This window comes from Halobacillus sp. AWH4_228, assembly GCF_056158365.1.
The window spans coordinates 3,705,001-3,761,261 of the sequence record NZ_JBSWTE010000001.1 but is presented as its reverse complement, the minus strand read 5'-3'; the positions used below and the strand labels follow the sequence as shown (position 1 = coordinate 3,761,261).

Here is a 56,261-nt window from a genome sequence, read left to right as displayed (position 1 = left end):
GGACTTATGCAGTTGATGCCCGCGACAGCAAGGGGTCTGGGAGTGGAGAACCCTTTGGATCCGGAACAGAACATTATGGGAGGGACCAAGTATCTGAAACAAATGCTTGACCGCTACAATGATGATCCGTCCCTGGCTCTTGCCGCGTATAATGCCGGGCCGGGTAATGTTGATAAGTACGGAGGTATTCCTCCTTTCCGCGAAACAGAAAATTATGTGAGCAAGGTTCTCGGACGCGTATGAAAAAAATCCCTGACAGGTTACTGTCAGGGATTTTTTCATTGATGCCTATATTCCATGGGCTGATCAGGGCGCCTCCGCATTTCTTTTTTTTGTAATCCGGTTCCGAGGAGCAGTCCTTCGCGATATAAGCCGTTCATTTTCGTGAAGAAAGTTCCCTTCACTGCAATGCTCGGCTTATACGTGTCAGGCCTCCCCGCTCCTCTCCACACCCTGATCATGTCCAGCTCCAGCGCCCAGCCCCTCGAGGTCTTAAGCAGATCTTTTTACCGGCACAACCCGCCGAAAAAAGATCTGCTTAAGCTTGTCGGGTCTGAACAGGGCGCCTCCGCATTTCTTTTTTTGTAATCCGGTTCCGAGGAGCAGTCCTTCGCGATATAAGCCGTTCATTTTCGTGAAGAAAGTTCCCTTCACTGCAATGCCCGGCTTATACGTGTCAGGCCTCCCCGCTCCTCTCCACACCCTCTTTTACTTATCGGGTTCTAAATGGCGGCTCATTTGCAGGTATTGGTTAAAGACGATGGTCATTTCTTTGAGGCGGCTGCGGACGTCTTCGTCGATGAGCTCGCCGTCGGTGGAGAAATGATTGGTATGGGTATAGACGTAGTTCGGTGTGACCATGCAGCGGAAGTAGTTCAGAATGGGTTTCAGTTGATTTTCGATAACCAGGTGGTGCTGAAGTGTTCCGCCGTTGGCGATGATGGTGACGGGTTTATAGCGCATAGCCAGTGGTGATACGGCATCAAATACGTTTTTCAATGTTCCTGGAATGGAGCCCTGGAAAATAGGGGTCGCGATCACATAGGCATCGGCTTCCTCAATTTCCTGGATCAGGCGCTGCATATCCTGGTTGTATTCCTCGGCCGGACGTCCGTCGACGAATTGAAGTTCGTAATTTTCCAGGTCGATGATTTTCGTTTCGTGATCATCTGGCAGCAGTTGAATGTATTTATCTATTTCATTTAGCAGGGTCCGTGTTTTTTTTCCGACAATTGTTCCGTTGAGCAGCAAGATCTTCATGACATCCTTCTCCCCTTTTGGTCTTTGTTTATAGTATATGCCAATGGTGTTGTCTGGGCTATTCTCTCTCTGTGATTCCGGGTTGTTCTCCTTTTTATGGTAAAGTATACGCACAGCGAAAGCAATGGAAAGCAGTGGCTGTACCAGCGCTCAAACAGGGAATGAATAAAAGGGGAGGGATGAGGAATGATACGTTTCTGGAGAAGAATCAAGTTTCTTTTTAATGTGCGGAAGTCTGTCCCGTTTATCATCCGCTTTTTTCAGTCCAGGCAGGTAAGTATGAAAAAGAAATGGATTTCCGTTCTTCTTCTGGCCGCTTATCTTGTTTTTCCATGGGACCTGATTCCGGACGTGCTCGTTTTCTTTGGCATTGTCGATGATCTGGCTGTTTTTACGTACATTCTTCAGTGGATGGTGAAGATGGCACCAGAATCGCTGCAGGACGAATTTCGGGTGTACAAGGAATAGAAAGGTTTACCATCAGGGAAGATGAGGTATGTAATGGATGGAGTCTCTATACTAGTCAAGGAGTGATAATGATGAGTAAAGTTATGTTTACAGCGCACGCAACAGCCCAAGGTGGACGTAATGGACACGTAAAATCTGATGACGGTCTTATTGATCTGAACCTGACCATGCCGGGTGAAGGTTCAGAAAAAGGTTCAAACCCTGAACAGCTGTTTGCTGCAGGATATTCTGCCTGCTATGATGGTGCCCTGAACCTCGTGGCAAGCAATCAGAAAAAGGATATCGATTCTGAAATCACTGCTGACGTAAGTCTCATGAAAGATGAAGCAGACAATGGCTTTAAAGTCGGTGTTGTCCTTAATGTAAAAATTAAAGGTGTATCTCAGGAAGAAGCGGAAGAGCTTGCAGAAGAAGCTCATAAAGTATGCCCTTATTCCAAAGCTACACGCGGCAACATTGATGTAGAGATCAATGCTCAGGCGGTATAATCGATAAGAAGGAAAAAATCCCGGGGTTTGCCCCCGGGATTTTTTTATGGGCGTTTAGGCGGATGATTTCTATTTCCATCAGGCGTGTGGTATTTTATAATGGAAGGGGTGAAGAGCTGTGCAAATCACCGATGAAGCGCGCGACTTACTGCAGCAGATATTAGAAGAGGAAGAGGCACCGGGCCTCCGGTTGTTTTTTGCCGGATATGGCTGCGGTGAGCCTGATATCGGTATGACACTCGGCGAACCTGAAGCCGACGACGAACTGCATTATATCAATTCGATTCCGGTCGCCGTTGACCAGAGAATTGCTCATTTAATTGAACCGTTGACTATAGAAGGAAAACAGACGATGGAAGGGCCGAAGTTTCAAATGACCGGTCTTCCTGAGAAAGACTGTTAACCGAAAGCCCACTTTAGTGTGGGTTTATTTTTTTAGTTTGAAAAAGAAGAAAGGGGAGCGGCATACTCCATGATGGCACCAGGACACCAGGTTGTCGGCTTCACCTTCGGGGTAGGCGCGTTGACGTTGATTCCTGCTTTTGAAGTTGTTTCCGAGCGGCCGTTTCAAATGGTTTTATTTTTAGTTTTTGTTTTAATTGGTTCGCTGCTTCCAGACATTGATACGCCGACCTCTACGTTCGGACAGAAATTCTGGCGCGGCTTACTGACGATTTTTACGCTCGCATTTTTGTGTTACTTGTTTTTCCCATCCTATTTGAATACATATCGAGACGAATTGAAGATTTTTGTCATGATGCTCCTTCCGGTTCTTATTATGATCCGTGGGCACAGAAAAATGACACACTCCCTGTTGTTTGTAGGTCTGTTGATTGTCTACAGTGCAATTCTTGAACAGGCCTTCCAAGTTCCACGTGTTCTTGCTGCCGGGCTGGTGGTCGGCGTCATTTCTCACTTGTTCGGTGACTACTTGACGAAAAAAGGCATTCCGCTTTTTTATCCGTTTTCTAAGAAGCATCAGCAGTTCCTCCTTACATTCCGTACGGGATCGCCCAGTGAGAAAATGATTGTCTACAGTCTTGTTCTATGGAACGTCTGGTTCCTTACCTCAACCATTTTTTAATCTGCATCATCGATGGTTAAAGATTGAACAGTGCTTCAACTTTATATAGACAAATGGCAGAATTTTCAATAAAATGGTAATAGATATAGGAGAGGAGTCCTTGGACTGATGAAGGATCACCAATTAATAGAGCCGAGACCGTTGGCCAGCCTGCATATGCGGCATACATCCTCGTTGTACATGATTTACCTGGAAAATCTTAAAATCCACTCTCAAAAAGAAGCGCTGCTTCGTACAAGAGATGTTATTCTTGGTGATTTTCCGACTCACATCGATGATCAGCTGGCCTGCCTTGAATTCTTTTATATGAATGATTTCTTCGAGGACTTAGCTGTCGTGCTCCATTCTCCTTACATACATCAGGAAGTCCTTCCGCTTTACAACCTTCTGCTCCAACGCGTGGAAACCCCCGTGTCAAGGGAGCAGTTGACCCTGCTGCAGCAGTATCAATGCAGTCATCCTTCCCTGCACTGCCTTCATCTCTTTCTCATGATTTATGCTTATTATGATCTGAAAGTTTTTACAGCCCTGGACAAATACATCGACGATTGTGACCGTGCTTTGGCCAGCGTGGATGAGCCATTGATGTACTACTATCTCAATCAGCGGTATCAGGAGCTTTTATTTCACCATTATTGGAAAACAGACAACCCGATTCTAGCCAGCCGGCATGCCTACAAAATGATCAATACGGAGCTTTCGCCGCGCCGGAAAAGCCGTATGTATTTCATTCTTGCTCTTTGTCAGCTGTTCAACGGCTACGATTCGGCTATGGATCCACTGACGAAAGCACTGGCGATTGCTGATCAGTACGAATTATCTTCTTTTGCGGATATGATCCGTGTTCACACCATCCCGTTCATTTCCGCCTTTCATCATCGTACAGCCGGCGTATCAACGACGGATGTCGTGGAACAGGCTCACCTGGATCTGGCGGAAGGCCGCTTGGAAAAGGCCCGTCAGGCATTGGAATCCCTTCCATCCCCTACGCCTTTTCAGGAAAGCTACCTCGGTTATGTGAACGAGGATATGGACATGCTTTATCGTTCCTATACGCGCTTTATTAAGGAAAGGGGCGATCACTTTTTCGCCCGTGTCCCGTTGGAGTATATGAAACGTTTAAAAACCTGTTAGGAGGCTTTGAAAATGAAAAAAGCATTTCAAACGTCAATGGTTGGTTTCGTTCTCATGTTTTCTCTTTTTTCATCCTCGTCCGCCCTTATGAATGAAATTCAGGACAGCAGAGCTGGAAACGCAGAAGTGATGTATGATCCTGGTGATCCAGGAATCGGTTGAATAAGAAAAACAGCTGTCCTTTGCAGGGCAGCTGTTTTTTTGATCTATGCATTCTTTTTATGACTGTTGTCTTCGTTGGAATCATACTTCCGCTGCGGGAGCGGTTCCTTTCGTATGATCTTCAGGAAGGCGTAGATAAAGAGAATAATAATCACCGTGAACGGCAGGGCCGATACGAGAGAGGCTGTCTGCAGCGCATCGAGACCTCCAGCTACCAATAGAACACCAGCGATGGCCGCCATCAGTACTCCCCAGACAATCTTAATGAAAAGGGCAGGAGTGAGACTGCCGTTCGTCGTCATGCTGGCAAGGATGTAGGTTGCTGAGTCTGCCGATGTTATTAGAAACGTAGCAATCAGGAAGATGGACAGCAGCGACAGGATTCCGGTCAGCGGAAGAAACTCATAGGTTTCAAAAAGAGCCACGGTGACGTCATTGCTGACGGCCTGTGCAATTTGTGTTCCATTATTCAGATCGCTGTTTAAAGCGGTTCCTCCGAAGGTTGCAATCCACAAACAGGCAATGAGTGGGGGGACAACGAGAACACCGAAGATGAATTCCCGGATCGTTCTCCCACGCGAAACACGGGCTACAAAGGCACCGACGAAGGGGGACCAGGCAATGACCCAAGCCCAGTAGAAGATCGTCCACTCTCTCAGCCATGTCCCTCCCTCATAAGGGGTGAGACGCAGGCTGTAGGTCACAAAGTTCGTAATATAATCTCCGAGACCAAGGGTGAAGCTGTTTAAAATGAAAACCGTAGGACCGGCAATGAAAACGAACAAAAGCAGCAGCAGACAGAGGCCGAGATTCAAATTACTGAGCCACTTGATTCCTTTATCAAGCCCTGTACTGGAGGAGGTTAAGTATAAGATTAAAAGCACGCCTGTGATGACAAGCTGTATCGTGGTGTTATTAGGTACGCCGAAGACGGCATTCAATCCTCCATTCATCTGCAGGATGCCGAGTCCGAGGGAAGTCGCTATGCCCATGACTGTAGCAATCACGGCAAGGGAGTCGATGGTGTATTTGACAGGCTTTGACTTTCCGAGAACAGGTTCAAGGGCTGTAGATACCAAACCGTCTTTTTCTTTACGGAACTGCAGGAAAGCAATCAGCAGCCCGACGATAGTGAATACGGACCATTGGTTGACTCCCCAGTGGAAGAAGGAGTAGCCCATTGCGACACGCGCCGCTTCCTCTGTCTGAGCTTCCATTTCAGAAAACGGTGTTTCAAAGAAATGGCTCATCGGTTCAGCAACGCCCCAGAAAACGAGGCCTACACCAAAACCGGCGGAAAAAAGCATGCCGATCCAAGTAAAGAATGGGAATTCCGGCTTGGAATCGGGCGGACCGATTTTAATTTTTCCGTATTTGCTTAAGCCAAGTCCAACAAGGAAAATGACGAAGCCGAATACAGAAATTAAGTAAAACCAGCCAAAATTGATGGTTGTGAATTCGAATAAGGTTCCGGCTACAGCACCAAAACCTTCCGGGTTGACCGCTCCAATTACGACAAGAACGAGAATGACAGAAGCGGAAATGAGGAATACAGGGTTTTTCAGGTGATCTTTCATCGTCGTCTCCTTTCATAAGAATGACGTGAGAAAAAAAGGGGCAGGGTCTGAGGTGTTGTGTATATAATTCCCTACATTTTCCTTGGGAAACCTTTGTCTCTCTTTATGCTTCAAATTCATTTCTAAGCATACCGAGAAGGACCGTATCATAATAAGAGCCCTGGACGAATTCATTCTTCCTCAAACGTCCTTCTTCGACGAAGCCCGCTTTCTCATAAAGCCGCAGGGCCTGGGTGTTGCCGCTCCACGTATCCATCTGCACACGCTCGAGGTTCAACGTATAGAACAGGTGCTTTAAAAGGGTGGATAAGACATCCTGTCCATAGCCCTGTCCCCAGTAGGCACGCTCGCCGATGCTGATTCCCACCTCCGCTGCACGTGTGACCGGGTTTAGTTCTCTGTAATCGCATTTTCCAATCGGAACGTTCGTGCCGATGGTGTACACAATAAAGACACGGCCTTTTTCCCATAACGCCTGATGGGTCAGGTTTTTTTCGTAAAACGCTTCGATATCTTCCTTCGGGTTGTTGTTTTGATAGGCGGAAGAGCTGCCGTGACCCAGGTCGGCCAGCTGTTCGTCATTCGCCCATCTGTATAAATGGTCCAAGTCATGTCTTCCGACTGGACGCAGTTCGACTAACTGTCCTTTTAACATCATCCACCTCCTTATTTTTGTTCATTGTAGCAGATGATTTATGGAAAAATAAGGGTAGTCATAAGGGCTCACATGTGCATAGTTCTTCAAGAACCCAACTTTGGAGGTTGACTTGGACCGTATGGATTTGTCGGCTTTTGACGTTTTTTTGAGTTTACGGGAAAATCTGGTACACTTTGATCCGAGGAGTCCTTATTCATCTTAAGGGCTGTTTTTTTATGCAGGAAATGACGACAATTGTTTAATTTTTCTAGGTTTGGGTATTCGATAATTATGCAGGACCCAACTTTTTCCCCGCATTTCATATCCTCTATGACCATTATTTAGGAAGAAAGGAGCAAATTATGCAAAAAGTTACCTCGGTATTCTGGGTTACACTGGCCATCGCATTATTTTCCGTCATCTGGGGGGCATGGGCCCCGGGAAGTCTGGAATCCATTACAGGTGAAATCCAGTCTTACATCTCTGTTCACTTTGGATGGTATTACTTATTAATCGTTACAGGATTCGTCGTTTTTTGTCTTTATATGATATTCAGCCCGTACGGTAAAATGAAGCTCGGAAAGGAAAGCGACACCCCGGATTATAATTATGCTACTTGGTTTGCCATGCTTTTCAGTGCAGGCATGGGGATCGGTCTTGTCTTCTGGGGGGCTGCGGAACCGATATTTTTCTACGCTAACAATGCACCCACAGCGGAAACCGGTACAGCAGCGGCGTTGAATGAATCCATGCGTTTTGTCTATTTCCACTGGGGCGTGCATGCGTGGGGCATTTACGCGATCGTCGCCTTGGTCCTTGCGTATTTTAAATTCAGACGCGGAGCTCCCGCTTTGATCAGCTCCACACTCGAGCCGATATTTGGAGATAAAATGAAGGGGCCGCTCGGCAAGCTGGTCGACATCATTGCCGTCTTCGCCACTATTGTAGGTGTAGCGACAACCCTTGGTTTCGGTGCCGCTCAGATTAATGGCGGCCTGACCTACCTGACTCCCATTGAGGATTCCTTTGGAGTGCAGCTGATCATTATCGGGATTGTTACCGTTCTGTTCATGATGTCAGCCTATACAGGGTTGAGCAAAGGGATTAAATACTTAAGTAATACGAACATGTTCCTTGCGCTGGCTCTTCTTGTCATTATGCTGATTGTCGGGCCGACGCTCTTCATTATGAACATGTTTACGGATACGATCGGGGCGTACTTGCAGAATCTGCCGACGATGAGTTTCCGTCTGGCTCCGAATAATGAGGAAAACCGTGCATGGATCAACGACTGGACCGTCTTCTACTGGGCCTGGTGGATCGCCTGGTCTCCGTTTGTCGGAATTTTTATTGCCCGTGTGTCCAAAGGACGTACCATCCGGGAATTCTTGTCCGGTGTCCTTCTGGTCCCGTCGGTTGTCGGATTCCTTTGGTTTTCCACCTTCGGTTCCTCGGCGATTAAAGTGCAGCAGTCAGGAGATGCCGACCTGGCCGGACTGGCTACCGAACAGGTGATGTTTGGAATGTTTGATAACTATCCATTAGGTTTGATTCTTTCTATTATTGCTATGACACTGATTGGAACGTTCTTTATTACATCTGCAGACTCTGCAACCTTTGTGCTGGGCATGCAGACGACGAACGGGTCGCTCACTCCCCCGACAATGGTGAAGTTCGCATGGGGGATCGTCCAGTCTTCCATGGCGGCTGTGCTGTTGTATTCCGGAGGATTGCAGGCGCTCCAGAATGCTCTGATTTCTGCCGCCTTCCCGTTTTCCTTCATCATGATTCTCATGGTTGTTTCCCTTTACAAGGCACTGCGTGCTGATAAGGCCGCTCTTGAAAAAGGGAAGAGAGAGAAGGAAAAAACATCTGCCTGATGCATGAAAAAAGGTCCGGGAAACCGGGCCTTTTGCTTTTTGTATTTTTCTTCAAGACAAGGTATGATGGAAGCTTAAAGAATGACTATAAAATATCTGCCTGTGAAAAAGGAGTAAAGAAACATGTGGGAATGGAGAAATATTTACCGTGGTCTTCTCATGGGAGCCAGCGATGTTGTTCCCGGCGTCAGTGGAGGCACGATTGCTGTAGTTCTGGGGATTTATGATCGTTTGATTGAGGCCATCAACGGATTTTTCAGTAAGGAATGGAAAAAACATTTGAAGTTTCTGCTGCCGCTCGGTATTGGGATCGTCACTTCCATCGCGCTGCTGGCCAGCGTCATTGAATGGCTGTTTGAACATTACCCGGGTCCGACGCAGTTTTTCTTTCTTGGATTGATTATCGGGGTGCTTCCCTATTTGACCCATAAAGCAGACATGAAAAATAAATTTCAAGCGAAGCACTATATTCTGCTGTTGATGGGTGCCGCTGTGGTGGCTTCCATGGCCATCTTCCAGACATCGGAAACGACGGCAATGGAGGAAATCACACTGTCCGGATACCTGCTGCTGTTCTTTTCCGGATGGATTGCCAGCAGTGCGATGATTCTTCCCGGCATCAGCGGATCGTTCATCCTTCTGATTATCGGTGTGTACACAACCGTGACTTCAGGCATTTCGGATTTCCGCATCGATATCATCGCCGTGGTCGGATTAGGTATTCTGATTGGCTTGGTTTCTATGAGTAAAATCGTGAAGTTTTTCCTGGAAAATTACACGTCCGGAACCTTTGCTGTCATTATCGGGCTTGTGATCGGTTCCGTGTTTGTCATCTTTCCCGGGGTTCCTGAATCGACAGGACTTCTCATCGTCAGTATCGTCACTTTCCTTGCAGGACTGCTTGCTGCCTGGCTGCTCGGTCGTGTGGAATACAAGGACTAGCAGCCGTGAGCGGAAAGTAAGACAATTGAGCGTGATTTGATTATCATGAGGGTAGAGCTTGCTTAAAGGAGATTGATAGGAATGGAATCTATTCAAAGCGTGGATCAATTTAACGAAACGATTGCCAGTGAACAGCCGGTCATCGTGAAATTCCAGGCGGACTGGTGTCCGGACTGCCGCCGCATGGACATGTTTATCGGTGGGATTATCGAGGAATATAATGGTTACCACTGGTACGATGTGAACCGTGACCAGCTTCCTGAACTGGCTGAAAAGTACGAAGTTATGGGCATTCCTAGTCTGATGGTTTTCCAAAATGGTCAAAAGACCGCTCATCTGCACAGTGCGGATGCTAAAACGCCGGAAGAAGTGCAGGAATTCCTACAGGCAAGCCTATAATGGGTGAGCGTCCACATGGCTGGTTCCATGTGGGCGTTTTTTATAAGGAGGTGGAAGGATGTCCAAACGATTGCTGCTTGTCGGCGCCGGTCATGCGCATTTGGAAGTGCTCAAGCAGATGGCTGAACACGGCCTGCCTGATGTGGATGTGTGCCTCATCACACCATCCCCCTATCAATATTATTCCGGTATGTTTTCCGGCTTTACCGAAGGGATCTATACAGAAGAAGACACGAGAGTCGACCTTCGTCCACTCACGAAAAGAGCTCGAGTGCAGCTGATTCAGAAGACAGCTGTGATGATCAGACCGGAACAAAAGAAGATCATCTGCCATGATGGGAGCGTGTACCCTTTTGATGCCGCCAGTTTTGATATCGGCTCACGCAGCCTGCCGGAGTCCGTCGAGCATACGGCCGCCCAGTCCATTAAACCGAACTACCTTTTCACTGAACGCATGAAGGATTTACGGGAAACCCCTCAGCCTTTGATTGTCGGAGGGGGAGCGGCCGGAACGGAACTGGCCCTTTCCATCCAGTCTTATAAAAATATGCATCAGCGGCCGGGGCAGGTACGTCTCGTTACTTCAGGACCTCTTCTGCCGGATACTCCTAAATGGGTCCGGGCGCGGATGAAGCATATCCTGAAGAAAAAAGGTGTCCGGGTGTGGGAAAATGAAGAGGTGGAAGCCGTCACGGATTCCAGCATTGAGACGAGCAGAGGGAACAAGATCCGTCACACCGGTGTCCTCTGGCTGGGCGGAGCTGTCGGGGATGCCATATTTACGCGGGCAGGGCTGGATGTGGATGATCGTGGTTTTGCTTTTGTGTCACGAACACTGCAGTTCAAGAACTATGACTATTTGTTCGGGGCGGGAGATTGTGTCACGCTGGAAACCGATCCTGACCTCCCGAAAAGCGGCGTTTATGCCGTGCGCCAGGGACCGGTTTTATGGGAAAACGTAAAGAATTTCTTCCATCACGAGCCGTTGGAAGCCTTCGTGCCTCAAAAGAAAGCTTTGTATATTCTTTCCACTGGAGATCGGAAAGGTTTTTTGATTTATGGACTTGTGCATGCACATAATCACAAAGCATGGCAGTTGAAGCAGAAGATCGATCGTGAATTTATGGCGAAATACAAATAAAAAAGCCTTTGAACCGTATGCCGAGGAGGGATGGTTCAAAGGCTTTTCTTATGGTTAAATCTTCAACCAGGAACGTACTTTATTCCGGAAAAGGTATGTCGTTACTAGAATAAGGGCAAAAACGCTCAGCGCGGCGAAAATCAATGTCCTGTCCCCGCTGGCAAGACTGGTACCGACAAGACTGTAGGCGAATGTGCCGGGCAGCATGCCGAGGACTGTGGCCAGGATAAAGGATGGCAGTTTCACCCGCGTCATCCCTGATAAATAACTGAGGATATCAAATCCGACAAGCGGGATGAGCCTGAGGACAAATACATATAAAAATCCTTGTCCTTTCATACGCTCATAGATGGAAGAAGCCCACTTGGACTGATGGAACTTCAACACGGAATCCCCGAAGAAGCGCCCCATCACCCATCCGGTGATTCCTGCCCCGGTCGCTCCGATGACAATGTACAGCATACCCGGCCACAGGCCGTAGGCAAAGGCTGCTGCCAAGGAAAGCACGGAGGTTGGAAAGACGACAATGGGGCCGATGGCATACAATCCCATAAAAATGAGCGGGCCGATACTGCCGAACGACAGGATGTAGGCACGGATGTTTTGTGGATCGACGTTAAACCGGCTTCGGGCAAACCAGGCCGCCGCAATGAAAATCGTCAGGAACAAAAGCGAACGGAGCAGAGTTTTTTTATTCATGATGGTTCACCTCAAATCGTTGAATGCGGGAATTCGGGATGTGCAGAGTGACTTCTTCTGTATCCGCTGTAACCTGTTGAACGGGTAACGCCACTCTGGAGCCCAGGGCGGGAACGTTGATATGAGCCACTGGACGTCCGTGCTGGTAGGTCAGGTGCTCCATCCGCCCTTGGAAGGTGCGTGTCTCTCCGTCTTCATAGCCCGGGGAAAGCTGTATGTCCCCCAGTGGGACAAATTCGTTTTCATTCAGGATCAGGTGGCCGCCCATGAAGGAAGCGACTTTTTGATTGGCAGGATGATGATGAAGGACAGATGCTTCTCCAATCTGTTGAAACTCTCCATCCTGAAAGACGGCAATCTGGTCTCCCATGATCATAGCTTCTTCCATATCATGAGTGACGAACAAGGCTGTCGTTTTCTGTTCCACGAGGAAATCTCTGACCCAGTAGCGCAGGTCCTGCCTAAGCGATGGATCCAGGCTGCTGAACGGTTCATCAAAAAGTATCACTTCCGGTTCAGTCGCCATGGCGCGGGCAAGCGCTGTCCGCTGCTGCTGACCGCCGGAGATTTCCGAAGGGAAATAATTTCTATACCGGCTCATTCCAATCGCTTCAAGCAGTCTCTCTACTTTCTGTTTGTCATATTTCTTAGATACTTTCGCTCCATAGACAATATTTTCTTCTACTGTCATATGGGGAAACAGAAGCGGCTGCTGGAATACGAGACTGATATCCCGCCGGTTGGCTTTTGTAGCTGTAATGTCCTTACCGTTCATCCAGAGGGACCCGTGTGTAGGGGTTTCGAGGCCGGCAAGGACACGGAGAAGCGTTGTTTTTCCGCTTCCAGAAGGACCGACAACGCTGAGGATTTCCCCTTTCTTTAATTGAAAGGAAAGACCGTTCAAAATCAGGTCTTCTTGAAAGCTTTTTTTCAATTGCTTCACTTCTAATGTAGTCGGGCTCATCTTTTATTCCTCCAAGGCAGGCGAGAGTAGGGAAGCAGAAGGATGACAGCTTCCACCAGGAAATACATCCCAACGGGTATGACAGCAAACCAGAGGGAAAACGCAGACATGACGGAAGCATCCGCATTTTCCAGGAATGGAAAGAATACGAGAGGCAGCGTCAGCACACGTCCTCCGCCAATAACGGCTGTGATTGCGTACTGGCTCAGACTGATGACAATGGTTAAAAAAGTGACACTTCGAAGCGCCGGTTTCAAGAGAGGCAGCTCAACCGTGAACAGCTGCCTGAAAAATCCGGCACCGAGGATGTGAGGCTGCTCAAGCATCGCCCGTCCAATCTGCTGGTAACTGTTGTGAAATACTTTAATGCTGTAAGGGACGGTCGGTACAAGGTGGATGATGATGACACCAAGTGCTGTATCCGCCAATCCGGCACGGATCATAAAGATGTGGAGCCCCATGGCGATCGCAAGGACCGGGATAAGAATCGGTGACAGCAGTAAAGCCTCCACCCAGGGTTTTCCTTTCAATGGGACGGTGGCGAGCGCTTTGCCGGTGGACACACCGATCAATACATTCAGGAGCAGGACGATGAATCCGATCCATATCGATGTGAATGTAGCTTTCCAGAGCATCGGGTTCTGCAGCAGCTGTTCATAGCTGCGAAGCTCCCAGTCCAGTCCGGCGCCTGTTTGAAACCGCCACGGCGCACTGAAGCTCTGAGCGGCCAGTATGAGGAGCGGTATAAGGAAAAACAGGAGCGTAAGCACTAAAAATAAACGTGAATTCTGCTTCATGAACGACTTCCTCTCATAGCTCTCCATCTGGCTTTGCTTAAGTACCCGTATCCGATAAAGGACAGAACCAGCAGGACGAGGCTGATGCTGACCATAGCGGCAAACGCCAGTGGACGTTTCTGCCAGGAGCTTCCGTAAAACCAGTCATAGCTGAGTACGGAGACCATCTCCGGAAACGTGGTTCCCAACAGAGCAGGTACTTCATAAGCCGATAAGGTGAATGAGAAAATGATCAGGCTTGTCTCCATCAGAACCGGAAGCAGGTGAGGCAGTTCAACCGCTGTGATTCTGTTCCAAACCGACCCCCCAAGTGTATCGATGAGTGCATAGTATTCCGGCCGGATCGAGGCATAGACCGGCAGCAGCATCAAGATGACAAGGGGAACCTCTTTCCATACATAGGTTAAGATGATGCCGATTCCGTTCGGGTCCCTTGTGAGTATCGGAAATTGCTGCGGGTCAGAAATCCATCCGGCAGCCGTGAACAGCTGAGCGGCCACTCCGGTTTCTGAAAGAAGGAGAATGACCATGTAGCCCCAGACAAAGTGCGGGAACAGCATCGGAATCCATACACTCACCCTTGGTGCCATTTTTTCCAGGATGGGATAAAAACTGCGTGTGAAAGCGATCCCGATAAGAATGGACAACAGGGTGGCGATCAAGGCTGTCTGCAGGCTGAAAACAAGAGACGTGACAAAACGGTTGGATTCAAAGATCTGCCGGTAATAGTCCAGTGTCCATCCTCTGTGCCGGCCAAAGCTGTTCAAGACAGCTGTCAGGAGCCCGTAAAGAGGAAGGAGCATAAACAGGACAGCCGGCAGGAAAAGGAGAGAATGTTTAAGGTTGAACGACTTCATCAAACCACTGCTCTTTCATCCATTCGACGTAGGCGGCTTCTGATTCAGGGAGAAAGCTTTCCTCCAGCTTTTCTGTGGAAAGAACGCTGTCTCCTCTATCCACCGCTTCAAATTGCTGTTTCATATCTTCGGGTAGTTGATCTATGCTGATCGTGGTGTTTTCCCCCCAGTAATCCGGCTTGAATTTGGCCAGCTGGGCTTCCGGTGAAAGCAGGAAGTTAATGGCAGCCAGCGCTCCGGGCGGATTGGAACTATTGAAGGGAATGCTCAAAAAGTGTGTATTTCCAATAGAACCTGGTTCCAGGACGAACGAACGGGTGGATTCCGGGAACACCCCATCAGCGACCAAGGATTCCGCACGGGACTCATTGTAGCCCATCGTCATCAAGACTTCTCCTTGACTATATAAACGATCCAGCTCTGTTAAGTCATTCGGGTAGTGATCACCGGAACGCCATAAATCCGGCTGAATATCCTTGAGATAAGCCCATGTGCGATCCGCCGCCGGCTGAATATCAGCTTCATTCAAGGGATTCTCATAAATATCTGATGGCTCTTCCGCCTTGGCATATAAGACGTGGCGTAAGAAAGCATTCCCGGAAAAGTCCTCCGCTCGCGGATAAGTGAACTTTCCTGGATTGTCATGAATCCAGTTCTGCAGTTCCTCAAAAGAGGAAGGAGGCTCACTGATCCGGTCGGCGTCATAGTGAAAGACGAACTGGACTTTGCCCCACGGGGCTTCCATGCCTTCTACAGATGTTCCGAAATCGGTCTGGAAAGCTGGATCATCTGTGTCGTAATATTCATTGAAAGCAGGCAGCTTGTCTGTAAACGATCCTGCCAGCAGTTCGTTTTCTTTGGCATTTTTAAAGTTCTCCCCATTGATCCAGATCACATCGATCGGGCCGTCTTGTTTTCCGGCCTGTTTCTCTGTCTGAAGTTTTTGGAGTATTTCCGCCGCATCCATAGGAACACGCTCCAGAGTTATGTTGTGTGCTTCTTTCAGGCGCGGAGCCGCCCATTCATCAATGTAGCGGTTGATCCCTTCATCGCCGCCCCACATATAGAGACGCACCTCCGTGCCGTCGGCCTCTTCTTCAATGGTTTCCCAGGACATATCCTTCCATGCTTCTTCCTGGGACCCGCCGCCACTGCAGGCAGCCAGTACTAGTGTGATCAGCAGCATAAGAATGCTCCACTTTTTCATGATTTTCCCCCTTAGGATCATTTTATAAAAAAATAAGTACAGGTCTCTGTCATCTATCATACAAACAAACGCCCGGGAAGGAAACTAAACCCTTTTCACCAATAGGCATACCTGTTCTTGAAGACGGGTACAAGAAGCGGGAAAGGAAGGAGAGGGAACCGATGCTGTATCAACATTTCGCAAGGCCGTCCGGCTGGATGGGGAAGCTTGCCGGACGTTTTATGGAAAAAGAAAATGAAAAGCTGAACGCGTGGACACTATCGTTTCTGGATCTGCAGAAAGAAGAGGAAGTTCTTGAAATCGGATGTGGAGCAGGAGAAGCGTTAGAGCAGGCATCCAGAATCCAGGGACTCCACCTTTACGCCTTGGATCCATCCGAGGTGATGGTCGAAACGGTGCTGCATAAATGGCGGAGCTTCAATAATGCTGCGCAGGTGGGTGTCATTCACGGGCAGGCTGAAGACCTGGTCCATTTCCACCGTGCGATGGATAAAGTCTATGCCGTTAACAATGTCACCTTCTGGGAAGATCCGGAAGAGATACTCGCCCATTTGTATACAAACATGAACCAAAACGGAAGAATAGCCTTAACGCTCCGTCCTCACGAAGAGGGGGCGGGAGATGATACCACACATATCCTCGGAGGCCAGATGAAGGCGATGCTGGTGCAGGCAGGGTTCCGGGACGTCTGCATCCATATCCGTCCTGAGAAGCCGAATAAAGCGGTCTGTGTCACCGGGATGGTGTGATAGGATAGAGGGAAAAGGGGGGATGGTTGTGAAGTTGAAGAAAGAACAACAGGAATACATGGCTGAACGTATTAAAGAGTGGTTTGAGCTTGAACGTGGGGAGGTCATTGGCGATTTGGCGGCCGATCAATGGGTTCATCAGATGGCAGAGGAAATGGGGCCTTTCTTTTATAACAAAGGAGTGGAGGATGCCCGACGGATGGTGGAACAGAAGGTCATGAATGTAGATGAAGACCTGCGCTCCCTTGAGCGTCCTGCCGGCCGTCCGAAGCGGCGGTAAAAAAACACCGCTTCAGGAAGCTGAAGCGGTGATGTTTTCCTCATCGGCATGTGGGGGAGTCGTTTCCGGTTCCTTCTGCCATTGAAACTGCTGGATTTGTTCATTCAATTGGCCGATCATCGTTTCCAACTGTTCACTTTCCAATAGCAGCTGCTGGAAGGCGGACTGCTGCTCCACCGTAGAAGCCGAGATTTCCTCGGTTCCTGCTGCGGTCTGCTGGATGACACTGCTTACGTTTTCAAAAGCCGCATGAACATTTGTGCTCTGGTGACGGGACTGATCGAGTCCCTGTACGAGGGCTTCGAGGTGCTGGTCGATCGTATGGACATACGTACTGATCTGGTCAAAGGCGGCTTTTGATGCAGACACAGACGTGTTCTGCTGCTCTGTCACCTGGACAGTTTCTGTCATTTCCCGGCGGATCGTATCCACGCCGCTCCGGATTTGTGACACCATATCGGAGATGTCTGCTGTTGCAGCGGTGGATTGATCGGCCAATTTGCGCACTTCCTCTGCGACAACGGCAAATCCTTTTCCATGCTCTCCTGCACGTGCAGCTTCAATGGCTGCATTCAAGGCAAGCAGGTTGGTCTGGCTGGCGATATCGTTCACAAGGTGTACGGTCGATTCAATTTGATCAGTGTATTGGATGAATTGGTGCACCGATGTTTCGACTTTTGCTAAAGAAGCCGTATTTTGATCCATCAAGGTCCGCTGATTCATCAGACTGTTCTGTCCTTCCTCAACAGAATGAAGGGCTTGTGTACTGATTTCCCTGGATTCTTGTCCGTCATGACGGTTCTTCGCAAAGCGGTCGTCCAGATCCTCCATCAATACAGCGGCATCCTGAACGTCGTTGGAGATCGACTGGCTCCCCTGAGCCAGTTCATCCGTTGAATGAGCCACCTGGCTGGATATTTCCGAAAGGCCGTTCATTTCCTGATTCAACCTGGAACTGAACGTTTTGACGCTCTGTCCGATTTCGTCTACGGACTGAACCGTTTCCTGAAGATTCTCCACCATGACACGGAAGGATTGGGTCAGTTGTCCGATTTCATCGTTTTTCTTCGGATCGTCTTCGATGTTCACTGTCAAGTTCCCTCCGGCCACATCAGCAGCCTGGGCGGCCAGCTGGCGGACGGGGCGGGCGATATGTGCGGTCAGGCGGAAGGTGGAGTACAAGGTGCCGATAATTAAGATAACGGCCGCAATGATGGTGAACAGAATCAACTGACCGATCGTCTGTTGCTGTGCCTCCATTTTGTTTTCATACCATGCCTGTGATTCCCGCTGAAGCATGTACACATCATTGATTAACCCGGCTGTCCGTGATGCCTGCCGCTGAATCTCATTCGTGTCATCGGTATTCAATGCTTCCGTGGCCAGGCTCTCCCAATCGTTGAATTTCGCCTGGGCCTGGTCAAACCACTGCCGCTGTGTATCGGTGACAATGAGCGGCTCCACCGTCTGAAACAGCTGCCTCGTCTGCTGCACCTGGGTGAAGGCTTCCTGCTTGGAAGCTTCGGAAGGGTTGTAGCCATATGTCGTCAAGGCCTGTTCTACACGGACGAGCTGTCCGTGAAGCTCCTTACCATCAAGGAGCACCTGAATATCTTCATTCGTAGAGCGCTGTAATCCGATCATTTGATACACAATCACACCGATTAAAATAATACACAACACCAGAGGCAGCAAAGTCATGACAAATAGTCTGCGGCTGATACTCATTTGTTTTCCTCCTCGTTTTACTGCCCCATAGCTTTTTGGAGCGTTTTCTCTTCCTGATCGTTTAAATCGATCAGGCGGATGGGGGCAAGACCCACACCGTTTTCCTCAAGCCCGAGTGTACGGGCGCTGCCGTCCAGCTTTTCTCCTTCAGACAACTGTTCCATCACACCATATAAGGCGACATTGACGTTTTTAAGCATGGATGTCACGACGGATTCTTCCGCCGTATAAAATTGATCACTATCCACTCCGAAAGCGTAGATGTCCTGTTTTTCAGCTTCCTTCAGAACGCCAATACCTGTAAAGCCGGCAGCTGGAAAAATATAATCGGCGTCCTGATCGATCATCTCCGCCGCAAGAGAAGCGCCTTTGTGGTCATCATCAAAGGTATCTGCATAGCTGACCAATATTTCGGCGTCGGGAGCGGCTTCCAGAACTCCTTTTGTGAATCCCTCTTCAAACCGGTTTACGACAGGAATGTTTTCTCCTCCAATGAATCCTACGACACCACTTTTGGATTTCATGCCGGCAATGAAACCGATCAGGTAGCTTCCTTCATCTTCCTTAAAAGTGATGGATGATACATTGGGCTGATCAGAAACGGCATCAATCAAAACGAAATCCTGGTCAGGGAATTCGGCGGCCAGCTGATCGACAGCCGGCTGTGAGTTATACCCGAGACCGATAATGACATCGTGCCCCTGTTCAATCAGATCGCGGGCATGAGCTTCATAATTCTGGTCAAAAGGTTCACGGTAATCAAACGTTATATTCAACTCATCGCGGGCCTGCTCAAGGCCCTGAAAAGCGGAGTCACTGAAAGAATCATCTCCGAGACCGCTTTCAGTGACAAGCAGACCTGCACTGATTCCAGACTCCTCCGTTCCTTCAGCAGAACCACTGCTGCAGCCGGATATAAGAAAACTAAACAGAAATAGGACGATAAATAAGGTCGAACGCTTCAACTATTTCACTCCTCTGTATAAAATCCGCTGACATCATTTCCTTCGTTATGAAAGAGATGTCTGACAACTATATACATCGGCACATGCAGAGTGGAAATCAATAGGAAGTGGAGAAAAGCATAAAAAAAACCACTACGACCTCAGGTCATAGTGGTGGAAGTGGACAGTTCAAAAGCGCCGGCGAGCAGTTCGTAGGATTTCAGCCGCTCCTCAAATGGAGTGACAATCGTATTGACGATGATTTCATCTACCTGGTAAAGGGAAGCCAGTTCCTCAATTTCTTCCTTCACCCGCTCGATCGATCCGACAATCATCCTTTTACGGTTATCGGCGATGCGCTCCTCTTCAAAGACCGTGTAGGAGTGGGAAAGAGCTTCTTCCGGTGTAGGGAAGTGGGTGCGCCTTCCGCCTTTTTCAATTTGAAGAAGGGCAAGATCCAGGCTTGATGCTAAATACTCGGCGCGCTGATCCGTTTCTGCACATACGACGAAAACAGAAACATTGGCGTCCGGTTCGGTCTGCTGCAGTGAAGGGGTGAAATGGTTGAAATAACGCTCCATCGCTCTTGTGCCGCCCCGGCCATTAATGAAGTGGGCAAAGGAATACGAAGCTCCCAGCTCTCCGGCCACCCGCGCGCTCGTCCCGCTGGAACCGAGCATCCATACCGGTGGTGCAGTTTCGCCTGTTGGTGTCGCCTGTATCCCCATTCCGTGCGGGTCGTGCCCATGCAGATAAGCGATCAGTTCTTCAACCTGTGCAGGATAGCCTTCCACATTGGGGACGTTCCCTTTATTCAAGGCAAGGTTGATGTTCGGCAGGCCTCCGGGTGCCCGGCCGACCCCCAGATCAATCCGGTCCGGATGAAGGGTCTCAAGAACACGGAAGGATTCAGCTACTTTAAACGGGCTGTAATGCGGCAGAAGCACGCCTCCGCTGCCGATTCGTATGGTGTCTGTATGAGCAGCCAGGTGAGCGGCGAGGATTTCCGGTGAAGACCCCGCAAGGCTGCCGGTGCTGTGGTGTTCGGATACCCAGAACCTGTGATACCCGAGCTGGTCGGTCCATTTTGCTAATTCGGTTGTTTGTCTTAATGCTTCCTGTGGGTCTGTCCCAGCTAAAACAGGGGACTGATCCAATACACTTAATTTCATTGTGGGCCCCCTTTAAAGTCAACGGTTTATTTATCTTTTATCGTCCCATGGACACGTAAAAGATGCAATACATATGGCTTGGAATGTGTGGGATATGGACCGGCTGCCAAAGCGTCTTGACCGGTTCCTTGAAGCAGTAAAAAACACGGGGGTTTTCTACAAGCAGAAGACGGCCGCGGGCGGCCGTCTTCTTTGTATGACTACCTCGATAAAAGTCCGAGAAGTCCGTAATTGAGCATCGTTGACTGATCCAGTTCCATCAGGTCTTTGACAGGAAGGTCCTCCGCCTGCATAGAGGTCAGAAAAACAGAGGCGTTACGGAATTCGTCCTTCGGTGCAACGGCCATCCACTCCCCGTCCTCGAGGCCGGATACGACTTGGACAAGTCCGTCCTCCTCCATGCCGGTTGTCACTTCCCGGCGTTCCAGGATGCCCTCTTCATTCATGATCCAGGCGTACAGATTTTCTTCCGTCGTCAAGGCACCGTCCAGGGCAGCGACGGCTTGCGGTGCTTCCGCTGTGATCACCTGCATCTCCGCATGGTAGCCGGGAAGAAGCTGTTCATCCGCATCTTCCAGTGTCACGATGAATGGATACCGGCTCTTCCCGCCGAGGTCTGTCTGTTCCGGGAATTCGTCCACCCGGGTTACCGTTCCGGTCGTTTCCAGTTCAAGCTCGGGTACAAAGATCTCAACGGTTAAGTTTTCTTCCACCTGTGTCCGGTCTTCTTCCTGGATTTCGCCTTCCAATACGAGATTGGCGGACTTCATCGTAAGGATAGGAGCGTTGAGTTCTTCATCGATATCGGTGACGGTTCCTGAAAACTGGCTGGTGACTGTAATCTGTTCTCCCGTTTCCTGGAGCTGGTCCAGCTGGTCTTCCGCCATTTCAAGCAGCCCCTGCTGTTTGGAAAGTTCGGCCTGCTGTCTGGCAAGTTCCTCCTTTTTGAGGTACTCCGCTTCTATAGAAGAATCCGGGGAAGAAGTGCTTTCTTCCTCGGAGGCATTCCTGTCTTCTCCGAAAAAGGAAGAAGTGGAACGGTTTGTTGGAGATGAGGGATCAGGGATATCATAGGCCTCCAGTTGATCGATATAGTCCTCGACGGCTGATATTTCTTCCTGAATGCGCTGCACTTCTCCTTGGAGACGGGATTCCTCTGCAGTGTAGTCTTCAACCTGATAGGTATAAAGGTCATCGCCTTCCTGCACCTTGTCCCCCTCGCTTACGAGGAACTGCTGGAAGGAACCATCTGCTCCGTCAAAGTAAACCGGGACAGATTCCTGCGATGTGAAGACGCCTTTGGTTTCCACTCTTTCAAAGAGGTCATATGTAACTGCCTGTGACCATGTATGGAGATAGGATTTCCGGTCCACTCTGTCATCTTCGTCCAAATAAATCAACAGGGCATTCGTCGTAATGAAAGCGATGATCAACAATCCGGTCATTCTTCCTTTAATGTTAATTTTCTTCATAATATGTCCACCTGCGGCTTTCCTACCTTATTAAGTAAAGAAGATATAAATCGTAATAGGCAAGGGCGGAGGTTCCAGCCCACAGCAATAGATGCCAGAAAATGACGCCGGTCCAGATCCAGCCGATTTTTGTTCTGGACAGCCGGGAAAGGCATTTGACCTGGTACCAGATGATAAACAGCTGGAAAAGGGATATGGAACCGAAAAAATAAATGACCCACTCCAGGGAAGTGAAGTAGGAGGCTGCAACACCAAAGGAAAGAGGTGATACATACCAGTCGATTCCTGCATAGACCATCAACGGCACCCAGGTTACACGCTCAAGAAGCATAACGAGCAGGACGTTCATTTGTAGAATGATCAGCTTTTTGTAGGATACATGATTGAATAACCAGTAAAAAAACGAAGAGATAAATAAAAGGAATAAAAAAAACAGCAGCCCGTAAGCAGCTCTGCCGATCAGGAACCATGCTTTTCTCAGTTCATAATCAGTCCGGGTCAATTCTGTCATATTAGCGGAAATCGCATCGGTACCCAGGCCGAGCCAGGCCGTCCAGACAAAGGTGAGTAAAGTGAGAGCGAGTAAAAAGAATAATAGATTCCAGACGTTTTTCAATTTTTCTGCTTCATTCAGCTTGAACAAATGATCATCACGGCGGATAAACAGTTTGATCAAGTGGACCGAGTAAGTCATACACTTCATCCTTTACCAGTGAAAAATAGCATTCTCTGTATCATTTTAACGGAAAATGTCATGGGTTGCTATCCATTGCTGAGAATCTTTGGGAAAAGATGGAGAACAAAGCAGTGCTCATTCAGATTTTTCTGCAGAAAAAGAAAAAACCCGGCGTCAAGCCGCCGGGCTGTTGATCAAGACGGGGCCGTTTCGTAATTGGATGCCCCGCGTTTCGGTTTGAAGAAAAGGGATCGGTCTCTGTAAAGAAAGATCATGGATAAAACAAACGCCAGAAGATCGGCCGCCGGGAAGGCAAGCCATACACCAGTGACACCGAAGAAATTCGGGAGGATCAGTACCAGCGGAATCAGGAACAGCACCTGGCGGGCCATAGACAGGATCATCGCCGGTTTGGCCATGCCGAGCGCCTGGTAAAGACCACCGCTGACGACTTGTGCGCCGATCAGGACAGCAAAGGCAAACATAATCCGGATGGCGTGAGCCCCGGTTTCGATCGTTGCCTGATCTCCTGTGAAAATCATCATCAATGCATTCGGGAAAGCCATCATGAGAACGAAAATACCGGCAGAAATGATGGTGACGACTTTCATTCCGAGTTTGACGGTTTCCTTTAGACGTTCATAGTTCTGGGCCCCGTAGTTGTAGCCGATGATCGGCTGCATACCTTGGAGGACACCGATCATCGGCATGATGGTGAACATGGCCAGCTTCTGGACGATTCCGAAGACCCCGACTTCGAATTCGCCTCCGAACTTGATAAGCATCAAGTTGATAGCGATCATCATTGCGCTCCCAGCCACCTGACGGATAAACGCCGGCATACCGATGGTGATGATTTCCTTGATGATCTTCGTCTGAAGCTTCAAGGCGGCTCTCCTGACTGTCAGGGAAGATTTTCCTTTAAGGAAATAGTTCAGAACAACAATCGATACCGTCGCCTGTGAAATGACCGTCGCTATGGAAGCCCCTTGTACGCCCATGTCGAGTCCGAAGATGAAGATGGGGTCAAGAATGATGTTCAGAACCGCAGGTATGATCATCGTGATCATGGCAAACCTGGAATTCCCCTCAGAACGGATGATGTTGTTTGTCGCGAAGGCGAAGGAGAAGAACAGGGAACCGACCATGATCGGGAATAAATAATCCTTCGCATACGGCATGATGTTATCTGTAGCTCCGAAAATGGTAAGGAGCGGCTCTAAAAAGGTGAAAGCGCCGATGAATCCCACGCTGCTTATTAAGACAATCATGATCAGGACGTTTCCGAAAACAAGATCCGCTTCGTCTTTTTTATCTGCTCCGAGCCTTCGTGATATAACGGAGGCACCACCAATACCGACGGCTGCTGCAATGGCCATAATGATCATCATAACCGGGAAACCGATGCTTACACCCGATACTCCGAGAATCCCGACACCGCGTGCGATGAACAATGTATCAATGACGTTGTACAGCGCCATAACAAACATTCCGATCATCGCCGGAATGGACAAATTGGCCAACAGCTTTGGTATAGGCTGGGTACCTAAACGCTGACTTTGTTCTTTCATTCGTTTTCTCTCCCTGCTGTTTGTGACTTTATGCGTTCCTGGGTTCTTTTCAACCAGGATGTCATGATCTGCTGTTCCTCTTGAGAGAGGTCAGCGAAAGCTTCTGTTTCAATTGCCTTAATGGTTGTGACGATCATTTCGTGGAGTTCCATGCCGGCTTCTGTCAGAGTGATCAGTTTTGTGCGCTTATCCTCTTCACTCGGCCGTTTTGATATTCGTTCATATTTAAGGAGAGACTCCACAACGCCGTTCATAGAGGAAGGCTTGATATGCAGCCGCTTCTGGAGTTCCACCTGTGGCTGCTCGCCTTCTCTGGCTAAAATGTGGATGACTTTGCCTTGGGCATGGGTCAATCCATATTCCCCGAGCCGTTCGTTATATACGTTTCTTAGAAAATGGGAAACCATATGAATCTGATATCCCAGTGATTCATCCATTTGTTTCTTCATAATTACTTAGCCCCCTAAACAAAATATAGTATAAAACAAAGAGGGCTATTCGTAAACCCATCTGCTTTGGTGGATGGGTGCGGCTTGTTCTAACAGAGAAGCCGCCAGGTGGAAGACGAAGTGGTGTACAATGGAAGATATGGAGGAATAAAGAGTAACACAGCAGGGTTGCCGATGAGGTTTTCCTGAAGTCCTCTATGGAAAAAACAGCTTCATCATTTTTTCTGATCCTTGCCCAAAAGAGGAACTCAACGGTTTTCCCAAATAGAGAATGCCCCGCCTATTTACTTAGATGCCGAAAGGATTTGCTTGGAGGTCGTAGGATGAAAATAGAGGAAATCGTTTCAAAGGTCCGCTTTTCGTCAATTATGTAAGGAGGAAGGAAGGGATACTATGCCGCGATTTGAAACCGGGATACTTCTATATAACGGAAATAAAGAAGAAAATGAAATCACACCTGCACTCAGCCAGGTGCTTCCTGAGGTCAGTAAAGAGGTCAAAGATCTGCGTGTAATCCAGACGGCTTCGCTGGAAGAACTTCGGGACGTCTGCAGGACGTACGGTCCAGAAACCGATGTCTTCCTAATCCTTGGGGGAGACGGGACAATCCATGAATGCATCAACAGCATGGCGGAACTGGAAAAGCGGCCGGTGATCGGGGTGCTTCCCGCCGGAACGTGCAATGATTTCAGCCGTGTCCTTGATATTCCGCAGCGGCTGGATCAGGCGGCTGCCTCCATTATGAAGGGGGAGGCACTGCAGGTGGATGCCGGCAAAACAGAAGATACGTATTTCATCAACTTCTGGGGCATCGGCCTCGTCGCCCAGACATCGTTCAACATCGATGAAAACCAGAAAAACCGTTTAGGGGTGCTCAGTTATTTCATCAGTGCATTGAAAACAGTGAACCGATCCGAACCTTTTCGTTTTTCATTGACCGTCGATGGTGAAAAACTGGAGGGGGAAGCGGTGATGATCCTTGTTATGAACGGGCAGTTCATCGGTACCCGGAAAGTTCCGATGTCATCGCTCGACCTGCAGGACGGGAAGTTTGATGTGCTGATTGTCAAAAATTCAAGCCTGGCTGTATTCAGAGAGTGGCTGGCAATGGGAAGGGAACGATCTGTCGATCAGAAGTTCCAGGACCTCAGCTATCGTCAGGGGCAGCATATTACCATTGAGACGGAAACGGATGAAGAAGTAGATATGGACGGCGAAATTAAAACAGAGACACCTGCACAAATCGATGTGCTGCCGGCCCATTTCACTTTTTTAGGAGGCGGCCCGAACGCCCTTCGAACGACAACTGATCTATAAAAGCCTTCAAACTTATCCGTGCGTGCCTGATTGACAGTGCGAAAATGTTAAACTTATACTATCTTTATCTTTTAAAAAGGATGGGCGAACCGGATGAACGAACATGAATTGTACTTGAAAAAGAAACAAGATCCATCATTGAAGCTGTTTGTCGTCTTATCTAAGGCGCAGCGTGCCATCGGTGATTTAGTGAAGGACGATATTCAGCGTTATGAATTAAACCCGACGGAATTCGGTGTACTGGAGCTGCTATACCATCAGGGGGATCAGCCGCTGCAGAAAATCGGCGAGAAGATCCTTCTTGCCAGTGGCAGCATTACGTATGTGGTAGACAAGCTTGAAAAGAAAGGGTTTTTGAAGCGTGTCCCATGCCCGACAGACCGCCGGATTACGTATGCGTCGATTACGGAAGAGGGCAGGAAACTGCTTCACGGCATCTTTCCGGATCACTGGCAGCAGATTGAATCTATTATGAGCGGCCTGACAGATGAGGAGAAAACAACGGCGATTGACCTGCTGAAGAAACTCGGGAAAAATGCCGGTCATCAAAAAGAGTAGCCAATTTTCAGACAATCCGTTATGATAGACGTAAGACTAAAGACAAAGGGGGTATAAAGATGTTACAGATGCATGCGCTTGATTATCAACTGAACTATCTGCGCCGTGCAATTATTCACATTTCAGCTGTCAACGGGACACGTATGTCCAAAAATGACATCTGAATAGGAATCTGTAATGTCTCATACCTGATTGAATATGCATGAACAAAAGTCAGAGGTAACGGGACCTCTGGCTTTTTTTGTGCTTTTAAAATGTCTTTAGGAGGAACGGAAATTGATCATAACCCTTAAACATATCTATAAAATTATGGGCGGCGAAGTGTTATTCGAAGACTTGAACATGGAAATCAAAGAACACCAGCGTGTTGGTCTTGTCGGAAGGAACGGAAGCGGGAAGTCAACATTGTTCCGGATCTTAACGAAGGAAGAGCCGATTGATGGAGGCGATGTGTTTATCCAGAAAAGAAAAACCATCGGATATTTGACTCAGATGCCGTCCCATTGGACGGGAACCGGCCGGGAATATCTACGCTCGGCCTTTCAAGAGCTTCAGGACATGGAAGCAGAGATGCAAGAGCTGGAACAGAAGATGAGGATTCCGCAACATATGGAGAAAGCTGTAGAACGATACGGATTCCTGCAGGAGCGGTTTGCAGACCGAGGGGGCTACGAAATGGAGTCATCCATCCGTCAGGTCGCCCACGGATTAAAGGTCCACCACCTGCTCGATCAGTCCTTTACCACGTTGAGCGGTGGGGAAAGGACGAAGCTTGGTCTGGCGAAGCTGCTGTTGGAAAAGCCGGATGTGCTGCTGCTGGATGAGCCGACCAACCACCTGGATGTCAAAGGGGTCGAGTGGCTGGAAGAGTTTCTCCAGCAATATCCCGGCACACTCTGCATCATTTCTCACGACCGCTTTTTCCTCGACCGGGTCGTTACGGATATGTATGACCTTGATGCTGGTAATATAGAAGCCTATAAAGGAAATTACACAACCTTTGAAAAGAAGAAGGAAGAAAAGCTGCTGGTCGAGTTTCACCATTATGAAGAACAGCAGAAGAAGATCAAGAAAATGAGGGATGCCATCCGCCGGTTGAGGCAGTGGGCCAACGAGGCCTCTCCTCCCAGTGAGAAGTTATTTAAAAAAGCGAAAAGCATGGAGCGGGCGCTGGAACGTATGGAGAAAATCAATAAACCGGTCATGGATCCAAAACGGATGAAGCTTTCCCTTGATTCAGAAGACCGGACAGGGAAGGATGTCTTCATCGTGGAAAACGGCGGGAAGTCCTATGGGAATTCCACGATTCTTCAGGGCTTCAACCTGCACGTCCGTTATCAGGACCGTCTGGCTATCGTCGGGACGAATGGGAGTGGCAAGTCGACACTTCTTCGTCTGCTTCTTGAGGAAGAACAGCTGGATGAGGGTACGATGAAACGTGCACCTGGGATGAAGGTGGGCTATCTTCCTCAACATCCGCTGCAGGAGGCTGATCAAGAGCAGAGGCTGATTGATTATTACCGCGCATCTATTCGTGTAACCGAAGGAGAGGCAAGGCGTCAGCTGGCAGGGTTTCTTTTTTACGGCTATGATGTCTTCCGGAAGATCCGCCATTTGAGCGGCGGGGAACAAATGCGCCTGAAACTGGCCATCTTCATGCAGCAGGACCTGCACGTGCTGCTCCTGGATGAACCGACCAACCACTTGGATATTGAATCCCAGGAGGTTTTGGAAGAAGCGCTGGACCGCTTCTCCGGAACGGTGATCGGTGTGTCCCATGACCGCCATTTTCTGAACCGGTGCTTTCCGGAAACCATGTATCTGGCAAATGGAAAAGGGTATCGATGTTCAGGATCGTATGAAGATACGAAGCACCACTGGCCGGAGGAAAGAAAAGAGGAAGCGGAAAAGAAGGCGGCCCTTGAACCTGTGGAAGAACCCGCATCCCTGGAAGACCGGATTACGGATCTCGAAGAAGAGGCCGCTCGTTTGGAAGAAGAATGGGCGGTGGCTTCGCTTTCAGAGTCGCGCAGGCTGGAACAGGAAAAACAAGAGCTTGATGAAAGACTGGAAGCATTGTATGAGAGCTGGCTGGCCGAAGCAGGAGAATGAGAAAAACGGGAGGGCAGATAAGCCCTCCCGTTTCTTTTTGTGGAATTTTCCATTGAAACATCCTTACAGAATGGAGACATGCTTAGCCGGGTTGTTTTTATGCTCTTCATAATAATGAATGAGCGGCTGTGTATAGTAGAAGAGGTCCGGACAGTAGAGACCGGAAGACGCCAGGTCGTTTTCTGCCTGGGCTGAATCATAATCGGCGGCGGTTTCAAAGTAGTCGAGCGCCTCTTTTTGAATGCCCAGCTTTCGGCGGATGTGTTTCAGTTTTAACGGTGGACGGGCAGCCGGGAGCGGCACCGTCAGATGAGGCTGTTTATCGGCATACAGATACGCGAAATGATGATAAATGTCCTTTGCTGTATAGGGGTGGGGATCTGTCAGGTGGTAGGTCTTACCTTCCGCGTCCGGCAGGTGGGTGAGAACGTTGGCTGCCTGGACCACATAATCGTGGGGGACGAGGTTCACCCGGGCCTGACCTTTTCCAAAATAAGGGACAACAGGGAGGGACTTCAGTGCATGCAGGAGATTCAAGATAAAGTAAGGGCCGTCGAATTTCGCTGTCGATCCTGTCCGCGTATGACCGACGACGATGCCGGGCCGGACAATGGTGAGGGGCAGACGATGCTGATACTCCTGTACCAGCTTTTCTGCTTCGTATTTCGTATATTCGTAATGGTTTTTGAAGCCGTCTCCATGCTTCAGCTCATGCTCGTAGACGGTTCCCTGCCTTTTTCCGGATACATAAGCCGTACTGAAATAAAGACAGCGGTTCAATCGCTGGCAGCCTTGCAGAAAACGGAGCACTTCGCGTGTTCCCTGAACGTTTACTTGAAGGGCAGGCGCCAGCGGAACGGCCAGATCATATAAGGCAGCCAGATGATAAAAGTGGGTGAGGTTCTGTTTCAGCTCCTCGGCTGTCGAAATGTCGAGCCCGAGATCTTTCTTTGTAATGTCTCCGGTTATCAGTGTAATACGGCCGCCCTCCACAGCAGGGTCCTCCAGACAGTCATGCGGCCGCATTCGTGCTTCCTTTTCCATATGAGGAAGGTGAAGAAGATAAACATGATCCACCTTCCGTGTGCGGAACAGATCTTTCAGCAGCTCAGCCGCCAGAAACCCGGGGAAACCAGTACATACATACGTAAAAGCCATAAAACTGCCTCCTCCATCTTGTTTTTACCTCCATTCGGGATGGTGGAGGTGAATTCCTTTTTTCCTATGTAAAAAGGGGGATTAATAAGTGGGAATACGTGGTAAACATAGGTGAGGAATAGACGTTTAAACTAAAATGATCAGGGAAAAATCTGTAGAACGTTTATTGAACCGGCATGAGGAGGGGAGTCATGGGAAACCAGAATGTTGTTGTGTACACCAGTCGCGATTGTGCCTCTTGTAACCAGGTCATGGATTTATTAGATGAGTGGAATGTAGATTTTGAGGAACGGAACGTATCGGAAGACCGCACCTATTTTAAGGAGCTTCAGGGGAAGGGTGTCTACGGGACCCCGGCCACCTTTGTCGATGATCACCGTGTTTTAGGGTTTCAGAAACGCAAGCTCCAGCAGGTGCTGGGGTTGAGGGAAGACCTATATGCTCAAACGGACTCATTCAACTTTTCATAAATAAAGGAAACAAGTGATGAGAGTCACTTGTTTTTTTATCGTGTCGGGTACTGGATGATTGCGTCTCACTCTTTTCCTGCCTCTGTCATAGGCTGAAGTAAATACGTTAAAGGTGGCACAGTCATGTACCCATATTATTCCTACCCTTATTACGAAGACTGGTACCGGTATCCGGCTCCTCCTGTGTACAGCCAGGATACCTACCCGCAGACCTATTATCAGGGGAACGCCTTCTACCCATATCAGGGAGGTGCATCCTACGGCTTTCCTTACTACCAGGTGAATAGTACCCCTTACTCCGGTTATACTGAAACCGGGAATGAAGGCGGCTCCACCTCTTTCCAACCCGCAGCAGCAGGGAAGAGTGTGATCGGCTATTTTCAAAATGAGGAAGGTCAATTTGACTTTGATAAAATGATGAATACGACCGGTCAGGTGATGAAGACCGTTCAACAAGTCAGTCCGATTGTCAAAGGCATCGGTACTTTTGTGAAAGGGATCAAATAGACGCGCTGCTGATGTCAGCGCGTTTTCTTTCTTCCATATTGGAAAAACTGCAGGATGCGGAGGAAAAAGTTATGAGTATTGGATGTTTGTGCATTCACGGATATACAGGAAGCCCGGAGGAAGTGCAGCCGCTCGTGGATTTTCTTGAAGCGAGAACCGAATGGGAAATCGCCAACCCGACCCTGCCCGGCCATGGGGAGGATCTGGATCTTGAAGGGCATTATTATCAGGAGTGGATTGCAGCAGCTGAACTTGCGCTGTTGGATTTGATGAAACGTCATGATGAAGTGTATATCGTCGGATTCTCCATGGGTGGCATGATTGCAGCTTATTTGACGGCCAAATACCGGATCGACCGGCTTGTGCTTCTCTCAGCCGCCGGCAAATATGTGAGCCTTCCGCAGATGGCGAAGGATGTTCTGGAGATGGCTGGAGATGCGTGGAATGGTGCGCTGGCCGACAATGATCTGTTCCGCCGCTATCAGAAAAAAATGCGCGATACGTATGTATTTTCAACCATTGAATTTATGAAATGTGTTCAATTTACCCGCCCTTATTTAAGGGAAGTGACGTGCCCTGTCCTGATTATCCAGGGAGAGCTGGACGGCATGGTTCCCAAAGCCGCAGCGGTTTATTTAGAGGAGGAAATTCCGTCTACAGAAAAAGAAGTGGTCTTTTTGAAGCAGTCGAAGCATCTTATCTGCCACGGAGATGATAAAGACGAACTGTTTGACAGAGTGCTCGAGTTCATCGGCAGCGCTCAGCAGGAGGGGGTAACTTGAATAACCGAACAGACGGATCACCCTTTTATTATGGATGGGTGATCGTTTTTATTGCCGGTCTGAGTGTGTTTTTCTCCGGGCCCGGGCAGACGTATTCCATTTCTATTTTCATTGATTATTACATAGATGATTTTGATTATACCCGCTCGCTTGTCTCTGGCATTTATTCCGGTGCTACGCTTGCGGCCGGATTCCTATTGTTTATGATGGGGCGGCTGATTGACCGTTTCGGACAGCGGGCGATGATGGTCGCCGTCGGAATGTGCCTCGCCCTTGCGCTGTTCTGGAATGCCTTTTTAGCGGGGCCTGTCATGATGTTCATCGGTTTTTTCCTGATCCGCCTCTTTGGACAGGGGTCGATGACATTGATCCCGAATACCCTTGTTCCGCAGTGGTTCATCCGGAAAAGGGGGCGGGCGCTCAGTGTGATGGCCATCGGGGGTTTCGCAAGCTCTGCACTACTGCCGCCATTGAACACGTGGCTGATTGAAGCGTTCGGCTGGCGAATGACCTGGGGAATCTGGGGGACCGCTCTGCTGGTGATATTCGTGCCGCTTGCTTTTTACCTCGTGAGAAACCGTCCGGAAGATATAGGGGAAGTGCCTGATGGGGGCCGTAAACCGGCAGACGGGCACGAGATCAAGAATCTGAATGCCGAAGTGAATGAAAAAAGCTGGACATTAAAAGAAGCAATGGCTGCGAGAGCTTTCTGGTTCATTTTGTTTTGTGTGACGGTTCCTGCTCTCGTCAACACAGCGATCACGTTCCATATGGTTTCCATTATGGAACTGCGCAGCCTTGACGCTGGAGTAGCAGCAATGGTGTTGACGCTTATGGCCGTTGTCGGGTTTCCGGTCACTTTTATTAGTGGCTGGCTTGTCGACCGCTTCCAAGTGCATTACATATTGGCTGTTACATTTTTCGGCCATATCTGTACGCTGCTGCTTCTTCTTGTGACGGATTCCTGGGCTGCCGCTGTCGGTTTTGGCTGTTTATGGGGAGTGGTGAATGGATTTGAGCGGATTGTATTGAACATCGTATGGCCGAATTATTTCGGGCGTGCCCACCTCGGGAGCATTAAGGGGCTTGCCCAGACGGTGATGGTTGTTGGATCTGCTCTCGGGCCGCTTCCTTTCGGTATTTTTTATGACTGGCTCGGGGGCTATCAGGAAATCATCGTGCTTACCGTTTTGTTTCCAGTCACCGCGACAGTTCTGGCACTGCTTTCCCCGCAGCCTGATTATGAAACCTATCATGGATAAACAAACTCCTTAGGCTAAGGCCTAAGGAGTTTGTTGGCTGTAGAAAAAGCCTGTGTTAACCAGTTAGAGTTGTCCATTTGTCGTGGGAAGGGTCACTTTCCGCTTATCGGTGGATGAATGCCGCGGGCATGCAGGCATCACCACCGAACGCTCCTCATGCCGACGTTAGAATATAAAGGAGAGAAATTGTGCACGAAGCAGATTCAAAAGAACAGCATGGGATGCGCTGGTGCGCACTTGCGTGGAAAAGAAAAAGGAAAAGTACAGGCGCCGATGACGGCTGCCTTCCGGAATATGAAAAAGACTCTCCTCCATCCAGCAAGGGCGAGCTGGGTGAAGGAGAGTCTTTGTCGATGTTAAGGAATTCCCAATGAGCGGTGCCCCTTCCACTCCTGCGGAAGAACGAGTGGTCCGAGGTCGCCGAGCGTGGGTTCTGCGAGGAAGCTCGGGCGCTCGTCCGCGGAAAGGGAAGGGGATTTCGCTCCTGGCGGTAAGAAAGAAAAAAGCTTGTAGAGAAACAGAGTTTTCAGCTTTTAATCTTTGAAAAAGGCAATGGCGAGGCCGCCTTCCCCCGCATAGGTGGCAATCAAAGGACCCATTTCCATAAACAGGCTTTCCTTAAATGGATAGCGGTCTTTGATCATATCAAGTACCTGACTGCCGCGTTCCTCATCATTGGAATGGGACAGAGCAATGACGCGGTCTTCGAAGGAATGAGCGTATTCCCCGATTTGATCGACAAAGCGGCGGATCGATTTTTTGTTTCCCCGCACCTTTTCCGTTACTTCGACGGCACCGATTTCACTTGCTTTCATAAGCAGCTTGATGTTCAAGGTCTTGGCCAGAGCGCCTTTGACTTTATCCAGGCGTCCGCCTTTAATGACGTTCTCCAGCGTTTTCAAAATGAACAGCGTAATCGTGTTCTCGATACGGTCTTCCATATGGGCGACAAGTTCGTCAAAGGAGACGCCTTCGTCCATTTTCTTTCCTGCTTCGTCGACAAGAAGAGCGATACCACAGGAGGCCGTTTTAGTGTTCATAACTGCGATCCGGCGGTCGGGCTCTTCTTCAAGCAGCATGTTTTTGCCGATTTCAGCACTTTCGTAGGTGCTGCTCAACCCGTGACTGATGGCAAGGACGAGGATATTCGCAGACGGGTCCACGCGTTTGTACATTTCATAAAAATCATTCGGGCTCGGGGAAGAGGAGCCGGGGAGCTCTTCTGACTGTCTCATCTTCGTATAGAAGGTATCCAGATCAATGGTTTCTTCCGTTTTATAATGTTCGTCCCCGAAATGGATGTTTAACGGGACGGAGAGGATGTTATGCTTCTCCATCATTCCCGGCGCGACATCTCCGCCGCCGTCGATGATTAGTTGTGTAGTCATTCGTTCACCTGCTCTCAAAATATCGTCTTTCCAGTATACCAGACTCGTTTCAGTGATCTTTTTTCAATTCGTGGGTCAGTTTCGGCTCGACTTTTTTCGTGGTGCTCAAAATAAACATCATCAAGCCGAATAAAACGATGGACCCGCCAAGCCACTGCACCCAAGTGATGGATTCCTTAAGGATCCAGTAAGCTAACAGAGAGGCTCCAATCGGCTCCAGGAGGGCCGCCATCGATATGGAGGCCGCGCTCAGCCAGCGCAGTGTCCAGTTGAACAGTGAATGTCCGAAGAACGTCGGAATCACGGCAAGGGCCAGGAAAATAAACCACTGCTCTCCAGAATAGCCTGTGAAGGCCGTCCCGGCGGCCACGTTGTAGAGGCCGAGGGTGACAGCTGCCATTCCATAGGCAATCAGTGTATAGGTGAGAAGCGACAGCCGCTGGCGCAGACTCTGACCCAGCAGGAAGTACCCGGTTACGGTGACCGCTCCGAGGAGCGCAAGAATATCACCGGCCAGTGCTGTTCCACTCAGCTGAAGATCTCCCCATCCAATGATGACACTGCCGATCAACGTAATGAAAAGGCTGAGAATGGCTCCGACGGTAAATCGTTCCCGGAAAAACAGATAGGCGCCCGCAAAGGCAAAGACGGGCTGGAGGGAAACGAGAAGAACGGAGCTTGCCACGGATGTATATTTTAAGGATTGAAACCAGAAGATAAAATGGAAGGCGAGAAAAATTCCTGAAATCGTGGCAAGGAGCCAATCTTTTTTATGAATGTGTTTGAATTCACCGGAATGTTTCCATAATACATAAGGGGCCATCAGTCCGGCGGCAAGCAGCAGCCGGTAGAACGCGGTCATCGAAGCAGGGGCGCCGCCCGCAAGCTTGACGAAAATGGCCGAGGTGGATATGGAAACCACTCCGATAAACAGGATGAAATAAGGATGCACCGGAGGCTTTTCCAATCTAGCCCTCCTCTGGTATAGGTCGGTTTTTACTCATTTTATCATTATTGGGTTTGAAAAGCATAGCGGAAATGTGTAGAATATAATGTGTTAAATATGTTATGATGAATAAATCTATCAGGCAGATACCAGAGAAGCCTCTCCCGTTTCCTGTGGCAGAAGGCTTTTTTTACATGGATATAGGTAGAAGATTTAAACATAAAGGAGTAGGAATTAAGTGACAACATTCGAATCACTAGGATTATCAAAGCCGATTTTAAAATCATTAGACGTAATGGGCTTTGAAGAAACCACACCAATTCAAGAACAGACCATCCCTCTAGGACTAGAAGGGAAAGACGTGATTGGGCAGGCTCAGACAGGTACGGGTAAGACGGCGGCATTCGGTATTCCGATGCTTGAAAAAATCAACAAACAGGTGAAAGGCGTTCAAGGTCTTGTCATCGCCCCGACAAGAGAACTGGCTATTCAGGTAGCTGAAGAAATGAACCGTCTTGGTAAAGGGAAAGGCGCACGCGTCCTTCCAATTTACGGTGGATCCAATATGGAGCGCCAGATCCGTGCGTTGAAAAACAACCACATCGTGGTAGCGACACCTGGACGTTTACTTGACCACATTCGTCGTAAAACGATCAAATTGGAGAACGTGCACACAGCTGTCCTTGATGAAGCGGACGAAATGCTGAACATGGGCTTCATCGATGATATCCGCGACATTCTGAAGGCTCTTCCAGAAGAACGTCAGACACTCTTGTTCTCTGCGACCATGCCGAAAGAGATCCGCGATATTGCAACAACTCTTATGAACAATCCGGAAGAAGTTAAAGTGAAAGCGAAGGAAATGACGGTGGAAAACATCGAGCAGTTCTTCGTAGAAGTTCCGGAAAAACACAAGTTCGATACACTGACGCGCCTGCTTGATATTCATGATCCAGCCTTGGCGATCGTCTTCGGTCGTACGAAGCGTCGTGTAGACGAAGTAGCTGACGGTCTTCAAGCCCGCGGATTCAGCGCGGAAGGGATTCACGGAGACCTGACTCAAGGAAAGCGTATGTCTACGTTGAACAAGTTCAAGCGTGGCCGTATCGAAATCCTTGTCGCTACAGACGTAGCTGCCCGTGGACTGGATATCTCTGAAGTGTCCCATGTGTACAACTTCGATATTCCACAGGACCCGGAAAGCTATGTACACCGTATCGGCCGTACTGGTCGTGCCGGACGTAAAGGAGAGTCCATCTCCTTCGTTACACCACGTGAAAAAGATCAGCTTAACTTGATTGAAAAGCTGACGAAGAAGAAAGTGGATCGTCTGAAAGTGCCTTCTTCTGAAGAAGCTGCACGTGGTCAGCAGAAAGTGGCTGTCGAAAAGATTGCTGAAACTGTGAACAACAATGACTTGAACAACTACAAAAATGCAGCAGAAGAACTGCTTGAGCGCTATGAGTCTTCAGACCTTATCGCAGCAGCTCTGAAGTTGATGACTAAAGAACGCAGTGAAGTTCCTGTTAACTTGTCCTACGTTGCACCAATCAGCGTGAAAAACGCCCAGCGTGACAAAGGCAAGAAAAAAGGCGGCTACCGCAAAGGCGGAGGCGGCCGTAACTTCAACAACAAAAACAAATCCCGCAACCGCAACTTCAGCGGTAAAGGCGGTAAGCGCGGCAGCTACCAAAACAAAGGCCGCAGCTAATATATAAAAAAGATCCGCTTCCTATCTGTCAGGAAGCGGATCTTTTTTTGTTTCAAGGGAGCGGTCCGGCGCACGAATTAAAGGGATCGGTTCACAAGCGCAAACAAGGCGAGGAAAATGATAATGCCCCACAATACATATTTTCCGATCCCTCCACGGCCGAACCGTCGTTTTTTCCACCGGTTGGGGTCGAAGGAAATCTCATCACTGTCCCGGCGGGAATGACGGGTGCGGATCTGCCATAGGGAAAAGGGACGGGCGTTTTTTAAGATGGCAGGGGCGATGGCGAAGCCGCCGATCAAACCGAACAGATGGCCGAGCACGTTGATGTTCGGACGGGTGAACGTCATGAAAAGCCCGAGAGCGAAGATGACGATGATGATCTGTGCATTGGCCTGATCGATGAAGTGCTTCCGAAACAGCACCATAAACAGATACACCCCGAAAATCCCGAAGATGGCTCCGGATGCACCGAGGTGCGCGTAGTAAGCATCGGGGTTTACGATAAATGTCCCGATGTTCCCGGCAATACCGGCGGCCAGGTACATGACGATAAACCGGACGCGGCCGAGCATCTGTTCAAGCGCAGGTCCGAACAGGACGAGGGAGAAGGAATTGAATACGGCGTGCATGAAGCCGGCATGCAGAAAGATGGGGGTGATCAGCCTCCAGTACTCTCCATTTAATACGAGTACGTTCACGCCGATGCCCCACTGCTTCAAGTCGACAGCAAAACCAAGCTGAAGGAAATCCGCAAGCAGCCATAACGCAAAATGGATTCCGACAAGCGCAGAAACCACTGGATAAAATCTCAGAAACTCTTTGAAGCTTTCTGTTCGTAAAAACATGACATTCGTCTCCTTTGTGATGTCTTGTTATCTAAAAGTGTAGTCCCACCACCGTCTGCGTATTCTTTTTTTAACAAAGGTACGTTCGGGTATACTGGTGGTAGATGAATAAGGAAAAGGGAGATGCTGTGTGATCAGAGGAATCGGAATCGATATGGTTGAAATCGATCGTATTAAACAAAGTATAAAGCGTCAGCCGCGCTTTGTTCAAAGAATATTAACGGAAAATGAATATCAGCGCTGTCATAACCTTAAAGAACAGCGTCAGGCGGAGTTTGCCGCCGGGCGCTTCGCTGCCAAAGAAGCCTTCTCAAAGGCGGCTGGGACCGGCATCGGAGCTCTCGGTTTTCAGGATATGGAAATCCTGCCATCGGAAAAAGGCGCCCCGCAGATGACCGTCAAGGGCTTTGAATCCTTCCACATCTGGGTATCGATCACCCACAGCCGGACTCATGCGGTCGCCCAGGTGGTTTTGGAAGAGAGCGGCCGGGAATAGACAGGCAAGACATAATTGAACCGCTTGTCTCATAACATGTAATGCGGGTAGGAGGGAACGAGTTGGATATTGTAACCGCACAAGAGATGTACGAACGGGATCAGGCTGCAGCGGAAGCCGGACTGGCAGGATCCATGCTCATGGAGAATGCCGGACGTGCGGCCGCCTATGATCTGGTTAAACACATTCAGAGATCGGACCGCATCATCGTATGGATCGGTGCGGGAAGCAATGGCGGAGACGGATTTGTGATTGCGCGTACCCTTTTGAACCTTGGGTACACGGCTGAGGCTGTGCAGGTCGTTCCGGACGAAAAAATTAAGGGAGACGCCGCCGTGCACAAGCAGATCTTCCAAGCTTCCGGTCACACAGTGAAAAAATGGACGGATGTGGAAGACGCGGAAGGATACCTGCTGCGTGCGGATGTTTCCATTGATGCCATGCTCGGCATCGGCGTCCAGGGTGATCTGCGTGACCCTTATAAACAAATCGTCCAGCACTGTAACGAAGCTTCTCTACTTCGTCTTGCCGTCGACCTCCCAACCGGCGTTCCTGCGGATGAAGGAGTAGAGGAATTCACAGCATACAAAGCTGATTACACCTCGGTGATTGAAGCTCCGAAACTGAGTGCGTTTCTCCAGCATACACAGCCCTGGTACGGGCAGTGGTCCGTCGTTGAAATCGGTATTCCGCCACAGGCTGCTCCTGCCGTGCGCCGGAGCATGTGGACGGTGGAGGATGTGAAACGGACGCTCCCTTCCCGTGATGATCATTCGCATAAAGGTTCCCACGGCAGAGGTCTGGTCATCGGAGGGTCTATGTTGATGCCTGGGTCTGCAGCGATGACGTCGCGGGCGGCCCTTAGAAGTGGGGCCGGGCTGATCGCCATCGCCACGGAGGAAGGAGCGGTTCCGTCCATATCCCCTTATGTCCAGGAGGCCACTTTTGTGGAAAGGGAGACAATGGACCTCTCCACCTATGATGGTGTAGCGGCCGGTATGGGCATCGGCAGGGGAGCAGAGGCCCAGGCGTTGCTCCGTCGTGTGGTCACTCATACTAAAGGGCCGCTGCTGATTGATGCGGACGGGTTGTATGTGCTGAAAGACTTTCTTGGGGAAGTGGAAAAGAGGCAGGAACCGACCATCCTCACTCCACATCCGGGAGAGTTTGCTCATCTGACCGGGCGATCGATCAAGGACGTGCTGCTTTCTCCGTTCTCCCTGGCTGAAGCTTTCGCGCGCCGGCATGGGGTTTACCTCGTCTTGAAAGGGCCGGCAACGATCATTACCGCCCCTGACGGCCGGCAGCGTGTCGATACCACGGGGAATGCGGGCCTTGCCAAGGGTGGAAGTGGGGACGCCCTGGCCGGCATCCTGCTGGCGATGCTGATGCAGTCACAATCCATGTTGGACGGACTCAGCAGCGGCTGTGTCCTGCACGGCCATACCGCCGATCAGCTCGTGCAGCAGGGACGGTCGAAAGTGGATCTGCTGGCCACCGATGTAATAGAAGGCCTGCCCGGAACCTTTCGTACACTCTCTTCATCCATAACTTAACGTTCCCTTTGTCCATAAGTAGAGACAAAGGAGTGGAGTCTGATGCAAAGACGTTTTCTGATCCTTTTATTCAGCCTGTTCATCCTGGGGGCTCTGACCGCGTGCGGCTCCCAGTCAAAAGAGGACGTAGTCAAGAAGCTTGAGAAGCAGACAGAAGAGATGGCGGGTTATAAAACGGAAGCAAACATGAAGATGCGCACAGGCAAGGAAGAGCAGAAGTACCATATTCAAGTATGGCACAAGAAAGATGATTACTACCGCGTGAAACTTCAGAATGATCAGGACGAAAAGGGAAGTCAGGTCATTCTGAAAAACGATACCGGCGTCTATGTCCTCACTCCGGCTTTGAATAAGAGTTTCAAATTCCAGAGTGACTGGCCGCAGAATACAAGTCAGCCCTATTTATTCGCTTCTCTTTTAAATGATATCAAGGCCGACCCGGAAGCCGAATTCACCGCAACCGAAAACTATTTTAAATTCAAGACGAAAACCAACTATCAAAACAACAAAACACTCCCTTATCAGGAAATTTATTTCGATAAAAAATCCTACCAGCCGGTTATGGTCAAAGTTTTCGATCAGGATATGAATGCGCTCGTCGAGGTCTCTTTTGCGAATTTCACAAAAGATGACTCGCTGAAAAAAGAAGATTTCGATGTAGACAAGAATATGGCGATGTCTCCGGCTGAGGCTCCAGTAGCGAATATGGATGGGGCGGAGGAAGAGCTTGAGGAAGTGCTGTACCCACAGGAAACCTTCGGTGCAGAGCTTGCGGAAGAACGCGAAGTAAAGACAGATGACGGCAAACGCATGATCATGACATATGCCGGAGAGAAAAACTTCACACTCGTTCAGGAAAAGGCAGAAGTGCAGCCGGCCAGTGCCGGGTATTCTGTCCACGTGAACGGAGATCCGGTGCAGCTGGATGACGGTGTCATTGCTGCGCTAGAGCACAACCGTCTGGAGTGGAGTCATAACGGAACGACCTACCAGCTTGCAAGTAATGAGCTGACCCAGGAAGAAATGGTCTCCGTTGCCAGTTCGATCAGCCATGGGGCTATGGTGAAATAGTTGAAAGTGGAGCAGGCGTCCTCGTCTGCTTTTATTTTCTTTCTTACACATCCGCAGAAAGCGCTCTGCGGATGTTTGGTATGGGAAAGGAGGTGTCCATTTGACAGGGAGGAATGTTCCGCTCAATAATAATAGGATAGCTAAAGGAGAGGAGCGGGCAAGGTGCAGCAGGATAGATACTACAGAGATTCGATAGCAGAAATTGATTTATCCGCCATTGAAGCAAACATTCAGCAGTTGAGACAGAGGCTTCACCCTGGGACGGGGATCTACGCGGTCGTTAAAGCGGACGCTTACGGGCACGGCGACGTACAGGTCGCTGCCGAGGCCCTGCGTGCGGGAGCAGGTGGACTGGCGGTTGCGATTATGGATGAAGCGCTCAAACTTCGGGACGCGGGCATTGAGGCTCCCCTTCTCGTAATGGGATGGACGCGTCCGGAAGACGCTCCGCTGGCGGCAGCGAACGACATTACCGTCACGGTTTTCCAGAAGGAATGGCTGCATCACGTGCAGACGGACGCATGCCCGAAGCCGCTGGCGATTCATTTGAAGCTGGATACAGGTATGGGAAGGATCGGAGTCCGTGACACGGAAGAAATGGACGCCGTCCTTGAAGCCGTTAAAGCAGAAGATATGTTCCGGCTGAAAGGAATCTTCACCCATTTTGCCACGGCAGATGATGAGGATACGAGCTATTATCAGCGGCAGGCGGACGAATTTCAGCGATTGATGGACCATTTTAAGAGGGTTTGGCCGGAAGATGTCGAAATACATACGAGTAACAGTGCGACAAGCATGCGTTTTCCAGAGCGGATGGACCACTTTGTCCGTTTCGGGATCAGCATGTACGGACTATATCCATCCGCAGATGTGAAAGAGGAACGCCCGATAGAATTGACACCTGCCTTTTCCCTGACCAGCTGTCTGGTTCACGTGAAGCAGGTGGGACCGGGGGAATCGATCAGCTACGGAGCGACGTATACAACAGATAAAGAGGAATGGATCGGAACCGTTCCATTGGGTTATGCCGATGGCTGGATCCGCCGGCTGCAGGGCATGGAAGTCCTTGTCGACGGGAAACGTCATCCGATTGTCGGAAGAATCTGCATGGATCAATTCATGATTCGGCTGGATCAGGAATATCCTATAGGGACAAAGGTTACCTTAATTGGTAAACAGGGGAATGGCGAAGTAACGACAGATGAAGTGGCTGACTATCTGGATACCATCAATTACGAAATTCCCTGCATCATCAGCCGCAGGGTCCCCCGTGTATACCGGAAGGACGGGAAGACCATCGAAGTAAGAAATACGTTGTGACAGGAAGGAACAGGTGTAAGACAAATCTCCCGATGTAAGGATAGAAAGCTGCACAAAACACAAAAAAATTCCAACACGCCTTTGCAATGGACACTCCCGTTTGATAAGATTAGAGTGGACTATTTGACTGGTTTCTTTTGAGAGAAGATGGTGGAGGTGTATGGTTTTGTCCGACAGCATGCAGGAGATTGTCATCCGGATTCCGGATAACCTACTCAATGAAGTGGATGGCTTCATTCAACTCGATAACAGTGATCGGAGCGATTTCATGTGTCAAGCTACTAAAATGTATTTGCGTGAGAAAAAACAACGTCATATTCGGGAATCGATGCGAAGAGGTTATATGGAAATGGCGAAAATTAATTTAAACATCGCTTCAGAAGCGTTTCAAGCTGAAGAGGAGGCCGAACACACCCTGGAGCAATTAGTGAGCGGGGTGTGAAGCCTGTGATAGTCAAACGAGGTGACGTTTATTTCGCTGATTTGTCCCCGGTTGTGGGATCCGAACAAGGCGGCGTTCGTCCTGTACTCATCCTTCAGAATGACATTGGTAATCGCTTCAGCCCGACCGTAATTATTGCTGCGATTACAGCGCAAATACAAAAAGCCAAACTTCCTACTCACGTTGAAATCAATGCAGAAAAATATGGGTTCGAGCGAAATTCTGTGATCCTATTGGAGCAAATCAGAACGATTGACAAGCAGCGTTTGACCGACAAGATCACCCAATTGGACGAACCGATGATGCAGCAGGTGAATAAATCCCTGCAGGTCAGCCTCGGTTTGATCGACTTCTAACTTATCTTTTTTCTTTTTGTTAAAATAAAGTTGCCTCGTATGCAGGCGGCTTTATTTTTTTTGTCGAATGTAGTTTATAATAGAAATACAAAGGGTATTGTTGTTGGCATGTTTTTTTTACAAACGGATTGGTGTAATTACCCGGCCTTTTTTGTTAACATTATACCCAGATAGCAAAAACAGCAGTTGGAAAATATGAAATGGTATCAATGGCGGAGGGTTCGATAATGGATGAACGATTAAAAAACGTAGTGCTGGAACACAGTGACGATATTGTCAATATGTGGTTGAAGGAAGTTGACGCTCATAAAAAGAATGATTATACATCAACGATTTCTGAGGAAATGTTTGAGAATACGAACCGGGAGTTCGTGAATGTCATTTTCTCAAGCATTGAAAAACAGGGATTGTCCTCGGATCTGGATGATTTCTCTGAACGCCTCATTAATCTAGGCTGGCCTTTGAGCTACCTGACGGACGGCATGCAGGTATTCCGCCGCGTTGTAACCGATTTTATACTCAAGCAGTCGGAAAAGGTCAATTCTGACCATTTCTCTGAAATTCTGCGGGAGGTGGATGGATGGGTGGATCCGATCATCAACCGCCTCGTCAATGAGTACTCGGGCAGCTGGGAGCACATCGTATCCCTGCAGCGGGTCGCTCTGCAGGAATTGTCAGCACCGCTGATACCGGTGATGGATAACATTACGATCATGCCTCTGATCGGTACGATTGATACGGAAAGAGCTAAGCTGATCATGGAAAACCTGCTTGATGGAGTGATTAAACACAATGCAGAGGTCGTGCTGATCGATATCACGGGTGTGCCGGTTGTCGATACAATGGTCGCGCATCACATCATCCAGGCGGCAGAAGCGGTCCGTCTAATCGGTTCACGCTGTATCCTTGTCGGTATCCGTCCCGAAATTGCGCAGACGATCGTCAACCTCGGTATCGACCTTGGAAAGTTCCCGACGAAGAGTTCCCTTCGTAAAGGCTTCCAATCAGCTCTTGAGCTGACAAACCGCCGGATTGAGGACACGCGTTCCAATGACCAGGATATTGAAAAACTGATTGATTCGCTAGATGGGGAGTGAAACAAATGAGGATACCTATATTAAAGCTTCATAATTACCTGCTTATTTCCATCCAGATCGATCTTGATGATCAAACGGCTATCCAGTTCCAGGAAGACCTGTTGAAAAAAATCCATGAAAGTGGAGCTACAGGTGTCGTCATTGACCTGACCTCTGTCGACATTATTGATTCGTTTATTGCTAAAGTACTCGGCGATGTCGTGACGATGTCAGATTTGATGGGGGCAAAAGTAGTGCTGACGGGAATTCAGCCTGCGGTAGCCATGACGCTGATTGATTTGGGCATTCATATGCAGGATGTTCCTACAGCATTAGATCTAGAACAAGGATTGATTAAACTTCGCCAGGAATTGGAGGAGTGAGTATGGATTTTCAATCCTGTGTAAACATACAAAAGGAGTGGGACATTGTCGGAGCAAGGCAGCTGGGCCGTGACATCTCTAGAAAAATCGGCTTCGGCACCGTTGACCAGGCAAGAATCGCCACTGCCATCTCGGAATTAGCGAGAAACATTTATTTATATGCAGGGACCGGAAAAGTCTGTTTTGAAACGGTTGAGGATATGAACAAAAAAGGCATCCGGATCGTTGCCATGGACGAAGGACCTGGGATTCAGGACATCAGTCAGGTCATGGAGGACGGCTTTACGACTTCCGGGGGACTTGGTGCAGGACTTCCAGGTGTAAAGCGGCTGATGGACGAGTTCGATATTATCTCCCATGTAGGGGAAGGTACGGAAATCAAGGTTGTGAAATGGCTCCGTTAGAGGAGGTATAAACGATGAGTACATTGAAACTCGACTTGGAGAATTACAAAGAGCTGCTGCAGGAGTATATTACTACGAAAGATGAGCAGGCTCTGTATCAGGCAGAGCAGTTCAGTAAATACTCGATGCAGCAGAATATATCACCAGAAGAAATTATTAACGTGCATATTCAATCATTACAGGAAATATACCCGGATATGCCGGAATATATACAGACATCGATGAATTTCCTTTTGGAAACCATGATTTCCTATGGTCTCGCCTATCAGGAGTATCAAACGCTGCGTGAAAAGCAGCTGGAGCTGAAATCCGAAATTTCGGTTGCGGCCAATATGCAGAAAACACTGTTGTCTACGGTGAAGCCGGACATTGATGAGCTGGACGTCGGGGCGCTCAGTGTACCGGCGAAACAGATGAACGGTGACTATCACCACTTTGTCCACGACAACAAAGGCGGCCTGGGTATTGCGGTGGCTGACGTCATCGGAAAAGGCGTGCCGGCCGCTTTATGCATGTCCATGATCAAATATTCCATGGACAGCTTCTCTGAGATGCAGACTGATCCAAGTGTCATTCTGGGCAGCTTGAACCGGGTTGTGGAACGCAATGTGGATGCAAGCATGTTCATTACGATGTTCTATGGCTTGTATAATAACAACAATCATACGTTTACTTATGCTTCTGCCGGTCATGAGCCGGGCTTTTATTATCATAAGGATAAGGACGAATTTGAAGAAATCGATGCTCCGGGCCTTGTTCTCGGTGTATCTCCTGAAATCACCTACACCCAGTATGAGAAACAGGTGGAAAAAGGCGATATGATCGTCCTTTTGACCGATGGTGTGACAGAATGCCGGACGGGGGACCGTTTTATCGAGCAGGAAGAAGTGCTGCACGTTATCAAGCAGTATTCTCATCTGCCGGCACAGGGCATCGTCGACCAGGTGTACAAGCACTTTGAACGCCTGCAGGACTTCCACCTGCGTGATGATTTCACGTTGATCATTCTCAGAAGGAATGTTTAACGTTTTATCGATCCGGGTATTGGCTATTTAGGTTACTTTTCAGCAACACGGGAGGGATATTTATGAATTTATCGATAGATGTAACAAAGAATGACGGCGTGGCGAACGTGATGCTCGGCGGTGAAGTCGATGCATTCACGGCACCTCAGCTTAAAGAGACGCTTCTTCCATTGACGAAGGAACAGGATGTCGTTGAAGTGAACCTTCAAGACGTGAATTATATGGATTCCACAGGACTGGGTGTCTTTATCAGTGCCTTGAAAGCGACGAAAGAACATGACAGCACGCTCCGTCTCGTTCATATGCAGGACCGTGTCTACCGTCTGTTCAAGATTACCGGCCTGACTGAAATTATGAACATCGATTCTACAGTGCAAGGTGGAATGTAATGATGGAACCATTTGATTTTGTTGAAGTGAAGGTGCCTGCAAAAGCGGAATATATCGGAGTCGTGCGTTTGAGCACGTCCGGGATTGCCAACCGCATGGGCTTTTCCTATGAAGATATTGAAGATTTGAAAGTGGCGATTTCAGAAGCGATCACCAACGCCGTCAAACATGCCTACAAAGAAACGGGTGAAGGAGAAATCACCATCGGTTTCGGCGTGTATCAGGACAGGCTCGAGGTGATGGTGGCCGATCACGGCGGAAGCTTCAATCTTGGTGAAGTGAAAGAAGACATCGGACCTTATAAGCAGGACGGTGATATTGAAGAGCTCCGCGAAGGCGGATTTGGCCTGTTTTTGATTGATGCCTTAATGGATAAAGTCGAAATCAACAGTAAATATGGAGTGATTGTATTAATGACGAAATACCTCCATGAAACCGGGGTGGGTCATAATGGCGACCAGATCACAACACCACAATGAGGAAATTTACGAATGGATTGCCTACTTACAGGAGAATCCAAAAGATGAGGCTGTACAGGAGAAAGTGGTCCTTGTTTATAAGGACCTTGTAGAGTCCATCGCCCGTAAATATTCGAAAAACAGTACGATCCATGAAGATCTCGTTCAGGTCGGAATGCTCGGCCTGCTGGCAGCGATCCGCAGGTATGATAAGGATTTCGGAAAATCATTCGAATCGTTCGCGATCCCGACCATCATCGGTGAGATTAAACGCTTCATCCGGGATAAGACATGGAGTGTGCACGTACCACGCCGGATTAAGGAACTTGGGCCGAAGATAAAGAAAGCGGCTGAAGAGCTGACGAATATCCAGCAGCGTTCCCCGTCTGTCCTCGAGATTGCTGAATACCTGGAAGTCTCTGAAGAGGATGTACTGGAAACGATGGAAATGGGTAAAAGCTACAAAGCCCTGTCCGTGGACCGTAAAATCGAAGCGGATTCAGATGGAAGTACTGTAACCATTCTCGATCTTATCGGGAATCAGGATGAAGGATACTCCAATATCGATCAGCGGATGCTGCTCGAAAAGGTGCTGCCGATCTTGAGTGAACGGGAACAGGAGATTCTTCAATGCACGTATTTTGAAAACATGAGTCAGAAAGATACAGGTGAGCGGCTGGGCATTTCCCAGATGCACGTATCCCGGCTGCAAAGGCGGGCGCTGCGTAAATTGAGGGAAGCTCTCCAGTCGGAATCGGTTGAGGTGTTCTAGTGGAAAAGGGGAACGAACAGGTGGAGTTATCTGTCTTCCAGAAAGCTAAAAAAGGAAATTATTACTGTGGCGACAGTTATTTTTACCGTGAAACAGATGATGCGTTCCTTTGTGCACTGGCTGATGGCCTCGGCAGTGGAGAGATGGCCAGGGAGTCTTCGAAAGCTGTGATGGAAATCATAGAAGATCATCCTTCTCTTTCTGTAGAGGCGCTTGTAAAAAAATGCAATGAAGTACTGGTCGGCAAACGCGGGGTGGTGCTCGGTATTTTGAAAATCGATTACCATGCGATGACTTATTCGTATTCCTCCATCGGGAATATTGGAGTCATTACTGTAGACCCTGACGGTACACGCCACCGGAATATCCCGCTGGCGGGTTATTTATCCGGGTATTCGAAGTCACTGCGGGTTACTCACGGAAATATCCAGAAAGGGATGATTTTTTTGATGTTCTCTGATGGAGTGAACGACCGCCGCCTGTCTTCAAAGCTCACACATGTACGAAACGCGGAAGAGATTACGTCCTTGTACAAAAATCTGTACGGACAGAACCGCGATGATGATACAACGCTGATCGCGATAGTTTACCATTAAAAATCCTTATTCTTCGGTGTGAATCCGGGAATAAGGATTTTTTAATTCGTTGAACCATCCTGGAACAACGAGGTAAACGCTTCGTTGTTTTGTTACAATAAGAGGGACGTCATTGAAGGAGGTCTTTTTTTGAGTGATTGGAAAAACAGTCCGGAGCTGATTCAGTCAGTAGCCGGACAGATGAAGCTGAAAGAAGGAATTATCCAGCAGGTGATTCAACTGCTGAACGAAGGGAACACCGTCCCGTTCATCGCCCGTTATCGTAAGGAGATGACCGGTGGTCTTGATGAAGTTCAAATTAAAACCATTGAAGATCAGTGGAATTATGCCGTCAACCTTGCTGAGCGTAAAGAGGAAGTCGTTCGCTTGATCGATGAGCAGGGGAAACTAACGGATGAATTGAAAGCCGACATAGAAAAAGCAGAAAAACTCCAAAAGGTGGAGGATCTTTACCGTCCTTACAAGCAAAAAAGGAGGACGCGTGCCACAGTGGCGAAAGAAAAGGGGCTTGAACCTCTGGCCCTTAAAGTATGGGCGCAGGAATCTTTCGGCTTTGAAGCAGAGGCGCAGACGTACATTTCCGAAGAACAGGAGCTGCCGGCTGTTGAAGACGTGCGTGCAGGTGTGAATGACATTCTGGCGGAATGGATATCAGAGGACGCAGCATTCAGGGAAAGAATTCGTAAGCAGACGCATGAGAAAGGCACCATCGCTTCTTCAGAGAAGGACAAGGCCAAGGATGAAAAAGGTGTCTTTGAGATGTACTACGACTACCAGGAGCCCGTCCGTTCCATCGCCTCCCACCGTGTGCTGGCCATGAACCGTGGGGAGAAGGAAGGGATCATCAAGGTTTCTGTCCAACCGCCTGAGGACAGTATTACGCAGTATCTGGAAAAAGAAGTCGTGAAGCGGGGAACAGGCGGAGAACTCAGAGGAATCCTGACAGACGCGATCCAGGACAGCTACAAACGACTCATTCAACCTTCTGTGGAAAGAGAGATCCGCAATTCTCTTTCCGAAGTGGCTGAGGAGCAGGCGATTGATGTGTTTTCGAGCAACCTGCGAAGCCTCCTGCTACAGCCTCCGCTTAAAGGCAAGGTTGTACTTGGAGTTGATCCGGCATACCGTACGGGCTGTAAGCTTGCGGTTATCGATGAAACAGGAAAAGTGCTCGATATCGGAGTCATTTATCCAACCGCACCTAAAAAAGATACCAAAGGCGCAGAAAAGAAACTCCTGTCATTGATGGAACAGTACAACATGGAGCTCATCGCCATTGGAAATGGAACCGCCTCTCGAGAAACAGAGCAGTTCATTAGTGATATGATCCAGAAGCACAGTTGGAAAGCTTCCTATATGATTGTGAACGAAGCGGGAGCCAGTGTGTATTCAGCATCCAAGCTGGCCAGGGAAGAGTTCCCGGATTTTCAAGTCGAAGAAAGAAGCGCGGTATCGATTGCCCGCCGAATCCAGGATCCACTCGCGGAACTGGTGAAAATCGATCCTAAATCCATCGGCGTCGGGCAGTATCAGCATGATGTTACCCAGAAGAAATTGAACGAGTCCCTGACGTTTGTTGTAGAAACGGCCGTCAACCAAGTCGGAGTAAACGTGAATACAGCCTCTGCTTCCCTGCTTCAATATGTATCCGGCTTGAGTAAAACGGTGGCTAATAACATCGTGAAGAAGCGGGAGGAACTCGGGAAGTTTACGAAACGCAGAGAATTGAAGGACATTCCAAGGCTCGGAGCGAAAACGTTCGAACAGAGTATCGGATTTCTCCGGGTACTGGACGGAGAAGAACCGCTCGACCGTACGTCGATCCACCCGGAAAGTTATCAGGCGACAAGGAAGCTGCTTCAGAATCTTGGATTTACAAGTAAGGACCTCGGGGATGGACAATTGGGTGAAAAGCTGAAGCAGATGGACTTGAATGCCGCTTCGGAAGAATTCGGCATTGGTACGCTGACGCTGACAGATATTCAAAAGGCATTGATCCAGCCGGGCCGTGACCCACGTGACGATCTTCCTAAGCCACTGCTCAAGACGAACGTCCTTTCCATGGAGGATTTGGAAGAGGGAATGGAACTGGAAGGAACCGTTCGTAACGTGGTTGATTTCGGTGCGTTCGTCGATATCGGAGTAAAACAGGACGGGCTTGTCCATATATCCAAACTGGCTGACAAATTCGTCAAACATCCGATGGACATGGTCTCTGTTGGAGATGTTGTAACAGTATGGGTGGACAAGGTGGATGTCCAGAAGCAGAGGATTGCTTTGACCATGATTCCTCAATCGTAAAGGGATACCTGGGAGCTGCGGCTTCCGGGTATTTCTATTTATAGAGGTGCTGATAATAGTACCAGCACTGATTAAGCAGCTTGATCTGATACTTATCTTTATTGAAGAAAGCACGCTCCATCTGTACTTGCAGCCAGGAAGGCATGACGGACAGCTCCTTTCTGTTCCTCTTTTTAAATACGTATGATACAGTATGCACAGAACAGGGGAGGTGTGCTTGTGCAGTCTTTGACACAACAACAGCTGGAAGCATGGACGGACCAATTATCCAAAAAACATTTTGACAAACCATTTGTGGATGATGTATACTTCAATTCTCGTCTTCGAACGACAGGCGGGCGGTACATTCCTTCAAAAAGAACCATTGAAATCAATCCGAAGTATGTTGTAGAATTGGATGGTGCTGAATTAGAAGGGATTATCAAACATGAACTCTGCCACTATCACCTTCATATAGAAGGGAAAGGCTTTGGACATGGTGATCCTGAATTCAAAGATCTTTTACATAAAACAGACTCTCCGAGATTCTGCGCGCAGCTGCCTTCTGAAAAGAAGAAAGGGTTCCACCATTATGAGTGTGTCCAGTGCGGTCAGACTTATCAGCGGAAGAGGAAGGTGGATACGAAAAAGTATCACTGCGGAAAATGTAAAGGCCGTTTAAAAAAGAAGTAAAAATTGTGTTGACGAACGACTTCTCACATGTTAAATTAAATAAGCCTTAACAAAACAACCCAAAAAAACGTAAGAAACTACAATTTTTCACGAAAAAGGGTTTGACATTGCAGGCAGGATGTTATAAGATATTAAACGTCGCCGATAAACGAGCGGCACGAAATGAGACATTATTCCAACGTAGCTCAGTGGTAGAGCAATCGGCTGTTAACCGATCGGTCGTAGGTTCGAATCCTACCGTTGGAGCCATTACGGAGAAGTACTCAAGTGGCTGAAGAGGCGCCCCTGCTAAGGGTGTAGGTCGCGTAAGCGGCGCGAGGGTTCAAATCCCTCCTTCTCCGCCATTTTCTTAATGGCCCGTTGGTCAAGTGGTTAAGACACCGCCCTTTCACGGCGGTATCACGGGTTCGAATCCCGTACGGGTCACTTTGCATCACCCTTTAAGGGGTCCGGTAGTTCAGTTGGTTAGAATGCCTGCCTGTCACGCAGGAGGTCGCGGGTTCGAGTCCCGTCCGGACCGCCATTATCTTTGGGCCATAGCCAAGCGGTAAGGCAACGGTTTTTGGTACCGTCATGCGCTGGTTCGAATCCAGCTGGCCCAGCCATTTTTTCTTCGAAAAAGGGTTGACAACATTATCAATAAGATGTATGATGGTTCTTGTGCTTTTAAAAAGAACAAATCATTTTCAAGTGTAATAGATTCCTTTCTTTAGAGCCATTAGCTCAGCTGGTAGAGCATCTGACTTTTAATCAGAGGGTCGAAGGTTCGAATCCTTCATGGCTCACCATTTATTTGCGGGTGTGGTGGAATTGGCAGACACGCTAGATTTAGGATCTAGTGCTTCACGGCGTGGGGGTTCAAGTCCCTCCACCCGCACTTTAATTACCATGATCAGCATTCCATTATAATAATGCTGCGGTCGTGGCGGAATCGGCAGACGCGCTAGGTTGAGGGCCTAGTGGGAGTTAATCCCGTGGAGGTTCAAGTCCTCTCGACCGCACCAACTAATTTCTTTAAAAAAGTTGTTGCAATCGACACGGAAACGTGTTAAGATAGAAAAGTCGCTTTCAACGCAAAGCTATTATAAAATGCGCCCGTAGCTCAATTGGATAGAGCGTCTGACTACGGATCAGAAGGTTAGGGGTTCGACTCCTCTCGGGCGCGCCATTTTAACGGGAAGTAGCTCAGCTTGGTAGAGCACTTGGTTTGGGACCAAGGGGTCGCAGGTTCGAATCCTGTCTTCCCGACCATCGAGAAATACAACATGATATATGCGGGTGTAGTTTAGTGGTAAAACCTCAGCCTTCCAAGCTGATGATGAGGGTTCGATTCCCTTCACCCGCTCCATTATTCAATCACCATTGGGGCCTGTAGCTCAGTTGGTTAGAGCGCACGCCTGATAAGCGTGAGGTCGGTGGTTCAAGTCCACTCAGGCCCACCATTACTTGATCTTTGAAAACTGAACGAACCAACCAGTACGTCAAAACATTTCTTCTTTAATGAAGGAATTTGAAACAAGCACATTCGGTGTGCAGATGAGCAAGTCAAACTACTTTTATGGAGAGTTTGATCCTGGCTCAGGACGAACGCTGGCGGCGTGCCTAATACATGCAAGTCGAGCGCGGGAAGCGAGTGGATCCCTTCGGGGTGAAACTCGTGGAACGAGCGGCGGACGGGTGAGTAACACGTGGGCAACCTGCCTGTAAGATCGGAATAACCCCGGGAAACCGGGGCTAATGCCGGGTAATACTTTTCTTCGCATGAAGATGAGTTGAAAGATGGCTTCTCGCTATCACTTACAGATGGGCCCGCGGCGCATTAGCTAGTTGGTGAGGTAACGGCTCACCAAGGCAACGATGCGTAGCCGACCTGAGAGGGTGATCGGCCACACTGGGACTGAGACACGGCCCAGACTCCTACGGGAGGCAGCAGTAGGGAATCTTCCGCAATGGACGAAAGTCTGACGGAGCAACGCCGCGTGAACGATGAAGGTCTTCGGATCGTAAAGTTCTGTTGTCAGGGAAGAACAAGTACCGTGCGAATAGAGCGGTACCTTGACGGTACCTGACGAGGAAGCCCCGGCTAACTACGTGCCAGCAGCCGCGGTAATACGTAGGGGGCAAGCGTTGTCCGGAATTATTGGGCGTAAAGCGCGCGCAGGCGGTTCCTTAAGTCTGATGTGAAAGCCCACGGCTCAACCGTGGAGGGTCATTGGAAACTGGGGAACTTGAGGACAGAAGAGGAGAGTGGAATTCCACGTGTAGCGGTGAAATGCGTAGATATGTGGAGGAACACCAGTGGCGAAGGCGACTCTCTGGTCTGTTTCTGACGCTGAGGTGCGAAAGCGTGGGTAGCAAACAGGATTAGATACCCTGGTAGTCCACGCCGTAAACGATGAGTGCTAGGTGTTAGGGGGCTTCCACCCCTTAGTGCTGAAGTTAACGCATTAAGCACTCCGCCTGGGGAGTACGGCCGCAAGGCTGAAACTCAAAGGAATTGACGGGGGCCCGCACAAGCGGTGGAGCATGTGGTTTAATTCGAAGCAACGCGAAGAACCTTACCAGGTCTTGACATCCTTGGACCTCCCTAGAGATAGGGATTTCCCTTCGGGGACCAAGTGACAGGTGGTGCATGGTTGTCGTCAGCTCGTGTCGTGAGATGTTGGGTTAAGTCCCGCAACGAGCGCAACCCCTAATCTTAGTTGCCAGCATTCAGTTGGGCACTCTAAGGTGACTGCCGGTGACAAACCGGAGGAAGGCGGGGATGACGTCAAATCATCATGCCCCTTATGACCTGGGCTACACACGTGCTACAATGGATGGTACAAAGGGCAGCGAAGCCGCGAGGTGTAGCAAATCCCATAAAACCATTCTCAGTTCGGATTGCAGGCTGCAACTCGCCTGCATGAAGCCGGAATCGCTAGTAATCGCGGATCAGCATGCCGCGGTGAATACGTTCCCGGGCCTTGTACACACCGCCCGTCACACCACGAGAGTTGGCAACACCCGAAGTCGGTGAGGTAACCTTTTTGGAGCCAGCCGCCGAAGGTGGGGCCAATGATTGGGGTGAAGTCGTAACAAGGTAGCCGTATCGGAAGGTGCGGCTGGATCACCTCCTTTCTAAGGATATTACGGAAACGTACTGTGTTGGTTGTTCAGTTTTGAGAGATCAAAGCATCTTTCAAATTTGTGAACCTTGAAAACTGGATAAGGAATTATGACTCATCTAGCGATGAGATCATGATGACAAGACATCTAATTGATATATATAAACGTCTTTTCACGAAGATAGTTAAGTGAATAAGGGCGCACGGTGGATGCCTTGGTACTAGGAGCCGATGAAGGACGGGACTAACACCGATATGCTCCGGCGAGCCGTAAGCAGGCTTTGACCCGGAGATTTCCGAATGGGGAAACCCACTGTTCGTAATGGGACAGTATCCTATACTGAATACATAGGTATAGGAAGGCAGACCCGGGGAACTGAAACATCTAAGTACCCGGAGGAAGAGAAAGCAAACGCGATTTCCCAAGTAGCGGCGAGCGAAACGGAATCAGCCCAAACCAGAAAGCTTGCTTTCTGGGGTTGTAGGACACTCCTTTGGAGTTATCAAGGAGGAAGATAGACGAATCGATCTGGAAAGATCAGCCGAAGAGGGTAACAGCCCTGTAGTCGAAATCTTCCTCTCTCCGGAGTGGATCCTGAGTACGGCGGAACACGAGGAATTCCGTCGGAATCCGGGAGGACCATCTCCCAAGGCTAAATACTCCCTAGTAACCGATAGTGAACCAGTACCGTGAGGGAAAGGTGAAAAGCACCCCGGAAGGGGAGTGAAATAGAACCTGAAACCGTGTGCCTACAAGTAGTCGGAGCCCGTTAATGGGTGACGGCGTGCCTTTTGTAGAATGAACCGGCGAGTTACGACCGTATGCGAGGTTAAGCAGCAGAAGCGGAGCCGCAGCGAAAGCGAGTCTGAACAGGGCGAGTGAGTATGCGGTCGTAGACCCGAAACCGTGTGATCTACCCATGTCCAGGGTGAAGGTCAGGTAACACTGACTGGAGGCCCGAACCCACGTAAGTTGAAAATTACGGGGATGAGGTGTGGGTAGGGGTGAAATGCCAATCGAACACGGAGATAGCTGGTTCTCTCCGAAATAGCTTTAGGGCTAGCCTCAGAATAGAAAGTCATGGAGGTAGAGCACTGATTGGACGAGGGGCCCCTATCGGGTTACCGAATTCAGTCAAACTCCGAATGCCATAGACTTTGTTCTGGGAGTCAGACCGTGGGTGATAAGGTTCATGGTCGAGAGGGAAACAGCCCAGACCGCCAGCTAAGGTCCCAAAGTGTGTGTTAAGTGGAAAAGGATGTGGAGTTGCTTAGACAACCAGGATGTTGGCTTAGAAGCAGCCATCATTCAAAGAGTGCGTAATAGCTCACTGGTCGAGTGACTCTGCGCCGAAAATGTACCGGGGCTAAACACACCACCGAAGCTGCGGATTGATCTTATGATCAGTGGTAGGAGAGCGTTCTAAGTGCTGCGAAGTCAGACCGTAAGGACTGGTGGAGCGCTTAGAAGTGAGAATGCCGGTATGAGTAGCGAAAAAAGAGTGAGAATCTCTTTCACCGAATGCCTAAGGTTTCCTGAGGAAGGCTCGTCCTCTCAGGGTTAGTCGGGACCTAAGCCGAGGCCGAAAGGCGTAGGCGATGGACAACAGGTTGATATTCCTGTACCACCTTCTTTCCGTTTGAATGACGGGGGGACGCAGGAGGATAGGGAGAGCGTGCCATTGGATGTGCACGTCCAAGCAGTGAGACGGTCGGAATAGGCAAATCCGTCCGGCAACGTCAAGCTGTGATGGGGAGGGAACTATAGTACCGAAGCTCCTGATTTCACACTGCCAAGAAAAGCCTCTAATGAGGAAAGAGGTGCCCGTACCGCAAACCGACACAGGTAGGCGAGGAGAGTATCCTAAGGTGAGCGGGAGAACTCTCGTTAAGGAACTCGGCAAAATGACCCCGTAACTTCGGGAGAAGGGGTGCTCCTCTGCCGAGGAGCCGCAGTGAAAAGGCCCAAGCGACTGTTTACCAAAAACACAGGTCTCTGCGAAGCCGTAAGGCGAAGTATAGGGGCTGACACCTGCCCGGT

General features: G+C 49.1%; 58 protein-coding genes, 12 tRNA genes and 2 rRNA genes (2 of these 72 only partly in view). 52 read left to right on the top strand and 20 right to left on the bottom strand.

The features are described 5' to 3' along the window. Positions 1–243, top strand: the 3' portion of a protein-coding gene (locus ACXADP_RS19390; RefSeq protein WP_474967154.1) for a lytic transglycosylase domain-containing protein. Its footprint begins 399 nt before the window's first position; the window shows 243 of its 642 coding nt (coding positions 400–642); the start codon falls outside the window, past its left edge; its stop codon occupies positions 241–243. A 465-nt stretch (positions 244–708) separates the two neighbouring features. On the opposite strand, the gene ACXADP_RS19385 is transcribed toward ACXADP_RS19390, so the two are convergent. Further along, positions 709–1,260 (bottom strand): NADPH-dependent FMN reductase, encoded by a 552-nt coding sequence (locus tag ACXADP_RS19385; protein ID WP_027956828.1) that lies wholly within the window; start codon positions 1,258–1,260, stop codon positions 709–711. Between the two features lie 186 nt (positions 1,261–1,446). Here ACXADP_RS19385 and ACXADP_RS19380 point away from each other — a divergent pair, with 186 nt between their 5' ends. The 6 genes from ACXADP_RS19380 (at position 1,447) to ACXADP_RS19355 (ending at position 4,596) form a co-directional block, all read left to right on the top strand. After that, the gene (locus ACXADP_RS19380; protein ID WP_474967155.1) at positions 1,447–1,728 is read left to right on the top strand and encodes a YkvA family protein; all 282 of its coding nucleotides are present in this window, start codon (positions 1,447–1,449) and stop codon (positions 1,726–1,728) included. Positions 1,729–1,799: 71 nt separating this feature from the next. Further along, complete coding sequence (locus ACXADP_RS19375; RefSeq protein WP_027956826.1) at positions 1,800–2,216, top strand: organic hydroperoxide resistance protein; 417 nt, start codon at positions 1,800–1,802, stop codon at positions 2,214–2,216. Positions 2,217–2,334: 118 nt separating this feature from the next. Continuing rightward, positions 2,335–2,619, top strand: coding sequence for an iron-sulfur cluster assembly accessory protein (locus ACXADP_RS19370; protein WP_027956825.1), 285 nt, complete (start codon positions 2,335–2,337; stop codon positions 2,617–2,619). A gap of 69 nt (positions 2,620–2,688) precedes the next feature. Continuing rightward, on the top strand, positions 2,689–3,300 hold the full coding sequence (locus tag ACXADP_RS19365) for a metal-dependent hydrolase (RefSeq protein ID WP_474967156.1): 612 nt from the start codon (positions 2,689–2,691) through the stop codon (positions 3,298–3,300). 108 nt (positions 3,301–3,408) lie between these two features. Beyond that, complete coding sequence (locus ACXADP_RS19360) at positions 3,409–4,434, top strand: AimR family lysis-lysogeny pheromone receptor (protein WP_474967157.1); 1,026 nt, start codon at positions 3,409–3,411, stop codon at positions 4,432–4,434. Positions 4,435–4,446: 12 nt separating this feature from the next. Continuing rightward, positions 4,447–4,596 (top strand): hypothetical protein, encoded by a 150-nt coding sequence (locus ACXADP_RS19355; protein WP_474967158.1) that lies wholly within the window; start codon positions 4,447–4,449, stop codon positions 4,594–4,596. A gap of 44 nt (positions 4,597–4,640) precedes the next feature. Here the strand turns inward: ACXADP_RS19355 and ACXADP_RS19350 are convergent, their stop codons facing one another. Both ACXADP_RS19350 and ACXADP_RS19345 read right to left on the bottom strand, forming a co-directional pair. Next, complete coding sequence (locus ACXADP_RS19350; protein WP_474967159.1) at positions 4,641–6,173, bottom strand: BCCT family transporter; 1,533 nt, start codon at positions 6,171–6,173, stop codon at positions 4,641–4,643. Positions 6,174–6,276: 103 nt separating this feature from the next. After that, positions 6,277–6,828: a GNAT family N-acetyltransferase gene (locus ACXADP_RS19345; RefSeq protein WP_474967160.1), complete on the bottom strand. Its 552-nt coding sequence runs from the start codon at positions 6,826–6,828 to the stop codon at positions 6,277–6,279. A 344-nt stretch (positions 6,829–7,172) separates the two neighbouring features. Between ACXADP_RS19345 and ACXADP_RS19340 the strand changes: the two genes are divergently transcribed. From ACXADP_RS19340 to ACXADP_RS19325, 4 genes are all read left to right on the top strand, one after another. After that, positions 7,173–8,690 carry a glycine betaine uptake BCCT transporter gene (locus ACXADP_RS19340; protein WP_474972246.1) on the top strand — a complete coding sequence of 506 codons (1,518 nt, stop codon included), beginning with the start codon at positions 7,173–7,175 and terminating at the stop codon, positions 8,688–8,690. Positions 8,691–8,813: 123 nt separating this feature from the next. Further along, the gene (locus ACXADP_RS19335) at positions 8,814–9,632 is read left to right on the top strand and encodes a DUF368 domain-containing protein (RefSeq protein ID WP_474967162.1); all 819 of its coding nucleotides are present in this window, start codon (positions 8,814–8,816) and stop codon (positions 9,630–9,632) included. A gap of 81 nt (positions 9,633–9,713) precedes the next feature. After that, on the top strand, positions 9,714–10,031 hold the full coding sequence (locus tag ACXADP_RS19330) for a thioredoxin family protein (protein ID WP_474972245.1): 318 nt from the start codon (positions 9,714–9,716) through the stop codon (positions 10,029–10,031). A gap of 58 nt (positions 10,032–10,089) precedes the next feature. Continuing rightward, the gene (locus ACXADP_RS19325; RefSeq protein ID WP_474967164.1) at positions 10,090–11,172 is read left to right on the top strand and encodes an FAD-dependent oxidoreductase; all 1,083 of its coding nucleotides are present in this window, start codon (positions 10,090–10,092) and stop codon (positions 11,170–11,172) included. Positions 11,173–11,226: 54 nt separating this feature from the next. Here the strand turns inward: ACXADP_RS19325 and ACXADP_RS19320 are convergent, their stop codons facing one another. Genes ACXADP_RS19320 through ACXADP_RS19300 form a run of 5 tightly spaced genes read right to left on the bottom strand, consistent with a single transcriptional unit; the run spans position 11,227 to position 15,696 of the window. Beyond that, positions 11,227–11,871, bottom strand: coding sequence for a TVP38/TMEM64 family protein (locus ACXADP_RS19320; protein ID WP_474967165.1), 645 nt, complete (start codon positions 11,869–11,871; stop codon positions 11,227–11,229). Continuing rightward, positions 11,864–12,835, bottom strand: a complete 972-nt coding sequence (locus ACXADP_RS19315) for an ABC transporter ATP-binding protein (RefSeq protein ID WP_474967166.1) — start codon at positions 12,833–12,835, stop codon at positions 11,864–11,866. Before ACXADP_RS19315 ends, ACXADP_RS19320 begins: the two co-directional genes overlap by 8 nt. Beyond that, positions 12,832–13,632, bottom strand: coding sequence for an ABC transporter permease (locus ACXADP_RS19310; RefSeq protein WP_474967167.1), 801 nt, complete (start codon positions 13,630–13,632; stop codon positions 12,832–12,834). Before ACXADP_RS19310 ends, ACXADP_RS19315 begins: the two co-directional genes overlap by 4 nt. After that, positions 13,629–14,489 carry an ABC transporter permease gene (locus ACXADP_RS19305; RefSeq protein ID WP_474967168.1) on the bottom strand — a complete coding sequence of 287 codons (861 nt, stop codon included), beginning with the start codon at positions 14,487–14,489 and terminating at the stop codon, positions 13,629–13,631. Before ACXADP_RS19305 ends, ACXADP_RS19310 begins: the two co-directional genes overlap by 4 nt. Then, entirely contained in the window at positions 14,470–15,696 is a 1,227-nt protein-coding gene (locus ACXADP_RS19300; protein WP_474967169.1) for an ABC transporter substrate-binding protein, read from the bottom strand. The genes ACXADP_RS19305 and ACXADP_RS19300 overlap by 20 nt, the downstream gene beginning before the upstream one ends. A 161-nt stretch (positions 15,697–15,857) precedes the next feature. Here ACXADP_RS19300 and ACXADP_RS19295 point away from each other — a divergent pair, with 161 nt between their 5' ends. Together ACXADP_RS19295 and ACXADP_RS19290 are read left to right on the top strand one after the other, a co-directional pair. Next, a complete protein-coding gene (locus ACXADP_RS19295; RefSeq protein WP_474967170.1) occupies positions 15,858–16,445 on the top strand; it encodes a class I SAM-dependent methyltransferase in 588 nt (195 codons plus the stop codon). Between the two features lie 22 nt (positions 16,446–16,467). Beyond that, positions 16,468–16,725 carry a DUF2164 domain-containing protein gene (locus ACXADP_RS19290; protein WP_206935767.1) on the top strand — a complete coding sequence of 86 codons (258 nt, stop codon included), beginning with the start codon at positions 16,468–16,470 and terminating at the stop codon, positions 16,723–16,725. A gap of 12 nt (positions 16,726–16,737) precedes the next feature. Here ACXADP_RS19290 and ACXADP_RS19285 read toward each other — a convergent pair whose 3' ends face one another. From ACXADP_RS19285 to ACXADP_RS19255, 7 genes are all read right to left on the bottom strand, one after another. Next, entirely contained in the window at positions 16,738–18,453 is a 1,716-nt protein-coding gene (locus ACXADP_RS19285; RefSeq protein ID WP_474972244.1) for a methyl-accepting chemotaxis protein, read from the bottom strand. A gap of 17 nt (positions 18,454–18,470) precedes the next feature. After that, entirely contained in the window at positions 18,471–19,418 is a 948-nt protein-coding gene (locus ACXADP_RS19280; protein ID WP_474967173.1) for a BMP family lipoprotein, read from the bottom strand. 140 nt (positions 19,419–19,558) lie between these two features. Next, complete coding sequence (locus tag ACXADP_RS19275) at positions 19,559–20,569, bottom strand: LLM class flavin-dependent oxidoreductase (RefSeq protein ID WP_474967174.1); 1,011 nt, start codon at positions 20,567–20,569, stop codon at positions 19,559–19,561. Between the two features lie 200 nt (positions 20,570–20,769). Then, the gene (locus tag ACXADP_RS19270; RefSeq protein WP_474972243.1) at positions 20,770–22,041 is read right to left on the bottom strand and encodes an efflux RND transporter periplasmic adaptor subunit; all 1,272 of its coding nucleotides are present in this window, start codon (positions 22,039–22,041) and stop codon (positions 20,770–20,772) included. Between the two features lie 22 nt (positions 22,042–22,063). Continuing rightward, positions 22,064–22,735 (bottom strand): hypothetical protein, encoded by a 672-nt coding sequence (locus tag ACXADP_RS19265; RefSeq protein ID WP_027956807.1) that lies wholly within the window; start codon positions 22,733–22,735, stop codon positions 22,064–22,066. A gap of 176 nt (positions 22,736–22,911) precedes the next feature. After that, entirely contained in the window at positions 22,912–24,288 is a 1,377-nt protein-coding gene (locus ACXADP_RS19260; protein ID WP_474967176.1) for an MATE family efflux transporter, read from the bottom strand. Beyond that, positions 24,285–24,737: a MarR family winged helix-turn-helix transcriptional regulator gene (locus ACXADP_RS19255; RefSeq protein WP_474972242.1), complete on the bottom strand. Its 453-nt coding sequence runs from the start codon at positions 24,735–24,737 to the stop codon at positions 24,285–24,287. Before ACXADP_RS19255 ends, ACXADP_RS19260 begins: the two co-directional genes overlap by 4 nt. A 393-nt stretch (positions 24,738–25,130) precedes the next feature. Here ACXADP_RS19255 and ACXADP_RS19250 point away from each other — a divergent pair, with 393 nt between their 5' ends. From ACXADP_RS19250 to abc-f, 3 genes are all read left to right on the top strand, one after another. Then, the gene (locus ACXADP_RS19250; RefSeq protein ID WP_474967178.1) at positions 25,131–26,054 is read left to right on the top strand and encodes a YegS/Rv2252/BmrU family lipid kinase; all 924 of its coding nucleotides are present in this window, start codon (positions 25,131–25,133) and stop codon (positions 26,052–26,054) included. 93 nt (positions 26,055–26,147) lie between these two features. Continuing rightward, positions 26,148–26,612 carry a MarR family winged helix-turn-helix transcriptional regulator gene (locus ACXADP_RS19245; RefSeq protein ID WP_474967179.1) on the top strand — a complete coding sequence of 155 codons (465 nt, stop codon included), beginning with the start codon at positions 26,148–26,150 and terminating at the stop codon, positions 26,610–26,612. 276 nt (positions 26,613–26,888) lie between these two features. Next, positions 26,889–28,724: a ribosomal protection-like ABC-F family protein gene (gene abc-f, locus ACXADP_RS19240; protein ID WP_474972241.1), complete on the top strand. Its 1,836-nt coding sequence runs from the start codon at positions 26,889–26,891 to the stop codon at positions 28,722–28,724. Between the two features lie 63 nt (positions 28,725–28,787). Here the strand turns inward: abc-f and ACXADP_RS19235 are convergent, their stop codons facing one another. Then, complete coding sequence (locus ACXADP_RS19235) at positions 28,788–29,882, bottom strand: SDR family oxidoreductase (protein WP_474972240.1); 1,095 nt, start codon at positions 29,880–29,882, stop codon at positions 28,788–28,790. A 191-nt stretch (positions 29,883–30,073) separates the two neighbouring features. Here ACXADP_RS19235 and ACXADP_RS19230 point away from each other — a divergent pair, with 191 nt between their 5' ends. The 5 genes from ACXADP_RS19230 to ACXADP_RS19210 all read left to right on the top strand — a co-directional run bounded on the left by ACXADP_RS19230 (position 30,074) and on the right by ACXADP_RS19210 (position 33,277). Next, a complete protein-coding gene (locus tag ACXADP_RS19230) occupies positions 30,074–30,352 on the top strand; it encodes a glutaredoxin family protein (RefSeq protein ID WP_474972239.1) in 279 nt (92 codons plus the stop codon). Between the two features lie 123 nt (positions 30,353–30,475). Beyond that, positions 30,476–30,859: a YppG family protein gene (locus ACXADP_RS19225; protein ID WP_474972238.1), complete on the top strand. Its 384-nt coding sequence runs from the start codon at positions 30,476–30,478 to the stop codon at positions 30,857–30,859. Positions 30,860–30,930: 71 nt separating this feature from the next. Further along, positions 30,931–31,641 (top strand): alpha/beta hydrolase, encoded by a 711-nt coding sequence (locus tag ACXADP_RS19220; protein ID WP_474967183.1) that lies wholly within the window; start codon positions 30,931–30,933, stop codon positions 31,639–31,641. Further along, positions 31,638–32,903 carry an MFS transporter gene (locus tag ACXADP_RS19215; RefSeq protein WP_474972237.1) on the top strand — a complete coding sequence of 422 codons (1,266 nt, stop codon included), beginning with the start codon at positions 31,638–31,640 and terminating at the stop codon, positions 32,901–32,903. Before ACXADP_RS19220 ends, ACXADP_RS19215 begins: the two co-directional genes overlap by 4 nt. A gap of 188 nt (positions 32,904–33,091) precedes the next feature. Further along, on the top strand, positions 33,092–33,277 hold the full coding sequence (locus tag ACXADP_RS19210; protein ID WP_474972236.1) for a hypothetical protein: 186 nt from the start codon (positions 33,092–33,094) through the stop codon (positions 33,275–33,277). A 159-nt stretch (positions 33,278–33,436) separates the two neighbouring features. On the opposite strand, the gene ACXADP_RS19205 is transcribed toward ACXADP_RS19210, so the two are convergent. Together ACXADP_RS19205 and ACXADP_RS19200 are read right to left on the bottom strand one after the other, a co-directional pair. Further along, a complete protein-coding gene (locus tag ACXADP_RS19205; protein WP_474967186.1) occupies positions 33,437–34,291 on the bottom strand; it encodes a DegV family protein in 855 nt (284 codons plus the stop codon). Between the two features lie 49 nt (positions 34,292–34,340). Continuing rightward, a complete protein-coding gene (locus tag ACXADP_RS19200; RefSeq protein WP_474972235.1) occupies positions 34,341–35,258 on the bottom strand; it encodes a DMT family transporter in 918 nt (305 codons plus the stop codon). Between the two features lie 217 nt (positions 35,259–35,475). Between ACXADP_RS19200 and cshA the strand changes: the two genes are divergently transcribed. After that, entirely contained in the window at positions 35,476–36,948 is a 1,473-nt protein-coding gene (gene cshA, locus ACXADP_RS19195) for a degradosome RNA helicase CshA (RefSeq protein ID WP_474967188.1), read from the top strand. A 77-nt stretch (positions 36,949–37,025) separates the two neighbouring features. On the opposite strand, the gene ACXADP_RS19190 is transcribed toward cshA, so the two are convergent. After that, entirely contained in the window at positions 37,026–37,796 is a 771-nt protein-coding gene (locus ACXADP_RS19190) for a rhomboid family intramembrane serine protease (RefSeq protein ID WP_474972234.1), read from the bottom strand. Between the two features lie 130 nt (positions 37,797–37,926). On the opposite strand from ACXADP_RS19190, the gene acpS reads away from it, so the two are divergent. The 15 genes from acpS (at position 37,927) to ACXADP_RS19115 (ending at position 50,441) form a co-directional block, all read left to right on the top strand. After that, positions 37,927–38,292 carry a holo-ACP synthase gene (acpS, locus tag ACXADP_RS19185; protein WP_474967190.1) on the top strand — a complete coding sequence of 122 codons (366 nt, stop codon included), beginning with the start codon at positions 37,927–37,929 and terminating at the stop codon, positions 38,290–38,292. Between the two features lie 62 nt (positions 38,293–38,354). Further along, entirely contained in the window at positions 38,355–39,848 is a 1,494-nt protein-coding gene (locus ACXADP_RS19180; protein ID WP_474972233.1) for an NAD(P)H-hydrate dehydratase, read from the top strand. A gap of 42 nt (positions 39,849–39,890) precedes the next feature. Beyond that, the gene (locus ACXADP_RS19175; RefSeq protein ID WP_474972232.1) at positions 39,891–40,919 is read left to right on the top strand and encodes a LolA family protein; all 1,029 of its coding nucleotides are present in this window, start codon (positions 39,891–39,893) and stop codon (positions 40,917–40,919) included. Positions 40,920–41,081: 162 nt separating this feature from the next. Beyond that, the gene (gene alr, locus ACXADP_RS19170) at positions 41,082–42,239 is read left to right on the top strand and encodes an alanine racemase (RefSeq protein ID WP_474972231.1); all 1,158 of its coding nucleotides are present in this window, start codon (positions 41,082–41,084) and stop codon (positions 42,237–42,239) included. A gap of 160 nt (positions 42,240–42,399) precedes the next feature. Then, positions 42,400–42,681, top strand: a complete 282-nt coding sequence (locus ACXADP_RS19165) for a CopG family ribbon-helix-helix protein (RefSeq protein WP_027956786.1) — start codon at positions 42,400–42,402, stop codon at positions 42,679–42,681. Between the two features lie 5 nt (positions 42,682–42,686). Beyond that, positions 42,687–43,037 (top strand): type II toxin-antitoxin system PemK/MazF family toxin, encoded by a 351-nt coding sequence (locus ACXADP_RS19160; RefSeq protein WP_027956785.1) that lies wholly within the window; start codon positions 42,687–42,689, stop codon positions 43,035–43,037. A gap of 227 nt (positions 43,038–43,264) precedes the next feature. After that, a complete protein-coding gene (locus tag ACXADP_RS19155; protein ID WP_027956784.1) occupies positions 43,265–44,134 on the top strand; it encodes an RsbT co-antagonist protein RsbRA in 870 nt (289 codons plus the stop codon). Positions 44,135–44,139: 5 nt separating this feature from the next. Further along, the gene (locus ACXADP_RS19150; protein WP_027956783.1) at positions 44,140–44,496 is read left to right on the top strand and encodes an STAS domain-containing protein; all 357 of its coding nucleotides are present in this window, start codon (positions 44,140–44,142) and stop codon (positions 44,494–44,496) included. A 2-nt stretch (positions 44,497–44,498) separates the two neighbouring features. After that, positions 44,499–44,900 (top strand): anti-sigma regulatory factor, encoded by a 402-nt coding sequence (locus ACXADP_RS19145; protein WP_474967194.1) that lies wholly within the window; start codon positions 44,499–44,501, stop codon positions 44,898–44,900. A 14-nt stretch (positions 44,901–44,914) separates the two neighbouring features. Continuing rightward, on the top strand, positions 44,915–45,925 hold the full coding sequence (locus ACXADP_RS19140; RefSeq protein ID WP_474967195.1) for a SpoIIE family protein phosphatase: 1,011 nt from the start codon (positions 44,915–44,917) through the stop codon (positions 45,923–45,925). 62 nt (positions 45,926–45,987) lie between these two features. Further along, the gene (locus tag ACXADP_RS19135) at positions 45,988–46,314 is read left to right on the top strand and encodes an STAS domain-containing protein (RefSeq protein ID WP_474972230.1); all 327 of its coding nucleotides are present in this window, start codon (positions 45,988–45,990) and stop codon (positions 46,312–46,314) included. A 2-nt stretch (positions 46,315–46,316) separates the two neighbouring features. Further along, a complete protein-coding gene (gene rsbW, locus ACXADP_RS19130; protein WP_474970330.1) occupies positions 46,317–46,793 on the top strand; it encodes an anti-sigma B factor RsbW in 477 nt (158 codons plus the stop codon). Then, positions 46,765–47,544 (top strand): RNA polymerase sigma factor SigB, encoded by a 780-nt coding sequence (gene sigB / locus ACXADP_RS19125; RefSeq protein ID WP_027956778.1) that lies wholly within the window; start codon positions 46,765–46,767, stop codon positions 47,542–47,544. The genes rsbW and sigB overlap by 29 nt, the downstream gene beginning before the upstream one ends. Then, entirely contained in the window at positions 47,544–48,140 is a 597-nt protein-coding gene (locus tag ACXADP_RS19120; protein ID WP_474972229.1) for a SpoIIE family protein phosphatase, read from the top strand. Before sigB ends, ACXADP_RS19120 begins: the two co-directional genes overlap by 1 nt. 129 nt (positions 48,141–48,269) lie before the next feature. Further along, entirely contained in the window at positions 48,270–50,441 is a 2,172-nt protein-coding gene (locus tag ACXADP_RS19115) for a Tex family protein (RefSeq protein ID WP_474967198.1), read from the top strand. Positions 50,442–50,475: 34 nt separating this feature from the next. Here ACXADP_RS19115 and cmpA read toward each other — a convergent pair whose 3' ends face one another. Then, entirely contained in the window at positions 50,476–50,586 is a 111-nt protein-coding gene (gene cmpA, locus ACXADP_RS19110; protein WP_474967199.1) for a cortex morphogenetic protein CmpA, read from the bottom strand. A gap of 74 nt (positions 50,587–50,660) precedes the next feature. On the opposite strand from cmpA, the gene ACXADP_RS19105 reads away from it, so the two are divergent. The 15 genes from ACXADP_RS19105 to ACXADP_RS19035 all read left to right on the top strand — a co-directional run. After that, the gene (locus ACXADP_RS19105; protein WP_474972228.1) at positions 50,661–51,113 is read left to right on the top strand and encodes a SprT family protein; all 453 of its coding nucleotides are present in this window, start codon (positions 50,661–50,663) and stop codon (positions 51,111–51,113) included. Positions 51,114–51,287: 174 nt separating this feature from the next. Beyond that, positions 51,288–51,362, top strand: a tRNA-Asn gene (locus tag ACXADP_RS19100). A gap of 4 nt (positions 51,363–51,366) precedes the next feature. Further along, a tRNA-Ser gene (locus ACXADP_RS19095) sits at positions 51,367–51,457 on the top strand. A gap of 10 nt (positions 51,458–51,467) precedes the next feature. Continuing rightward, a tRNA-Glu gene (locus ACXADP_RS19090) sits at positions 51,468–51,539 on the top strand. A gap of 20 nt (positions 51,540–51,559) precedes the next feature. Continuing rightward, positions 51,560–51,636: transfer RNA gene (locus ACXADP_RS19085), tRNA-Asp, on the top strand. 7 nt (positions 51,637–51,643) lie between these two features. Further along, positions 51,644–51,718, top strand: a tRNA-Gln gene (locus ACXADP_RS19080). A 107-nt stretch (positions 51,719–51,825) separates the two neighbouring features. After that, positions 51,826–51,901: transfer RNA gene (locus ACXADP_RS19075), tRNA-Lys, on the top strand. Between the two features lie 7 nt (positions 51,902–51,908). Further along, positions 51,909–51,990: transfer RNA gene (locus ACXADP_RS19070), tRNA-Leu, on the top strand. Between the two features lie 39 nt (positions 51,991–52,029). Then, positions 52,030–52,117, top strand: a tRNA-Leu gene (locus ACXADP_RS19065). 87 nt (positions 52,118–52,204) lie between these two features. Continuing rightward, positions 52,205–52,281, top strand: a tRNA-Arg gene (locus tag ACXADP_RS19060). Positions 52,282–52,287: 6 nt separating this feature from the next. Beyond that, positions 52,288–52,364, top strand: a tRNA-Pro gene (locus tag ACXADP_RS19055). A 23-nt stretch (positions 52,365–52,387) separates the two neighbouring features. Continuing rightward, positions 52,388–52,461: transfer RNA gene (locus ACXADP_RS19050), tRNA-Gly, on the top strand. A gap of 17 nt (positions 52,462–52,478) precedes the next feature. Continuing rightward, a tRNA-Ile gene (locus tag ACXADP_RS19045) sits at positions 52,479–52,555 on the top strand. Positions 52,556–52,668: 113 nt separating this feature from the next. Further along, positions 52,669–54,233, top strand: a 16S ribosomal RNA gene (locus ACXADP_RS19040). 170 nt (positions 54,234–54,403) lie between these two features. After that, positions 54,404–56,261, top strand: a 23S ribosomal RNA gene (locus tag ACXADP_RS19035) (it continues 1,059 nt past the right edge of the window). The 16S and 23S rRNA genes sit together here with 12 tRNA genes alongside, the layout of an rRNA operon.

Bases quoted from the DNA above. Each gene is read 5' to 3' on its own strand.
- ACXADP_RS19295 (WP_474967170.1), top strand. From the start codon at position 15,858: ATGCTGTATCAACATTTCGCAAGGCCGTCCGGCTGGATGGGGAAGCTT.
- ACXADP_RS19205 (WP_474967186.1), bottom strand. From the start codon at position 34,291: ATGACTACACAACTAATCATCGACGGCGGCGGAGATGTCGCGCCGGGA.
- ACXADP_RS19385 (WP_027956828.1), bottom strand. From the start codon at position 1,260: ATGAAGATCTTGCTGCTCAACGGAACAATTGTCGGAAAAAAAACACGG.
- ACXADP_RS19255 (WP_474972242.1), bottom strand. From the start codon at position 24,737: ATGAAGAAACAAATGGATGAATCACTGGGATATCAGATTCATATGGTT.
- ACXADP_RS19135 (WP_474972230.1), top strand. From the start codon at position 45,988: ATGAATTTATCGATAGATGTAACAAAGAATGACGGCGTGGCGAACGTG.
- ACXADP_RS19225 (WP_474972238.1), top strand. From the start codon at position 30,476: ATGTACCCATATTATTCCTACCCTTATTACGAAGACTGGTACCGGTAT.
- ACXADP_RS19220 (WP_474967183.1), top strand. From the start codon at position 30,931: ATGAGTATTGGATGTTTGTGCATTCACGGATATACAGGAAGCCCGGAG.
- ACXADP_RS19365 (WP_474967156.1), top strand. From the start codon at position 2,689: ATGATGGCACCAGGACACCAGGTTGTCGGCTTCACCTTCGGGGTAGGC.
- ACXADP_RS19165 (WP_027956786.1), top strand. From the start codon at position 42,400: ATGGTTTTGTCCGACAGCATGCAGGAGATTGTCATCCGGATTCCGGAT.
- ACXADP_RS19175 (WP_474972232.1), top strand. From the start codon at position 39,891: ATGCAAAGACGTTTTCTGATCCTTTTATTCAGCCTGTTCATCCTGGGG.
- ACXADP_RS19380 (WP_474967155.1), top strand. From the start codon at position 1,447: ATGATACGTTTCTGGAGAAGAATCAAGTTTCTTTTTAATGTGCGGAAG.
- ACXADP_RS19190 (WP_474972234.1), bottom strand. From the start codon at position 37,796: ATGTTTTTACGAACAGAAAGCTTCAAAGAGTTTCTGAGATTTTATCCA.
- ACXADP_RS19340 (WP_474972246.1), top strand. From the start codon at position 7,173: ATGCAAAAAGTTACCTCGGTATTCTGGGTTACACTGGCCATCGCATTA.
- ACXADP_RS19325 (WP_474967164.1), top strand. From the start codon at position 10,090: ATGTCCAAACGATTGCTGCTTGTCGGCGCCGGTCATGCGCATTTGGAA.
- ACXADP_RS19355 (WP_474967158.1), top strand. From the start codon at position 4,447: ATGAAAAAAGCATTTCAAACGTCAATGGTTGGTTTCGTTCTCATGTTT.
- ACXADP_RS19285 (WP_474972244.1), bottom strand. From the start codon at position 18,453: ATGAGTATCAGCCGCAGACTATTTGTCATGACTTTGCTGCCTCTGGTG.
- rsbW (WP_474970330.1), top strand. From the start codon at position 46,317: ATGGAACCATTTGATTTTGTTGAAGTGAAGGTGCCTGCAAAAGCGGAA.
- ACXADP_RS19140 (WP_474967195.1), top strand. From the start codon at position 44,915: ATGAGTACATTGAAACTCGACTTGGAGAATTACAAAGAGCTGCTGCAG.
- ACXADP_RS19260 (WP_474967176.1), bottom strand. From the start codon at position 24,288: ATGAAAGAACAAAGTCAGCGTTTAGGTACCCAGCCTATACCAAAGCTG.
- sigB (WP_027956778.1), top strand. From the start codon at position 46,765: ATGGCGACCAGATCACAACACCACAATGAGGAAATTTACGAATGGATT.
- ACXADP_RS19270 (WP_474972243.1), bottom strand. From the start codon at position 22,041: ATGAAGAAAATTAACATTAAAGGAAGAATGACCGGATTGTTGATCATC.
- ACXADP_RS19250 (WP_474967178.1), top strand. From the start codon at position 25,131: ATGCCGCGATTTGAAACCGGGATACTTCTATATAACGGAAATAAAGAA.
- ACXADP_RS19150 (WP_027956783.1), top strand. From the start codon at position 44,140: ATGAGGATACCTATATTAAAGCTTCATAATTACCTGCTTATTTCCATC.
- ACXADP_RS19310 (WP_474967167.1), bottom strand. From the start codon at position 13,632: ATGAAGCAGAATTCACGTTTATTTTTAGTGCTTACGCTCCTGTTTTTC.
- ACXADP_RS19290 (WP_206935767.1), top strand. From the start codon at position 16,468: ATGGTTGTGAAGTTGAAGAAAGAACAACAGGAATACATGGCTGAACGT.
- ACXADP_RS19245 (WP_474967179.1), top strand. From the start codon at position 26,148: ATGAACGAACATGAATTGTACTTGAAAAAGAAACAAGATCCATCATTG.
- ACXADP_RS19265 (WP_027956807.1), bottom strand. From the start codon at position 22,735: ATGACTTACTCGGTCCACTTGATCAAACTGTTTATCCGCCGTGATGAT.
- ACXADP_RS19145 (WP_474967194.1), top strand. From the start codon at position 44,499: ATGGATTTTCAATCCTGTGTAAACATACAAAAGGAGTGGGACATTGTC.
- ACXADP_RS19330 (WP_474972245.1), top strand. From the start codon at position 9,714: ATGGAATCTATTCAAAGCGTGGATCAATTTAACGAAACGATTGCCAGT.
- ACXADP_RS19320 (WP_474967165.1), bottom strand. From the start codon at position 11,871: ATGAATAAAAAAACTCTGCTCCGTTCGCTTTTGTTCCTGACGATTTTC.
- ACXADP_RS19360 (WP_474967157.1), top strand. From the start codon at position 3,409: ATGAAGGATCACCAATTAATAGAGCCGAGACCGTTGGCCAGCCTGCAT.
- ACXADP_RS19230 (WP_474972239.1), top strand. From the start codon at position 30,074: ATGGGAAACCAGAATGTTGTTGTGTACACCAGTCGCGATTGTGCCTCT.
- ACXADP_RS19155 (WP_027956784.1), top strand. From the start codon at position 43,265: ATGGATGAACGATTAAAAAACGTAGTGCTGGAACACAGTGACGATATT.
- ACXADP_RS19375 (WP_027956826.1), top strand. From the start codon at position 1,800: ATGAGTAAAGTTATGTTTACAGCGCACGCAACAGCCCAAGGTGGACGT.
- ACXADP_RS19335 (WP_474967162.1), top strand. From the start codon at position 8,814: ATGTGGGAATGGAGAAATATTTACCGTGGTCTTCTCATGGGAGCCAGC.
- ACXADP_RS19235 (WP_474972240.1), bottom strand. From the start codon at position 29,882: ATGGCTTTTACGTATGTATGTACTGGTTTCCCCGGGTTTCTGGCGGCT.
- ACXADP_RS19350 (WP_474967159.1), bottom strand. From the start codon at position 6,173: ATGAAAGATCACCTGAAAAACCCTGTATTCCTCATTTCCGCTTCTGTC.
- ACXADP_RS19305 (WP_474967168.1), bottom strand. From the start codon at position 14,489: ATGAAGTCGTTCAACCTTAAACATTCTCTCCTTTTCCTGCCGGCTGTC.
- ACXADP_RS19315 (WP_474967166.1), bottom strand. From the start codon at position 12,835: ATGAGCCCGACTACATTAGAAGTGAAGCAATTGAAAAAAAGCTTTCAA.
- ACXADP_RS19300 (WP_474967169.1), bottom strand. From the start codon at position 15,696: ATGAAAAAGTGGAGCATTCTTATGCTGCTGATCACACTAGTACTGGCT.
- cmpA (WP_474967199.1), bottom strand. From the start codon at position 50,586: ATGCCTTCCTGGCTGCAAGTACAGATGGAGCGTGCTTTCTTCAATAAA.
- ACXADP_RS19275 (WP_474967174.1), bottom strand. From the start codon at position 20,569: ATGAAATTAAGTGTATTGGATCAGTCCCCTGTTTTAGCTGGGACAGAC.
- ACXADP_RS19345 (WP_474967160.1), bottom strand. From the start codon at position 6,828: ATGTTAAAAGGACAGTTAGTCGAACTGCGTCCAGTCGGAAGACATGAC.